General features: G+C 66.4%; 64 protein-coding genes and 1 tRNA gene (1 of these 65 only partly in view). 15 read left to right on the top strand and 50 right to left on the bottom strand.

The window, feature by feature from the left end; genetic code table 11:
• Positions 1-751, top strand: partial view of a lysyl oxidase family protein gene (locus AB0M65_RS13805; protein WP_364026399.1) — the 3' portion only. It extends 215 nt beyond the left edge of the window; 751 of the gene's 966 nt are visible here — the last part of the coding sequence; its start codon lies beyond the left edge, outside the window; it ends in the stop codon at positions 749-751.
• Positions 752-910: 159 nt separating this feature from the next.
• On the opposite strand, the gene AB0M65_RS13800 is transcribed toward AB0M65_RS13805, so the two are convergent.
• A complete protein-coding gene (locus AB0M65_RS13800; RefSeq protein WP_364026396.1) occupies positions 911-1,261 on the bottom strand; it encodes a hypothetical protein in 351 nt (116 codons plus the stop codon).
• A 180-nt stretch (positions 1,262-1,441) separates the two neighbouring features.
• Positions 1,442-1,813: a hypothetical protein gene (locus tag AB0M65_RS13795; RefSeq protein WP_364026393.1), complete on the bottom strand. Its 372-nt coding sequence runs from the start codon at positions 1,811-1,813 to the stop codon at positions 1,442-1,444.
• A gap of 600 nt (positions 1,814-2,413) precedes the next feature.
• On the opposite strand from AB0M65_RS13795, the gene AB0M65_RS13790 reads away from it, so the two are divergent.
• Positions 2,414-2,950, top strand: a complete 537-nt coding sequence (locus tag AB0M65_RS13790) for a response regulator transcription factor (protein WP_364026390.1) — start codon at positions 2,414-2,416, stop codon at positions 2,948-2,950.
• 90 nt (positions 2,951-3,040) lie between these two features.
• Here AB0M65_RS13790 and AB0M65_RS13785 read toward each other — a convergent pair whose 3' ends face one another.
• Complete coding sequence (locus AB0M65_RS13785) at positions 3,041-3,910, bottom strand: hypothetical protein (RefSeq protein ID WP_364026387.1); 870 nt, start codon at positions 3,908-3,910, stop codon at positions 3,041-3,043.
• A gap of 42 nt (positions 3,911-3,952) precedes the next feature.
• Here AB0M65_RS13785 and AB0M65_RS13780 point away from each other — a divergent pair, with 42 nt between their 5' ends.
• Complete coding sequence (locus AB0M65_RS13780; protein WP_364026384.1) at positions 3,953-4,111, top strand: hypothetical protein; 159 nt, start codon at positions 3,953-3,955, stop codon at positions 4,109-4,111.
• On the opposite strand, the gene AB0M65_RS13775 is transcribed toward AB0M65_RS13780, so the two are convergent.
• The 3 genes from AB0M65_RS13775 to AB0M65_RS13765 form a co-directional block, all read right to left on the bottom strand.
• Complete coding sequence (locus AB0M65_RS13775) at positions 4,098-4,931, bottom strand: hypothetical protein (RefSeq protein ID WP_364026381.1); 834 nt, start codon at positions 4,929-4,931, stop codon at positions 4,098-4,100. The genes AB0M65_RS13780 and AB0M65_RS13775 overlap by 14 nt on opposite strands.
• Before the next feature lie 579 nt (positions 4,932-5,510).
• Entirely contained in the window at positions 5,511-6,377 is an 867-nt protein-coding gene (locus AB0M65_RS13770) for a phosphatase PAP2 family protein (protein WP_364026378.1), read from the bottom strand.
• 1,016 nt (positions 6,378-7,393) lie between these two features.
• Positions 7,394-7,987 carry an RICIN domain-containing protein gene (locus tag AB0M65_RS13765; RefSeq protein WP_364026375.1) on the bottom strand — a complete coding sequence of 198 codons (594 nt, stop codon included), beginning with the start codon at positions 7,985-7,987 and terminating at the stop codon, positions 7,394-7,396.
• Between the two features lie 608 nt (positions 7,988-8,595).
• On the opposite strand from AB0M65_RS13765, the gene AB0M65_RS13760 reads away from it, so the two are divergent.
• The 3 genes from AB0M65_RS13760 to AB0M65_RS13750 all read left to right on the top strand — a co-directional run bounded on the left by AB0M65_RS13760 (position 8,596) and on the right by AB0M65_RS13750 (position 13,460).
• Entirely contained in the window at positions 8,596-12,246 is a 3,651-nt protein-coding gene (locus AB0M65_RS13760) for a hypothetical protein (RefSeq protein WP_364026373.1), read from the top strand.
• Between the two features lie 522 nt (positions 12,247-12,768).
• Entirely contained in the window at positions 12,769-13,203 is a 435-nt protein-coding gene (locus AB0M65_RS13755; RefSeq protein ID WP_364026370.1) for a hypothetical protein, read from the top strand.
• A 56-nt stretch (positions 13,204-13,259) separates the two neighbouring features.
• Complete coding sequence (locus tag AB0M65_RS13750; RefSeq protein WP_364026367.1) at positions 13,260-13,460, top strand: hypothetical protein; 201 nt, start codon at positions 13,260-13,262, stop codon at positions 13,458-13,460.
• An 11-nt stretch (positions 13,461-13,471) separates the two neighbouring features.
• Here AB0M65_RS13750 and AB0M65_RS13745 read toward each other — a convergent pair whose 3' ends face one another.
• Positions 13,472-14,170, bottom strand: a complete 699-nt coding sequence (locus AB0M65_RS13745) for a helix-turn-helix domain-containing protein (protein ID WP_364026364.1) — start codon at positions 14,168-14,170, stop codon at positions 13,472-13,474.
• 94 nt (positions 14,171-14,264) lie between these two features.
• Here AB0M65_RS13745 and AB0M65_RS13740 point away from each other — a divergent pair, with 94 nt between their 5' ends.
• The 3 genes from AB0M65_RS13740 (at position 14,265) to AB0M65_RS13730 (ending at position 15,616) form a co-directional block, all read left to right on the top strand.
• Positions 14,265-14,501, top strand: coding sequence for a hypothetical protein (locus AB0M65_RS13740; RefSeq protein ID WP_364026361.1), 237 nt, complete (start codon positions 14,265-14,267; stop codon positions 14,499-14,501).
• Positions 14,502-14,792: 291 nt separating this feature from the next.
• Complete coding sequence (locus tag AB0M65_RS13735) at positions 14,793-15,026, top strand: hypothetical protein (protein ID WP_364026358.1); 234 nt, start codon at positions 14,793-14,795, stop codon at positions 15,024-15,026.
• A 284-nt stretch (positions 15,027-15,310) separates the two neighbouring features.
• The gene (locus AB0M65_RS13730; protein WP_364026355.1) at positions 15,311-15,616 is read left to right on the top strand and encodes a hypothetical protein; all 306 of its coding nucleotides are present in this window, start codon (positions 15,311-15,313) and stop codon (positions 15,614-15,616) included.
• A 67-nt stretch (positions 15,617-15,683) separates the two neighbouring features.
• Here AB0M65_RS13730 and AB0M65_RS13725 read toward each other — a convergent pair whose 3' ends face one another.
• From AB0M65_RS13725 to AB0M65_RS13675, 11 genes are read right to left on the bottom strand one after another with little or no spacing between them, the layout of a single operon-like run.
• On the bottom strand, positions 15,684-15,941 hold the full coding sequence (locus tag AB0M65_RS13725) for a hypothetical protein (protein ID WP_364026352.1): 258 nt from the start codon (positions 15,939-15,941) through the stop codon (positions 15,684-15,686).
• 24 nt (positions 15,942-15,965) lie between these two features.
• The gene (locus AB0M65_RS13720) at positions 15,966-16,250 is read right to left on the bottom strand and encodes a hypothetical protein (RefSeq protein WP_364026349.1); all 285 of its coding nucleotides are present in this window, start codon (positions 16,248-16,250) and stop codon (positions 15,966-15,968) included.
• A complete protein-coding gene (locus AB0M65_RS13715) occupies positions 16,247-17,101 on the bottom strand; it encodes a glycoside hydrolase domain-containing protein (protein WP_364026346.1) in 855 nt (284 codons plus the stop codon). Before AB0M65_RS13715 ends, AB0M65_RS13720 begins: the two co-directional genes overlap by 4 nt.
• 9 nt (positions 17,102-17,110) lie before the next feature.
• Positions 17,111-17,767, bottom strand: a complete 657-nt coding sequence (locus AB0M65_RS13710) for a hypothetical protein (RefSeq protein WP_364026343.1) — start codon at positions 17,765-17,767, stop codon at positions 17,111-17,113.
• Entirely contained in the window at positions 17,754-17,972 is a 219-nt protein-coding gene (locus AB0M65_RS13705; RefSeq protein ID WP_364026340.1) for a hypothetical protein, read from the bottom strand. The genes AB0M65_RS13710 and AB0M65_RS13705 overlap by 14 nt, the downstream gene beginning before the upstream one ends.
• 28 nt (positions 17,973-18,000) lie before the next feature.
• A complete protein-coding gene (locus tag AB0M65_RS13700) occupies positions 18,001-18,189 on the bottom strand; it encodes a hypothetical protein (RefSeq protein WP_364026337.1) in 189 nt (62 codons plus the stop codon).
• Entirely contained in the window at positions 18,189-18,944 is a 756-nt protein-coding gene (locus AB0M65_RS13695) for a hypothetical protein (protein WP_364026334.1), read from the bottom strand. The genes AB0M65_RS13700 and AB0M65_RS13695 overlap by 1 nt, the downstream gene beginning before the upstream one ends.
• Before the next feature lie 15 nt (positions 18,945-18,959).
• On the bottom strand, positions 18,960-20,108 hold the full coding sequence (locus AB0M65_RS13690) for a hypothetical protein (RefSeq protein WP_364026331.1): 1,149 nt from the start codon (positions 20,106-20,108) through the stop codon (positions 18,960-18,962).
• Complete coding sequence (locus AB0M65_RS13685; RefSeq protein WP_364026328.1) at positions 20,108-21,244, bottom strand: hypothetical protein; 1,137 nt, start codon at positions 21,242-21,244, stop codon at positions 20,108-20,110. Before AB0M65_RS13685 ends, AB0M65_RS13690 begins: the two co-directional genes overlap by 1 nt.
• A 12-nt stretch (positions 21,245-21,256) precedes the next feature.
• Positions 21,257-22,153, bottom strand: coding sequence for a hypothetical protein (locus tag AB0M65_RS13680; RefSeq protein ID WP_364026325.1), 897 nt, complete (start codon positions 22,151-22,153; stop codon positions 21,257-21,259).
• A gap of 1 nt (position 22,154) precedes the next feature.
• Positions 22,155-25,493 carry a hypothetical protein gene (locus AB0M65_RS13675; protein ID WP_364026323.1) on the bottom strand — a complete coding sequence of 1,113 codons (3,339 nt, stop codon included), beginning with the start codon at positions 25,491-25,493 and terminating at the stop codon, positions 22,155-22,157.
• Positions 25,494-25,497: 4 nt separating this feature from the next.
• Here AB0M65_RS13675 and AB0M65_RS13670 point away from each other — a divergent pair, with 4 nt between their 5' ends.
• On the top strand, positions 25,498-25,767 hold the full coding sequence (locus tag AB0M65_RS13670; protein WP_364026320.1) for a hypothetical protein: 270 nt from the start codon (positions 25,498-25,500) through the stop codon (positions 25,765-25,767).
• A 57-nt stretch (positions 25,768-25,824) separates the two neighbouring features.
• Here the strand turns inward: AB0M65_RS13670 and AB0M65_RS13665 are convergent, their stop codons facing one another.
• The 30 genes from AB0M65_RS13665 to AB0M65_RS13520 form a co-directional block, all read right to left on the bottom strand.
• Positions 25,825-26,172 (bottom strand): hypothetical protein, encoded by a 348-nt coding sequence (locus tag AB0M65_RS13665; protein WP_364026317.1) that lies wholly within the window; start codon positions 26,170-26,172, stop codon positions 25,825-25,827.
• Positions 26,169-26,576 (bottom strand): hypothetical protein, encoded by a 408-nt coding sequence (locus AB0M65_RS13660; protein WP_364026314.1) that lies wholly within the window; start codon positions 26,574-26,576, stop codon positions 26,169-26,171. Before AB0M65_RS13660 ends, AB0M65_RS13665 begins: the two co-directional genes overlap by 4 nt.
• A 100-nt stretch (positions 26,577-26,676) precedes the next feature.
• Positions 26,677-27,279 (bottom strand): hypothetical protein, encoded by a 603-nt coding sequence (locus AB0M65_RS13655; protein WP_364026311.1) that lies wholly within the window; start codon positions 27,277-27,279, stop codon positions 26,677-26,679.
• A gap of 58 nt (positions 27,280-27,337) precedes the next feature.
• A complete protein-coding gene (locus tag AB0M65_RS13650) occupies positions 27,338-27,799 on the bottom strand; it encodes a hypothetical protein (RefSeq protein WP_364026308.1) in 462 nt (153 codons plus the stop codon).
• Positions 27,799-28,122, bottom strand: a complete 324-nt coding sequence (locus AB0M65_RS13645) for an HK97 gp10 family phage protein (protein ID WP_364026305.1) — start codon at positions 28,120-28,122, stop codon at positions 27,799-27,801. The genes AB0M65_RS13650 and AB0M65_RS13645 overlap by 1 nt, the downstream gene beginning before the upstream one ends.
• Positions 28,123-28,125: 3 nt before the next feature.
• Positions 28,126-28,488, bottom strand: a complete 363-nt coding sequence (locus AB0M65_RS13640) for a hypothetical protein (RefSeq protein WP_364026302.1) — start codon at positions 28,486-28,488, stop codon at positions 28,126-28,128.
• Entirely contained in the window at positions 28,473-28,904 is a 432-nt protein-coding gene (locus tag AB0M65_RS13635; protein ID WP_364026299.1) for a hypothetical protein, read from the bottom strand. The genes AB0M65_RS13640 and AB0M65_RS13635 overlap by 16 nt, the downstream gene beginning before the upstream one ends.
• A gap of 57 nt (positions 28,905-28,961) precedes the next feature.
• Entirely contained in the window at positions 28,962-29,900 is a 939-nt protein-coding gene (locus tag AB0M65_RS13630) for a phage major capsid protein (protein WP_364026296.1), read from the bottom strand.
• Between the two features lie 104 nt (positions 29,901-30,004).
• Positions 30,005-30,553, bottom strand: a complete 549-nt coding sequence (locus AB0M65_RS13625; protein ID WP_364026293.1) for a phage scaffolding protein — start codon at positions 30,551-30,553, stop codon at positions 30,005-30,007.
• A 36-nt stretch (positions 30,554-30,589) separates the two neighbouring features.
• Positions 30,590-31,726 carry a hypothetical protein gene (locus tag AB0M65_RS13620; RefSeq protein ID WP_364026290.1) on the bottom strand — a complete coding sequence of 379 codons (1,137 nt, stop codon included), beginning with the start codon at positions 31,724-31,726 and terminating at the stop codon, positions 30,590-30,592.
• Positions 31,701-33,218, bottom strand: coding sequence for a hypothetical protein (locus tag AB0M65_RS13615; RefSeq protein ID WP_364026287.1), 1,518 nt, complete (start codon positions 33,216-33,218; stop codon positions 31,701-31,703). Before AB0M65_RS13615 ends, AB0M65_RS13620 begins: the two co-directional genes overlap by 26 nt.
• Positions 33,215-34,720, bottom strand: coding sequence for a hypothetical protein (locus AB0M65_RS13610; protein WP_364026284.1), 1,506 nt, complete (start codon positions 34,718-34,720; stop codon positions 33,215-33,217). The genes AB0M65_RS13615 and AB0M65_RS13610 overlap by 4 nt, the downstream gene beginning before the upstream one ends.
• A 74-nt stretch (positions 34,721-34,794) precedes the next feature.
• A complete protein-coding gene (locus AB0M65_RS13605) occupies positions 34,795-35,433 on the bottom strand; it encodes a galactosyltransferase-related protein (RefSeq protein ID WP_364026281.1) in 639 nt (212 codons plus the stop codon).
• Complete coding sequence (locus AB0M65_RS13600; protein WP_364026278.1) at positions 35,421-35,753, bottom strand: hypothetical protein; 333 nt, start codon at positions 35,751-35,753, stop codon at positions 35,421-35,423. The genes AB0M65_RS13605 and AB0M65_RS13600 overlap by 13 nt, the downstream gene beginning before the upstream one ends.
• A complete protein-coding gene (locus tag AB0M65_RS13595) occupies positions 35,747-36,079 on the bottom strand; it encodes a hypothetical protein (RefSeq protein ID WP_364026275.1) in 333 nt (110 codons plus the stop codon). Before AB0M65_RS13595 ends, AB0M65_RS13600 begins: the two co-directional genes overlap by 7 nt.
• A 6-nt stretch (positions 36,080-36,085) precedes the next feature.
• On the bottom strand, positions 36,086-37,093 hold the full coding sequence (locus AB0M65_RS13590) for a hypothetical protein (RefSeq protein WP_364026272.1): 1,008 nt from the start codon (positions 37,091-37,093) through the stop codon (positions 36,086-36,088).
• On the bottom strand, positions 37,090-37,383 hold the full coding sequence (locus AB0M65_RS13585; RefSeq protein WP_364026269.1) for a hypothetical protein: 294 nt from the start codon (positions 37,381-37,383) through the stop codon (positions 37,090-37,092). Before AB0M65_RS13585 ends, AB0M65_RS13590 begins: the two co-directional genes overlap by 4 nt.
• Entirely contained in the window at positions 37,383-37,901 is a 519-nt protein-coding gene (locus tag AB0M65_RS13580) for a hypothetical protein (RefSeq protein ID WP_364026267.1), read from the bottom strand. The genes AB0M65_RS13585 and AB0M65_RS13580 overlap by 1 nt, the downstream gene beginning before the upstream one ends.
• A gap of 158 nt (positions 37,902-38,059) precedes the next feature.
• A complete protein-coding gene (locus tag AB0M65_RS13575) occupies positions 38,060-38,599 on the bottom strand; it encodes a hypothetical protein (RefSeq protein ID WP_364026264.1) in 540 nt (179 codons plus the stop codon).
• A gap of 86 nt (positions 38,600-38,685) precedes the next feature.
• On the bottom strand, positions 38,686-38,916 hold the full coding sequence (locus AB0M65_RS13570) for a hypothetical protein (protein ID WP_364026261.1): 231 nt from the start codon (positions 38,914-38,916) through the stop codon (positions 38,686-38,688).
• Positions 38,917-38,930: 14 nt separating this feature from the next.
• Positions 38,931-40,250, bottom strand: a complete 1,320-nt coding sequence (locus tag AB0M65_RS13565) for a DnaB-like helicase C-terminal domain-containing protein (protein WP_364026258.1) — start codon at positions 40,248-40,250, stop codon at positions 38,931-38,933.
• Positions 40,247-41,209, bottom strand: a complete 963-nt coding sequence (locus AB0M65_RS13560) for a hypothetical protein (RefSeq protein ID WP_364026256.1) — start codon at positions 41,207-41,209, stop codon at positions 40,247-40,249. The genes AB0M65_RS13565 and AB0M65_RS13560 overlap by 4 nt, the downstream gene beginning before the upstream one ends.
• Before the next feature lie 3 nt (positions 41,210-41,212).
• Positions 41,213-41,536, bottom strand: a complete 324-nt coding sequence (locus tag AB0M65_RS13555) for a hypothetical protein (protein WP_364026253.1) — start codon at positions 41,534-41,536, stop codon at positions 41,213-41,215.
• The gene (locus tag AB0M65_RS13550; RefSeq protein ID WP_364026251.1) at positions 41,529-41,717 is read right to left on the bottom strand and encodes a hypothetical protein; all 189 of its coding nucleotides are present in this window, start codon (positions 41,715-41,717) and stop codon (positions 41,529-41,531) included. The genes AB0M65_RS13555 and AB0M65_RS13550 overlap by 8 nt, the downstream gene beginning before the upstream one ends.
• A complete protein-coding gene (locus AB0M65_RS13545) occupies positions 41,710-41,973 on the bottom strand; it encodes a hypothetical protein (protein WP_364026248.1) in 264 nt (87 codons plus the stop codon). Before AB0M65_RS13545 ends, AB0M65_RS13550 begins: the two co-directional genes overlap by 8 nt.
• The gene (locus AB0M65_RS13540; protein ID WP_364026245.1) at positions 41,970-42,524 is read right to left on the bottom strand and encodes a hypothetical protein; all 555 of its coding nucleotides are present in this window, start codon (positions 42,522-42,524) and stop codon (positions 41,970-41,972) included. Before AB0M65_RS13540 ends, AB0M65_RS13545 begins: the two co-directional genes overlap by 4 nt.
• A gap of 108 nt (positions 42,525-42,632) precedes the next feature.
• Positions 42,633-43,187: a hypothetical protein gene (locus AB0M65_RS13535; RefSeq protein WP_364026242.1), complete on the bottom strand. Its 555-nt coding sequence runs from the start codon at positions 43,185-43,187 to the stop codon at positions 42,633-42,635.
• Complete coding sequence (locus tag AB0M65_RS13530) at positions 43,180-43,449, bottom strand: hypothetical protein (protein ID WP_364026239.1); 270 nt, start codon at positions 43,447-43,449, stop codon at positions 43,180-43,182. Before AB0M65_RS13530 ends, AB0M65_RS13535 begins: the two co-directional genes overlap by 8 nt.
• Entirely contained in the window at positions 43,446-43,814 is a 369-nt protein-coding gene (locus tag AB0M65_RS13525) for a hypothetical protein (protein ID WP_364026237.1), read from the bottom strand. Before AB0M65_RS13525 ends, AB0M65_RS13530 begins: the two co-directional genes overlap by 4 nt.
• Before the next feature lie 98 nt (positions 43,815-43,912).
• Positions 43,913-44,134, bottom strand: a complete 222-nt coding sequence (locus AB0M65_RS13520) for a DNA-binding protein (protein ID WP_364026234.1) — start codon at positions 44,132-44,134, stop codon at positions 43,913-43,915.
• A gap of 89 nt (positions 44,135-44,223) precedes the next feature.
• Between AB0M65_RS13520 and AB0M65_RS13515 the strand changes: the two genes are divergently transcribed.
• Both AB0M65_RS13515 and AB0M65_RS13510 read left to right on the top strand, forming a co-directional pair.
• A complete protein-coding gene (locus AB0M65_RS13515) occupies positions 44,224-45,495 on the top strand; it encodes a helix-turn-helix transcriptional regulator (protein ID WP_364026232.1) in 1,272 nt (423 codons plus the stop codon).
• Positions 45,492-47,048, top strand: a complete 1,557-nt coding sequence (locus AB0M65_RS13510; RefSeq protein WP_364026229.1) for a tyrosine-type recombinase/integrase — start codon at positions 45,492-45,494, stop codon at positions 47,046-47,048. The genes AB0M65_RS13515 and AB0M65_RS13510 overlap by 4 nt, the downstream gene beginning before the upstream one ends.
• A 58-nt stretch (positions 47,049-47,106) precedes the next feature.
• Here AB0M65_RS13510 and AB0M65_RS13505 read toward each other — a convergent pair.
• Together AB0M65_RS13505 and AB0M65_RS13500 are read right to left on the bottom strand one after the other, a co-directional pair.
• Positions 47,107-47,179, bottom strand: a tRNA-Thr gene (locus AB0M65_RS13505).
• Between the two features lie 46 nt (positions 47,180-47,225).
• Positions 47,226-48,803: an alkaline phosphatase D family protein gene (locus tag AB0M65_RS13500; protein ID WP_364026226.1), complete on the bottom strand. Its 1,578-nt coding sequence runs from the start codon at positions 48,801-48,803 to the stop codon at positions 47,226-47,228.
• A 149-nt stretch (positions 48,804-48,952) separates the two neighbouring features.
• Between AB0M65_RS13500 and AB0M65_RS13495 the strand changes: the two genes are divergently transcribed.
• From AB0M65_RS13495 to otsB, 3 genes are all read left to right on the top strand, one after another.
• Positions 48,953-50,521: a threonine/serine exporter family protein gene (locus AB0M65_RS13495; RefSeq protein ID WP_364026223.1), complete on the top strand. Its 1,569-nt coding sequence runs from the start codon at positions 48,953-48,955 to the stop codon at positions 50,519-50,521.
• 82 nt (positions 50,522-50,603) lie between these two features.
• Positions 50,604-52,055, top strand: a complete 1,452-nt coding sequence (locus AB0M65_RS13490; RefSeq protein ID WP_364026221.1) for a trehalose-6-phosphate synthase — start codon at positions 50,604-50,606, stop codon at positions 52,053-52,055.
• Positions 52,056-52,095: 40 nt separating this feature from the next.
• Positions 52,096-54,624, top strand: a complete 2,529-nt coding sequence (gene otsB / locus AB0M65_RS13485) for a trehalose-phosphatase (protein WP_364026218.1) — start codon at positions 52,096-52,098, stop codon at positions 54,622-54,624.
• Positions 54,625-54,759 lie beyond the last annotated feature (135 nt).

Raw genomic sequence — 54,759 nt, 5'->3', positions numbered from 1 at the left:
GGCCGCGCCGAACGGCCGCTGTGTTCTTCCCGTCGCCGCGAAAGCCGTCAGGATCCGCTTCACCAGCTCAGAAGAGAACATCGGCGACGGACCGTTGCTGCTCTACGGCCGACGCGCCGACACGACGCAACCCCGCATGTCCGTCCGGCAGGCCTTGCGCGACGCCAAGGACGGGTCCATCCCCACCGACTACGCCTCCGCACAGGGGTCGACCCACGCCTTCACCTACTACGAACCGGCCATGGCCCATCAGCACTGGCACTTGATGAACTTCGAACATTTCGCGCTGACGTCGAAACGAGGTGAAGTCGTCGTCACCGACCGCAAGAACGGGTTCTGCCTCGGCGACCGGTTCTCCATCGCCGACCCCGTCAAGCCGGCCCGTGTTCCGGGGACCACCGGCCCCGACGCGGAACTCGCCAAACGTCTCCGCGCGAACAACTGCCGTCATCACGAACCGGACGCACTCGACGTCGTCGAAGGGATTTCCGTCGGGTCAGGCGACGACTACAAATACGACGTCGACTTCCAGTGGCTGGACATCACCAACGTGCCCTCTGGCCTCTACACACTCGTGAACACGGTGAACGGCGACCGCACGCTGACGGAGACGGATTACGGGAACAATTCCTCGTCCGTAGCACTGTCGATCGAGTGGCCGGATGGCAAGCCCGGGTTGTCCGGAGCCCTCTCGCGGGGACCGGTCGTCAAATTCCTCCGCAGTTGCCCTGGAACGGCACTCTGCAATTAACGTGAATGGCAATTAACGTGAATCGCCTCGGCCCGGCGGTGTGGCCAGGCTACCCGGACCGTGCCGGGCGCCTGGCCTCATCCATCGGATGACCGCATCGGGCAACAGAAAAGCCGCCGCGTGGAAAAATCTCCACGCGGCGGCTTCGACGTCAGTTACTCAGTTTCCTTGCATGGTCCCGCCGTCTACGATGTTGCCGCTGGCGCAGTTGTCCGGGGTGCCGCCTTCAGCCTCCGTCGCGCCGGGGGAGAGGACCGGAATGGCGATGCCTTCGGCGACATCGCGGACCGGGACCTGGACCCCGAGGACGTTGATGTTGTTGTCGCAGACGCCGCCGACGACATTGAGGTTGTGGACCACGTCGAGATTCTGGACGTTGGCGAGACCGACCTGGTCGTTGTGGTCGACCGGGTAGTCCGCGACGGCGGTGCCCGCCGCGGAGGCGGTTCCACCGGCGATCGCCATTCCGGCGGCGAGGGCGGTGGCGACGAAGCCGAGTTGCTTGATCATGTGAAAGTTTCCTAAGGATATTGCCGCACAGGACACCCCGGCGGACGAGAGAGCCGGGGCGGTGCGTAGGCGTTCGGTGTGCTCCGGCGAGGTCGGTCATGGCTCGATCGCGCCGGGTGGAGACGGCCCGTGCCCCGGCCGCCTTCCGTACACGTGGGGCAACCGTGGCACTGAGTCTTTCTAGTTGTCCTGCACCGTGCCACCGTCGGTCACGGCACTCGCGGCGCAGTTGTACGGCGAAGTGCCTTCGGCCTCGTGCGAGCCCGGCGAGAGAATCGGCACCCCGATACCGTTGAGCGAGTCACGGATCGGCACCTGCACGCCGAGCACGTTCACGTCGTTGCCGCACAGACCGAGCGTGCCGTTCACGTTGTGCAGCACGTCGGTGTTGTTCACGTTGACCAGGCCGACCTGGGTGTTGTGGTCATAACCGTAGTAGTCGTGGTCATGACCGGGGTATTCGTCAGAGACAGTATCGGCGGACGCGACACCACCGACGATGAAGGCTCCGGCGGCGATCGCAGTCGCGACAAAGCCGATCTTCTTCAGCATTTGGGAATCTCCTAGATTCGAAGATCGCATCGGACGGGGACGTCAAGCAGTGTTTCTTCCCCTGCGACGAGGAAAACGTACTGACAACGCACGATCTTCTCCATTTGGTGCCACCATCGTGTAGGTACCGCGATGCCCTGAACACGAGGCATGTGGTCCGATCGGGTTACCCGCTTCTCCTGCGCCCCAGGCATTCGATCCTCTCGGTCAGGTCGTTCCACAGTTCTCACCCACTCCGGTCGCAGCCGGAATCCTCGACCACGCCACCGGATCCCATGCGATTACTCCGAAAGAGACCGCCCCTGACGCCCGAACCTGCGACACTCTCACTCGTTCGGATTGCCTGCTTACCTTTCCCGTAAACGGATTTCCCAGCATCCTCGCCACCCCGCACTCCGATGACCAGCCGAAACCTTTTTACGGACACGAAGTCCCCGGCTCTGGACCCCCCTCATCGGGTGTATTGTCCCAAAAAAGTGCCGCACCTCTGATCGCCGGATGGCCGCGCACCCCTGTTGATCCCTCGAACAAACGGAGGATGTGGTGGTGAACGCCCTTGTCCTGGACGGCCGACGTGAACCGCGTGAGCGCATGGTCCGTTTGCTCGCCAACGCGCCGGGGATGCAGCGCGTCGGATCTGCCGGGACCAGCACCGAACTGATCGCCAAATTTCGTATCCTGCCGTCGAATACGGTCTTTTTGAGCGCCCGCGTACGAACGGACGTCCTGACGGAGACGATCAAGACGATCGTCATGCTCCGGCCCGGCACAGCGATCGTGGTATTCGGTGCGCCGGAATCGGCCTCCCTCGCGATCGATGCGATCAGGGAGGGAGCATCCGCGTTCCTGGCCTGTGAAGCGAGCAGTACGAGCACCGGGTCGGTCAGTACCCTGCCCGGCTCTTTCTCACTGCCGAGGCCCCGTGCCACGGTGGAACAAGGGTCGGCCTTGTCCAAGCGGGAGATCGAAGTACTGCGAGGGATAAGCCTCGGCAAAACGAACAACGAGATCGGCAGTGATCTGCACCTCGCGGAGGACACGGTGAAAACCCACGCACAACGACTGTTCAGGAAGCTGGCCGCCACCGACCGCGCGCACGCGGTCGGACAAGCGATGCGCAAGAATCTCATCAGCTAATGTCGCGTGCCCCCGCTTGAAGTACATGAAGGCCCCCTTCCTTGCGCCTGACGCAAGGAAGGGGGCCTTCATGTACTTCGAACCCTGCCGCTACTTCCGCAGGAGGTTCCCACCCGAACCGGTGAGCTGCTGCACAGCGCCGAGCAGGGGCAGATTCTGGGTCAGTGGGGCGACTTTACCGAGCACGGGCAAGCCGCCGTTCGTGGCCATGTTCGTGGGAAGAATCGACCCGCCGGCGGGCAAAAGCCCACCCACCAACGGAAGCCCGGAGGCAGGGGTGTCGGCACGCTGGGCATGGCCCGGTACGGCAGACACCGACGGCGTCGAGGCGGAGCCGGGAGTTCCGAGCTCGGTCGCGGTCTTCGGCGCATCGAGGTGGACAGCGGTCACCCTGGTACCCGAGCCGGCGTCAAGCGGATCGGTGGCGATGGTCGTATCGACCGGAGCGTGCGGTACCGCGAATTCGCCGTGGACGGGAAGGGCCGGCTTCCGCATCGGAAGCGAGTCGTGCACCTGCTCGACGCGCGAGAGAACCGGAAGGGTGGGCAACGCGGCAGCAGCCAGTTCGGCGCCCAGCGGTGCGTTCAGGTCCGGCTCCGGTGCCTCGCCCACGACCTCGCTGAGCCGCGACGGAAGGAAGTCCAGCAACGTCATCGGCACCGGGTAGATCGGCCCGACCGGGGTAGCGGTGGGCGGCACCGCCGCCGGAACATCGTTCACCACCGCGTCGGCGGTCGGCTGCAAGGAGTCCTCGTCGGCCGTGTCCACCTGCTGCACCGGCCGCGCCTGCTGCATGGCCTCGGTCAGCCCGCCGACCGCGGGGGCGACGATCTGATCCAGCGGGGAGGCAGGCAGATCGGGGTTGACGTTCTCGCTCGCCGAGGCGATACCCGTGCCCAGCATCAAGAGGCCACCGGTGGTCACCGTGGTCTGCAGAAGGTACTTCATCCAGTTTTGCATGACAAAACTCCTTTACTGACAAAGTGGGAAATACTTTGTGGCGTGCAGTTGAAATGGGTCGCGGACGACCGCTACGCGGAAAGGGACTACGGCATCGAACGCCGAAGGACAACGGCGATCGCCGAGGGAAAGCGACCACGCCCGGAAGAGGAAATCAACACCGAAGGCGTAGGTGGTCGCGACAGGGTCAGCCGGGTGTGACGTCCGGCCGGAGCACCACGGCCAGAGCGGCTTGGTGTCCAACATCGCTGTAGTCCAGCGAGATCCGATCGGCCCGTGCGGGACGACCGGGCATGACAGCGCCACTCACGTGGTCACCGCCGCATGCCGCGGCGAGAATTGTCGCCGTACCGCACAGTGACATCGGTGACCACGGGCGGAATCGATTTTCCCGCGGGTGACCGGACGTGTGCGCGCGCGACGCTGGGGACGAATGCTCGCCGGGAGACTCGTCCTGGCATGGTGCCGAGTGGGCGGTGCGGCCGCCTACCGCACCCGGGAAGTACGGGGCGGAGGAGGTGATCACCGAGTTCGACACCGGCGGGCCGGCAGCGGATGCCGTTGCCCCCACCAAGTCTCGACTGACCTCACTCGGCTGCTGCAGAACAGACGCGCCCAGGGTGAAGACAGCGTGACGGGCGGCCTCGTCGGCGGCCGTGACCACACTCACCATGTATTCGGCTGTGCCGTCGAGGCTTTTCACCGAGAGGACTTCGCGCTCGACGAGCGATGCGGCGCTCTTCGATTTCCTTGCCAGTGACGGCACCGCGGACGCGGGCAGCGACGGACTAGGCGCGGCGAAGAGCGGATCACCCGACAACACAGGTGCCACCGATTCCGGCGGATCGATCTCCACCGCGGTCATCGGAGCGATCCGTTCGGGGACTTCCTCGATCACGGGGATATCCGCCCTCGCGGTGACCTCGCCCGCGATCCATCCCACGACGGTCGCCGCGACCACGCCGCCCAGCAAGACGAGCACACGAGCCAGAAGACGCCCGACGCGCACCGCGTCGGTCATCTGGCTTCCCGTGTGCGTCACAGCTCCAACTTCCCTTGATCGTCAAGTCTCCGCATGGCCGACACCGTGTGTCGTTATCGCGGTGAATGTTAATTGCGACGCGTCTGGTGGCCACCGCGCACCCCTGCCGAAAACCGGCCGATGGCGGCGTGCGCATCCGATCAAGATCACTGATTCGAAGCTGACCAGCGACAATTCAATGAGTGCCATCGCGGTGACAATGTCAATACGCACCATGCCACTCCACTCGAATCGGTGACCATGAGACGGAATAGCGGGTATCCGTCGGTAACACGATCGGGGAAAACACCGTCGACGAGGCGGTCGAAATCGCCAACAGCACCGATCTCGGGCTCGGTGGCCTCGTGTTCTCCGCCGACGTTGACGGATCGGCAGCGCGTGCACGGCGCCCTGGGACTGCCAGGAAAATTTCGCGCTGAGTTCCTCGGCTCGATCCGGCCTGAGATGTGCCGCCGCGTCGAGGTCGCCTGATTTGAAGGAGGCTCGACCGACCGAACTTCGGTGCGGCCCAGCGCTGAGGGGTAAGCGACCGGGCCGGGGGCTGGAACCCTTGATCGCCTACGTATGGGCCAATTGCCGGGATCTGGCGTGGCGCCGACGCGCGGCGAGGCGGCCCCACAGCGACGCGGCGCCGATGGAGACGGCCAGCAGCGTGATGCTGCCTACGATGTCGAGAACGTAGTGGTTCCCCGTGGCGAGCACGGTTGCCACCATGAGCAGCGGAAACAACCATGACAACAGCGCCAGGCGTGGATGTGCGCCCCGGAGCGCGGACCACACGGCGTACGCGCACCACAGCGACCAGCCGACGTGCATGCTGGGCATGGCCGTGTAGTGGCTGGGATTCGTCCAATTATGCCGGGATGCCTGATCCAAGATGTCGTACCTGGCAACAATGTCGACGGCACCCGGCAGAGCAGAGCGCGGTGGCGACATCGGCACCGCCCAGTAGATCGGCAGGACGAGGACCATCATCGCGATCATCGTTCGACGGACCTTGCGGTAGACGTCGGCGTGCCGGATGAACACCCACAGCAGTGTGCCGGCGATTACCGCGTAGTACAGCCTGTACAGGTACACCGCCAGCTGGCTGAGGACCGGATTCCCGGCTAGCCAGTCGTTCGCGCTCCGCTCGATGGCGATGTGCAGCGTGTGTTCCGTGGACTGGAGGGCCAGCGCATTGGCGTTGGCGGCCGCGAGGTCTTTGCCTACAGCGGCGTCGAGACGTGTGAAGAGCAGAAACCAGAGCAGCAGAACGATCAGTTCGACAAGCACCCCAGGTCGCTCTCCGATACCGCGGAAGAGCACGCTTGCCCAGGTTCGCTCAGGCGGGCTCGACCGTCCGAGAGAGGCCGCCGTGGGCTCCTTGCCGACGTCGGCTATCGGCCAAAAACGTCGACGTTTGCCGTCTGGCGGCGGATTCATGCGGTCACCATACCCGACTACAGCAGGCCGCCGACATCTTCGATCACGACGGCATTCCCCGGCTCGTCCTGATCACCTGCGGCGGGGGCGTCGCGGTCGGGGACGAAAGGCAAGACGGCGATCATCAACACATCACGATCGGCAACGACTGGCAGCCCGACGACACCCCGCTCACCGGCCCCGCAATCTTGACAACCTCGTCAACGAAGTGCGTCTACGCATCACGTACAGTGACAGCGAGAACTTCTCGTATGGTATAGGTTCCCATTATCCCCGCACGACCACGACGCTATGCAGCTTGGCAAAAGAGGGTTCACGGAGCTGCGCTGGTAGGACTTGTTTCGAGACACCGATAGATGCTGGCCTACCCCTGTTTGACGTACTCGCGGCCTTCCTCACCGCACGCGCGCAGAGTCGGGAAGTTGCCACCGAACGACCAATACAACGCGGCCTTCCAGCATGGCGCCAGAGATTGCCGCGAACCAACACCGGTCGCAATCGACCTTGAACTAAATCTCGTCAAAGATTCTGTCCAGATTCAGGCAGCAGAATGCAGCACTGGATGCCATGCCAACCACTCGATCGACATGACTGGACCGGTGGAGCTAGTCAGAACGGCTAGCTTCACCGGTCCAGACTTTGCCTGTCCCACTATTTCGCAACCGCATGTGGTGCCGGTACCAAAATGGGCGACGGCCGCATGCCCGATTCAATCCATTACCTTTAAGACCGGGCGCACTAGAATGGCCCTGACCATCGTCGTTCGGCGCCTTTCGATAAGGGTTTTCGACGAACCTTCTGTCGCCTACGGGAACGTAGGCAACCCTGAGTTCGTCACCGGGGATGGCGTTGTAAATGTTGCCCCGGTACATCCAGGCACCCCGTGTCGAGGACCAACACTTCTCGAGCACGATGTTCGAGCTGTAGAAAACTCGTGAGACTGGACCGCGATCGGCGCGACCGGCAGGGAAAGAAATCCAGTGTCACGACGGGGCCCTTTTTCTGCCAGTCGACAATTACCCCTTCACATAACCCGCCCACATCGCATTGGGCTGACCTGCACAGTCCCACTGCTGAGCGATCGCACCATCGACGGAACTGGCGCCGGCAATCTCAAGACACTTATTGCTGTAATAGTTTACAAAAGCGATATACGCCACACCATTGTGATTCGCTGGGATTGCTTTCCAGTATGCACTGGCCTGGTTCACGCAGTCCCAGATCTGCGCCTTGGCGCCGTTGTGCGTAGCGTAGTTTGCGATCTCCAGGCACTTCCCAGGGTGTGACCGAGATGCGAAATAATAGTAGGGATTACCGTCTATGTACTTCTCGTAGAGATCCCAATAGGCGGCGTCCTGATCCTCACAGTTCCACTGCTGAACCCGCGCCCCGTTGTGCCCATCATTGTTGTAGCGGTCCAGACACTTCCCGCTGGCCGCGTTCACAAAATAGGCACCCGTGCCGAGCGCGGCCGATATTTCGCTCACTTGCACGGGCGTGCCGCCGGCTGACGACGTAGCTGAGGCAGGCGACGCTAGTGGCATCGCGGCCCACAGCGCCGCCAAGACGAACGCCGCGATCATGGACCATGAACTCAACTTTCCATGCACCTGTACAACCTCCTTCAGTCGCGGACGAGATTGCCCGCGACTACAACATCTAGCGGGCAGGAGGTTGTCTGGCTTCGACGCGGACAAGAAGACAAACAACCGGCTCGCAGGGCTAGTTCGTATCGCGGCGCAGTGGGGTGTCGAAGATTGGCGATAGGACATCGACCGGAATGTCTTGATGCGCAGACTGGCGGTGTCGACGGTAAGCGGCAGCCGGCATGACGAGATGCCCTGGTGGCAAACCGCTGTCACTCACCCGTAAACGTCATACAGGTCGTCAGGCCAATCGGCCGAAGCGCCACTGGTCCACATGCCAAGACAATCGCGACAGCGCGAAAATGTGGTCCCGACATGCGCTGATGCGCTTGTCAGCGCTGTGCACCTACTGTGTCGCGGCCGAAACAGAGGCAACTCTGCCTGGCCGAGCCCTGCCTCGGTCTCAAGGGCTACTCGTGCTCAACCCTTTGAGGGATCCGGCGTTCGCGCCGAGCTGTTGTACTGCGTGTGGTTGTCAGGCGTCGGCGCTGTCGCCGGACAACCAGCGCCATGACAACGTGGGGGGACGTTCGATGCCACGACCGGAACGCGAGTTCGACCCAAACACGGGCGTGGAGCCCAGATTCGCTTTCGAGCTGCGCCGGCTCAGACAGCAGGCAGGCAACCCGACCTATCGGAAGCTGGCCGTCGACGCGCACTACTCGCCGGCGACCCTGGCCGCGGCGGCCAATGGCCGGAAACTGCCGAGCCTGGCGGTAACCCTGGCTTACGTGCGGGTCTGCGGGGGCGACGAACGCCACTGGGAGGCTCGCTGGCGAGAGGCCGCTGAGGTGGCCGCGCCCTCGGCCCTGACCGCCGAGTCGACGACGCAACCGTCGCCCTACGTCGGATTGGCCGCATTCGGGTCGGGGGACGCCCATCGGTTCTTCGGCCGGAAGCAGCTGGTGGCAGACCTGGTCGCCCATTGCGACGAGCATCGTTTGGTCGCGGTCGTCGGCGCGTCGGGAGCAGGGAAATCGTCCTTACTGCGCGCGGGCTTCGTGCCCGCACTCGGTGCCTCCTCGGTCGTGGTGATCACCCCGACCTCCGATCCCTTTCGGGAATGCGCGGTCGCTTTGGGACCGCGGTTACGTATCGCGGCCGGCGCGCTGCGTGCCGACTTCGTCGGTGACCCACACAGCTTGGGCATGACGATCCGGCAGATCGTGGCCGACCAGCGCCTCGACGGCGCGTTCACACTGGTGATCGATCAGTTCGAGGAAATTTTTACTCTTTGCCGCGACGCGAAGACTCGTTCGAGGTTCCTTGCCTCATTGTTCGCGGCCACCCGCGGGCCGGGTGAAATCCGGGTGGTGTTCGCGGTGCGGGCCGACTTCTACGGTCATTGCACGCGTCATCCTGAACTGGTCACAGCCTTACGTGAGGCACAGGTCCTGGTGGGCCCCATGACCACAGATGAGATGCGGGCCGCGATCGTCCAGCCGGCGGTCAGCGAGGGCTGCAGTGTCGAGGGAGCCCTGGTCTCCCGGCTCATCGGCGACGCCACCGGCCAGGCCGGGGTATTGCCGCTGATGTCGCACGCCTTGCGGGAGACGTGGTTTCGCCGTCGGGGCAACGCCTTGACCCTGGCCGGTTACGAGGCATCCGGCGGCATCGACGGTTCGGTGGCAAACACCGCCGAGCACGTCTTCGGTGGTTTCGAGCTCGCACAGCAGCGTCGTGCCAGGAACATCTTGCTGCGGCTGACCGCACTCGGGGAGGGAACCGAGGACACCAAGCGCCGCATCACCCGCGACGAACTGGACGCGGATCCCGACACCACGATCGTCCTGGACGCCATGGCAAAGGCCCGCTTGTTGACCTTGGACAAGACCGGCGTCGAGATTTCGCACGAAGCACTGATCCGCTGCTGGCCACGGCTTCGGGAATGGCTGGCCGAGGATCGCGGAATCCTGCGGATCCGCCGTCAGCTCACCGACGCCACACGAGTATGGGAGTCACTCGGCCGCGACCGTGAAGCGCTGTATAAAGGTGCACGGCTGACCATGGTCACTGAGGAAATCACCGACGATCTCACCGTGTCGGAACAGGCCTTCGTGGCCGCGAGCCGCGCCGAGCAGTACGAGGGCAAGGCTCGCGCCCGCCGCCGCATCCGTCAGTTGCGTTGGCTGATCGCCGCGTTGGCGACGCTGGTGGTGATCGTGGCAGGGGCCGGATCGGTGGTCGCCGTGCAGCGGCACGACGCCCTACGCCAAGAACGGATCGCGCTGTCGCGCCAACTCGCCGCCGAAGCGCGCACGCTCGCGATCAAGGACGTGGCAGCGGCGATCAGGCTGAGCCTGGACGCCTACCAGGCGCACCCGACGCCAGAAGCACGCAGCGCACTGCTCAGCCTGGCCTCCCGCCGGAGCTACCAAGCCCAGCTTCCGATGTCCAACGGGATGATCACCGGTGTGCCGGTGAGCCCGGACGGGCGGTTGGTGGCGGTGGTCGGCGAGCCTGGCCGGATCACTTTGTGGGACCTGCCGTCGCGACGCTCGATCGGGGATCTCCGCGGCCAGTTCGGTTTGGTCACCAGCGCGACCTTCAGCCCGGACGGGCGGCGGCTCGCGACCGCGACTTCGGCAGGCGAGCTTTTGCTCTGGGATGTGCACGGCCGGTCGCTGCTCTCCACGGACTCCGATCCGGACGGGTACTCCGTCACTGGCCTGGCCTTCAGCCCCGAGGGTCGATGGCTCGTGGCGAGCTCGGCCACCCGTGCCCGGGCCAGCGCGGTGCGGATGTGGGACACCACGCGGGCGACCCCGGTGACGACCCTGACCACCGGCGATGGCCACATCGCCGGCGTCGCGGTCAGCCCGGACGGCGGCTTGATCGCCAGCACGGGATCCGACGGAGCGGTAACCCTATGGGATTTGCCTACCAAGCAGCGACGGGCGGTGTTGCCGGGGCCGGGTAACTGGCTGAACAAGGTCGTGTTCAGCCCTGATGGCCGGCTGATCGCGACCGGCGGACAAGATAAGGTCCTGCGGCTCTGGGACGTGCGAACCCATCGCGTGGAAGCCGAACTCCACGCGCATGAGGCCGAGATCGGCAACCTCCAGTTCACCGAAGACGGCGCGCGGTTGTACTCCCTCGACACCAACGGGACCCTCGTCGGTTGGGATGTACGGCGGCGGGCCACGATCGCCCGCTTTGACGGCGGCAAACCGGAATGGTCGTCCCCCCTCGCAGTCAGTCCGGACGGCCGATCGGTCATCGCAGGCGACAACGGAGCGGGTGTACTCCTATGGGACCGCGGCGCACTTCCCTTCCTGGGCCACACCGCGGAGATCAACGGGATCGTGTTCACCCGTGACGGCCGAACGCTGCTCAGCGCCGGTACGGATCGCTCACTCGTGGCATGGGACCTCGATGACCACACGCCACGCCACGTCATATCGGACGCGCAGACCGACACCCCGTGGGCGGCCGGTCCAGCTCTCAGCCGAGACGGGAGCCTTATCGCGACGGTCAGCAACCGGACCGAGGTCACTCTCTGGCAGACCGCCACACTCCAGCGCGTGGCGACGATGAGCGGATTGAGTTCGTCGGCAGGAAAAGCGGTGTTCAGTCCGAATGGGCAGACCCTCGCCGTCATCGACAACAGCACCACGCTGGTGCTCTGGGACTGGGCCCGACGACAACGCCGTCACGTGCCACTCGGCGACATCACCCCGACCGACGTCGACTACAGCCCCGACGGCCGGATGCTGGCCATCGGTTCACACCGAGGCCGAGTCCTGATACTCGACACGACAACGTACACCGGCAGCTTCACAGTGGACTTCAGCGACAGCCCGGTCAGCACGTTGACGTTCAGCCCGGACAGCCGATCGCTCGTCACCGCCGCGCACGACGGCGCGGTCGCGGTCTGGGACACCGCGACCTGGAGCCGCAAGGCAGAACTGACCGGGCACAACGGCCGGGTGCGCAGCACCGCATTCAGCCCTGACCAGCGCCTCCTTGCCGTCGCCGGTGACGACGAAACCATCACGTTATGGGACACCGCCAGCAATACAAGGTGGGCCACCCTCAGCGGCCACACCCGGAATGTCACCTCGGTGGCCTGGAGTCCGGACGGCTCGACACTGGCCAGCGGCAGCCTCGACCACAGCATCACGCCTTGGTTCACCAGCACCGGGCCCGCGATACGCCGACTCTGCGACGCCCTCGCACACGATTTCGTCACCGGCGGGTCCCTTCCGCAAGCTTGTCACTAGCCTGGCCGGCGCCGGAAACGGTGAAGATGACTTCGGCGCCGAGAATCAAGGCACAGGCCACCCGAGATCAGATCCGCAGTGCCATCGGATCGCTGCTGGACTGCAACCCAGGATCAGCGCGGCTGTGAAAACGGAGCTCAATGGCCCACGTCAAATGTGAATAAGACTCGCGAAACGCGATATATTAGCAGGTCGAAGGTAATGTTGATCTTGAGCCGCCAAGGGGGCTCGAACCCCTGACCTTCTGTTTACAAGACATACCAGGCGAGGTATCGCCGGTACCGGATCGTACCGGCCGATACCTAATTCTCGAGGTCAGAGTCTCTTTTGATGTCGCTTCATACCGTCGAGTGCCCGCATGATCTTTAGCATCCGGGCACCCCACGGGCACCCACTGAAGATCCTCATCTCCGCTAAGCGGAGCGGCGAGCTTCAATGCGGCAACACTTTCTACCTCGATTCGCTTATCCACTCGCCGGGCTCCTCATGTTCAGCGTCGTCTGTGCGAGCCAACCGGCAGCCATGTCGGTCGCCGCGACGAACTGCGATGCCCCGTCGGTGATCCGGTGGTCGCTCGATCAGCTCGGCGAGCACCGGGTGCGCGTGCGGCTCATCTCGCCGTCGGTGATGGAGGCCGAGACCGGTACGGCGGACGTGTACGGCTACGCCGAGCCCGAGCTGCTGACGTTCTCCACAGGCATCCGATGCCGGTACCTGGCGGCGACCGTGGCGCACGAGGTCGCGCACGTCTGGCAGTACCGGGCGACCGGTGCCAGCGACCTGTACGCCGCGCTGGGGCACGACCACGCAGAGATCGTCGCGGACTGCACCGCGATGTCGACCGGCTGGATGGACTACCGGCCATACCTGACGGCGCGACAGCGGGAGATCGGTCAGGTCGGGTGCACGGGCGCCGAGCTGACCGTGGCGGCCGAGCTACGTCGATGGGCGCGGTAACGCTTCGCGTGATCCACACGACTCGAAGAGTCGTCATCACCAGGGAGGGACTTCAGATGTCGAACGCAGGCCCGAAGCCGCCGAACAGCAAGCCGACGCGACACCTCGAGTCGACGATCGCGCCGTGGGCCGCGGTCGCCTGCGTCGCCTCCATCGTCGGGATCATCGCGGCTGCGGCCGACGCGCGGCTGATCGCGGCCGCCGTGATCTCCGGACTGGTGTGGCTGGTGTGCGTCATCGTCGCCGCCACACGGTAGCCAGGCGCCTGCTACCGACCGAGGACCGAAACCATGCGAGTGAGCAGGTAGGTACAGGCCCACCGTGATTCGGTGCCCTTCGGGTTGATCGCGCCCTTGGCCAGCTTCGGCGCGAGCTTACGCGGCTCCGGGATCGTGGTCGGGTCGTCGGCACCCTGCAGCGCGACCTTCCAATCGAGCTGCGTCAGCCGCGAAATCTCGGACGCAACGATCAGCCGCCGGACCTTCGGGTCGTTCTCCAGCACCTGGATCACGAGATCAGCGTTCTCCTTGCCTGGCAGCTTCGCGATCACCGACAGGGAGTTCGTTCGCAGCGTCGCCGTGTCGCCCTCGACCGCCCACTTCCGGAACCACTCCGCGGCCTTCTCCGACACGACGCTGCCGAGGCTCACGTCCGTGCGGTGCGCGGTCGGGGTCTTCCGCAGGGGACCGGGGTCGCCTTGCTCGACGCCGGCGAGTAGCTGTGCGCGGCTCGCCTTCGTCACCGTGAGGAGGTTCGCGTGAGTGATGTCTTTCCGCGACACGTCGACCCCTAGGACTCGTTCGTAGGCCTCGACCAGGTCGGCCGACGCCGTGCGTTGGCCGGTCTCCACCATGCCGATCAGGGACTTGGAGAACCGCGTCTTCTTCGCCATCTCGGCGAGGGACAGCCCAGCAGCGTCACGCTCGGCCCGTAGCCGAGACCCTGGCACGGTCACGGGTGTGGACACTCTGTGGACACCTTTCCCATTCAACTCACCGCATGTGACGCCGAGACTACTCGTAGCGGGGTTCCACAGGTAGAGCCGAGGAACGGGAGTTGGCGTGACGGGTCGAGGATGGCGTCTTGAGCGGCAGGTGCGGACACTCGACACGGTCGGACGGATCGTGGACGTAACAGCCGGGCTCATCCGTGACAGCGGAGTCCTGGTCGTTGCCGTGGGGATCGGGCAGGGCCCGACGGCGATCCTCCGGGGCGGCGCGCTGGCCGACCTGGTCACGAACCTTCAGCACGCGCAGGACGATGTGGTGCGCCTGGAGCAGCGAGGTGGTCGGGCGTGACCGCGCTTGACCACCGACTGCGGGTGCCGGAGCCCCGGGCCGGGTTGCTGTCGGAGGCGGCTAAATACGAGTGGCGGCTGTTCCTCGGCGCCGAAGCCCACCTGTATCCGCGCGTGCAGCTCTCGGCGGACTGGCCCCCGATGGTTCGGCCATGGTGCGAGAAGGACCGGCGATGCGCACGAAGTCACGAGCGCTCGGCCATAGGCGCCTGTCGGCTGTTGTCGCCGCGGTTGGCGATCCGCTGCCCGGACTGCGGCCATCGCAAGCGGGCTGCGAACCTGGAGGCACGCAGTGGACAAGCGTGACCGCGACCTCCTCGCAGGTCTGGCGAAGGTCAATACCGAGATCGGCCGGGTGACCATCGAGCTGCTGACGATGCAACCCTCGGACGAGCACTACGCGGCAGGACTGCGGCGGCTCGGCCGAGACCTCGTGGGTGTCGGTGCGGCACTTGCTCGGCGCGCGGCCGAGCTGGACGGCCAGGAGGCGCCCGTCGAGCTGCCGTACGTGGCGCCTGCCGATTGACTCCTGGCCGCTGCCACCCCATTCCCTCGGTCACCGCGACGACCCCTCGGCGACGCGGTGGCCGGGTCTCATTTCCGAACGAGTGATTCCAGGAGGTTTCGATGACAAACACCACAGCGGTCGTTGAGCGCGGACCGAGCGCGCGAGTATCGTCACTGCTTGTGCGATTCATTGGCAGCAGGTTCGGTGGTCTCGGCTACGACCATGCGTGCACCTGCATCGTGAAGGACGGCCAGAACACTGTGTGCCGCACGTGCGGCTCAGCCTGCCACTGCGGCCAGTAAATGCGCAACGACGAGGCCCCGCCGTGGTCAAGGCGCAAGGTGACCTGGTGGTCGTTGTACGGTCGAGCGGTCAAATGGTTCTCTGTGGCGTGGGCGTTCGTCCTGCTGCCAGTGGTCATCCTGTTCTTCGTCGACCAGGCCGAGGCACTTGAACGCCTTCGAATCCTCGGGATCGGCGTAGTCGTCGTCCTTGGAACGCTCCTACCGGCTGCCTGGTACTACAACAGGCGGGACGGCGCACACACCCAGGAGTTCGTCCAGGTCGTCGAAGACCACGGAGAAGACTCTCCGCGCAGTAGCCGCTAGGAACATGCGAAATCCGCCCTCCCCTCTTGGCCAGACGGCCTGGAAGGGAGGGCGGATTTCACGGTGCTCAGCGTTTGCGAGGAGTCTTCGACTTGTCGTCGGCGGTGCTGTCCTCCGTCTCGATGGCCGGCTTCTGAATCGTCACGTCGCGCCCGCTGATGGGGCCGCCGGGCTCCTGGAACATCTCGACAATGCCCGCTTCAGCGGGCATTTCCGGGGGCTTCGGACCACTGGACCAAGCGCGGTTCTGGGGGTGGCCGGGGTTGAAGTGCGGGTCGGCTGGATGGGCTTCGACCTCGGAACGGGTCGGCTTCGTCTCGCTCATGCGAGGCTCCTCCTTCAGTGGGTTCTATGCACCCGGGATGGGCACAAGGCGGGTTCCGTCGTCGGCGCGCGGGTCGTCGACCGGGGTGACGAGCGGTTCGGCCTGACGCCGGACGCCGAACGCGGCGGCCGCGCTGGTAGCCGCGCCGACGACCGCAGTGACGGCGACGAGCAGCCCCTGCACGGCTGTGTTCTGGTCGGCGGTGATGATGCCGACGCCGGCCAGGCCGGTCACGATTCCGCCGACGGCGGTCCAGATGGCCGAGGACTTGCGGGCTGCGGCCGCCAGGGGGAAACGGTCGGGGATCATGCCGCACCGCCGAGCAGCGCACCGGCGCGGGCGGTGACCGCCTGGGCGATCTGGGTGGCGTCTTCGTCGCTGATCGCGTCGATCTTCGCGACCTCCGCGACCAGCGCCGTGGTGAGGGCCGGGAGGATCTTCGCGGCGATCTCCTCGGCGGACGCACCTGCTGCCTTGGCGGCCAACGTAGCGAGCCTGGTGTCCATGTCCTTGAGGAACTGGGCGAAGTTCCGCTTCGTGCCGTCGTCGAACACGTTGCCCCACATGAAGCGGTTGAAGTCTTCGGGGGTGAAGGCCATGTCTTCCTCCGGGTGGTAGTCAGCGATGACGAGGTTGCGGTCGCAGGTGATCCCGCCGATCCGAACCTGGGTGTTGTTGTCCTGCCAGAAGTTCGCGTGCCCGACGAGTTCGGACTTGCGCCCGGCCTGCCAGAACGCGGCAGCGTGCCCTTTCGCGAGATCCAGTGCGTTCCTGAACCCGTACGCGCCTGTGCGGGACAGGCCGAGGACGCTCGCGGCACCGTCGAGGTAGTCAATCCACGCTCTAGGGTTTGGGACCGTGGTGCGGTCGTTGGTGAAGTAGATGACCCCGGTATAGCCGAGGAGATCGGCTCCGGCCTTGGCGCGCTGCGCGTTCGCCACACCTGCTGCGAACCCGCCGTCGGCGTCAGTGGTGGTGTTCTGCATGACGAGCCGCACAGTGAGTCCGTTCGCGATGTGGTCGCGGTACTCGGCCAGGTTGGTGTGCTTGGTGCGGAGCCGGTCGGGTGCGTCGATGTAGCGGATCACGCCGCCATATCCGGCAGCCTTGATGACGGCGCCGGACAGCTTTGCGGCTGAGTAGTCGAGCCAGTAGGCCATCTGGTCTCCTCAGTTCGGGGGGATCGGGGAGTCATCGGAGACGCACACCCACCAGGTTTCGGCGGCCTGCTGCCGGGCCTGCGCGGTGTAGCCGTCCGGACAGGTGGGTCCCGGCGCGCCGTCCGCGCCCTGTTTCCCGTCCTGGCCGTCTTGGCCAGCCAGTCCGGTTGCACCGGCCGGACCGCGGCAGGGTTCGTTGGCTTGTCCGCAATAGGCGGCGACCTGTGCGGCGAAGTCGGGTGTCGCGGCGTCCTTGCCGTCCCGGCCGTCGCGCGGTGTTGGGATCTTCGAGACGACGGCGTCGACGATCAGCGCGAAGGGCGGACTGGTCCCGTCGGGGCCGCGGCACGGATGCGACGGCGCGGCGCAGTAGTCGGCGACGGCGGTACGCGCGGCGGTCCGGATCATGGCCGGGTCCGGCGCTGCCTGCGCGGCGACCGGGGCCTGGTCTTTCACCTCGGCCGCTTTCGCGCACGCCGGACCGAGTTCGGCCGCGGCCTGTCCGCCTTTCGCGCAGGCGTCCGCGACCTGATCGGCGAGACCTTTCGCCTGCGACTGGATGGCGGCCGCATCCTGCCGAACCGTGTACGGCTCCCACACTGCGTATCCGGCAGCGAGCAACGCGAACACCGCGATTCCAACCGCGATCCAGTTAGTCCTTCGCATCTACATCACCGACCTTCCGGCGAGCGCGTGCGGCAGAGTCCTCTGCACGCCAACGTTTCTCGCGTTCCTCGTCGAGCTTCTTCGCGATCCGTTCGGCACGCCGCTCGGCGCGGAGCCACAGCCAGACGAGGACGATGATGACGACGAGCAGCGGCGCGAACGGTCCTGCGCTCTGAAGAAGTTGGCCGATGTCGAGAGCACCCACCGTCACCCCTTTCGTACATTGTGGACGATCAGAGCGCGATGCCCTCGTCGTTCTCTTCCGTGGCCACATCGAGTACGGCCATGACGGGGTCGGGCGGGGGTTGCGGCATCGGCGGCATCGGCTGCCGGGTCGGGGACGGCGGAAGCACGACCGGCGGCCGTGTGTCGTCGTCCGGTCCTTCAGTCGGGATCTCCGGATCCGGCGCGGGGTCGGTCACTACCAGCCTCCAATCGAGTCGGCCAGGCCCTTGCCCGAGCCGACGAAGTAGTTCGGGGACGCGTACGCCGTACCGGTGCCGGCTGAGATCCGCGCCTCGAGGTCGACGATCAGGGACTTCCCGATCTCCGACTGCGGGATCGTGGTCGCCTGCAGAGCGCTGTTCGCGTAGCCGGTGCCCGCCGCGACGTTCGTCAGCGACTGCACCGCGGCGTACGTGGAGTAGCCGGTCGCGAGGTCGTAGAGGTGCCACCGGGCCTGCATCGTCGTACTCGGCGCCGTCGACACGAGCTTGAGAGAAATGTTCGCCTGCACCGCAGGATTCAGCGCTTGCGCGTTCCCTGTCCAGATGGGATAGAACGAGCCGCTGCCGTTGCCGAGCGCGGGCGGATCATAGGGGTACATCGCGAACTGCACGTACGGCGTCGCGAGCCCATAGCCAGCGATCGGATCGGTCACGAACAGAGACGGCTGTACCCCGCCGACCGACGCGTCCTTGATCCCGAAGATCTTCTTGCCGCCCACGGTCCGGGTGACGACGAGCGGGTCCCCGTTGCCGTAGTACATCGTCAGGTCCGCGGTGCCGTCCCCGGATTCCGAGGGCAGCACCGTGAAGTCCGGGACGCCGGCGTGTCCGATGGAGAACGGGAATCGCGAGGCCCGGGTCAGCTCTTCGACGATCCGGCGAAGATCTCGAAGCTCGTTCGCGAGGAAGTCCTGCGAACCGGGGCGTTCGATCGGCTGGTTGGCCACCATGCCGCGGTCTCCTTTCTAGCCGGTGCGTACGGCCTGCAACTGGTGATCGACACAGCCTCGCGGTGTTCCGCTGCTGTGAGACACGCCGAGGATCCGGTAGGAGTAGTTGCCGTTCGGCAGCCAGTGGTGGTTCTTCACGCTGTAGTCCGCGTAGTGGCCTGGGTTGTACGAGCCCCACGCCGGATCGGCGTCCGCACGCACCACTGCCTGCCACTGCTCCGGTTGCGTCCCGTACAGCGCCACGTCCGCCCGCGCCCAGCCGTCCAATGTGGCCTGCTCGGAGGCCGACGTGTGTCCGGAGTCGACCATGTCCAGCGCGGGCCAGCCCTGATCGGTCAGAGTGGTGTCGGTGGCGTAGCCGAACAGGGTTCCAGCTTCGTTCCCGCTGCCCTTCACGAACGCGGTGTTCGCCTGTCCGGAGCCGTCCCCGGCGATGCTGAGCGACACCAGGGTCGAGCGGTAGTCGAACTTCAGCGCCCCGCCGAGCTGCACGAGCAGCGGGTTACCGAGCAGCATCCGGTGCCGGATGAACCGAACTCCACCCGAAGTGATCAGGTACGGCTGGAACAGGCAGTCCGGGCCGCCGTCGACCTGGGTGAGCTCCTGCAGCCGCTGCCCTGCCGACGCGGTCTCGTATCCGCGGTAGTTCCGCACGTTCGTTCCGCCGCCGGGCAGCACCGCGGGTAAGTCCAGCGGCAGATTCGAACCGGGCCGGTAGTGCCAGCCCAGCGCGTGGTCGGCGATCGTGCGAGCGATGTTCGGCAAGCTGTCGGTGATGGAGATGTCCGCCGACGGATCGGTGATCTTCGTCGCGGCCGGGTTCCAGTTCTCGTTGTGCAGCAGCCTGCGGTTGAACAGCTCCCAGAAGCCTTTGAACGCCACCTGCAGGTGCGGCTTGCCCGCTACCGGGGCGTACGGCACGATCGGCCCGGCCTGGCACACGGTGTCTCCGCGCACCACGGCAATCGAGTACCGCCAGGGCACGCACCACTCCCGCACGCGCGCGGTCCGCGCCCCGCCCAGCAGCGGCACGGTGATCCGGCCGCCACCGGCGTCGTTCACGCGTGCAGTCCACTCGGGATCGTCGGCCAGGTCGAGGTCGTAGATGATCCGGCCCGACGTAGTCGAGTAGACGACCGCGGTGTACTCCCGCTCGGCGACCATCAGGGAGCACCGTTCTGCTTCCAGATCTTCACCATGGCGTTGCGCAGCGCGTTATTGATCGTGGTGTTCGACCCGTTGTTGTAGAAGTAGAAGCAGAACTGTTGTCCGGCGGTCAGCTTCACCGGTCCGGACAGGCCATAGTCGGGACCGGGGGTGAATCCGAGGAACGGCAGGATGTGCGTCCCGTCGGCGTACGTCGTGGAGCCCATCGCGATACCGCCGTTCTGTGCGGACGTTGCGCGCAGCTGGCAGAACACGTTGTAGATACCGTCAGTCTGGACGGTCCACGTGTCGGTGCCGTTGTACGTCAACCCGTTGGCTGAGACGGCGTTCGTGGCGAACTGCAGCTTTGTCGAACCGAGGTTGATCGGTGGCGTGGTCCGTGCGTCGCGCCATTCCCCTCCGACATCTTCCCCCGACCGGATTCGCTGCCAGCTACCAGAAGCGTTGTACAGCTGGATCGTTCCCAACGCGGGGTTCCAACGGAGGTCGCCCTGGCAGTTCGAGCCGTCCGCGGACAGGTCACCCGGCAACATCGGACGGACCGCGCCAAGCACACCGGTGGAGCGCCGCACGTCGGTCAGCGTGATGACGCCCGAGGTGCTCACCCGGGCACGGGCGAGCGCGATCCCGACGCCGCCACCAGAGGCAGGCCAGGACGAGATCGTGCCGGAAACATTCACCGGGTCAACCGGGACCGCGCCCGGCGTACCGGTGATGACCTCGATCTGCACCGGCCCGGTACCGGGGACAGTGTCGCCCTGCGCCACGTCATAGATCCTCAGGCAGACGATGTCATTGCGAGAGTTGGACACCGGGGCCGCGTCGCACGTCACCGACACCGCGCCAGGACGCAGCCAGCCCTCGTAAGGGCCGACACCGTCGCGGTGCACGATCGCCGTCCCGGGCTTGACCGACATCGTCAGGCCCGAAGTCACGGTCACGCGCAGGTCGAAGATGTCCGCGCCAAAGTCGCTCGTGCAGATCACACCGGTGCGGTTGGCGGACAGCGGAACGGGGTTCGCGCCACCGACGTTCGTGGCGAGGTACAGCCCCTGCAGCAGGGTCCGCCCCTGCAATGCGTTGTTGCGGGTCTGCGCGGTCCAGAACCCGGTCCCAGCAGCGTTTGTAGGCATCTCGGCCCCCTCTCAGTTGTAGGCGTACTGCCAGGTCGCGGTGATGGTTCCCGAGCCGGTGCCCGCAGCCTGGACGGTCGTCGCCTGGCCGGCGGCGATTTCGATCCACTGCGCCGCAAAGAGCGCGCCGGACCGGTCGATGCCGTTCAAGGTCACCGAGCGCGTGAACGGGCTGCAGTCGATCGTGAGGGTCTGCCCGGCGTCGATCGTGCCGTTGTAGGCGAGCACGTCCCCGGTCGCAGGGTTGGTCAGGACGGGGTTCGTGAGCGTGGTCGGGGTGGTGATGGTGAACGTCGGCCACGTAATGGTCGAGCCGGGATTGGTCAGGGTCAGCAGTCCGCCGGATCCGCTGCTGCCCCAGTCCAGGCCGCCGGGCGAACCCGCTGTCCAGTCCAGACCGCCGGGGCTGCCCGCGTTCCAGTCGAGACCGTCGGATGACGCGGTGCCGATCGTCGTCGACACCGACCGCGGCGTCGTGTCCAGGTAGCGGGGATCGGCGGCCAGCAGTGACAGCTGCCAGACGAAGCCCTCGCCCGTGTTCCACACCGCGCACTTCGGCACGTCGCTGTCGAGCTCGACGAGCAGCTGCCGCGCAGCGATCCCGTCGTCGATGACCAGCAGAGCCTGCCCGCCGTCCGGGAACAACGTCATCAGCCGGTCGCGGGCCGCCACGCGGCCGGCGCGATCCGGGGCCTGACACCAGCCCTGGATCACGCCGTACCGCGCCGCGGGATACGACCGGTCGCGATAGGCACCCATCCCGAACGGCCGCTCGGTGACGTGCGTCTTCTGAGCGACACCATCGTTGAGGGTCTGGTTCGTCACCACCCACCGGCAATCGGTGTCGTCGTCCACATTGGCCGCCCACGAACCGATCGTGTACGTCGGCCAGATCACCCGAGTCGGCACATCAGCCTCCCCTCATGGTCCAGCCGAGTTCGCCGGACACCGCGGCCGCGACCGCGTACGGCTCGACCGCCGCGGTGTGCACCGTCGTAGTGAAGTTGTTCACGACTCCGCCGCCGGGCGAGCCGCGGCCCATGCGCGCGTTCGTCTCGTCCAGCAGCCGCTGTGACCGTCCCGAGCGTGGATCCAGCGGAATGTAGGACTCGGGCACACGCATGTTGTCCCCGACCACTCGCCACGTGTTCGGCGGAACGATCTGCGCCATCGACGACATCGACGACAGCCCCTCAAAGCCCCCGCCAGCGAAGAACTTCAGGATGTTCCCCTTGGCGTTGGCCGTCAGGATGTTGCCCACCGCGTTTGGTCGGTAGGCGTTGTTGACCGTGCCGCCACCACCTGGTGTGCCGACCGTGATGGTCCGGATGTAGGCGGTCCGGTCTCGCGCGGCATAGTTGAGCGCTGACTCTGCGGCACCCGTATGGGCGTCGGCGGTGATGAACCCGGTCGAACCATTCGCGACCCTGACAGCGTCGCCGATCCGGGACTTCGCCGCGTTGTTGAACGCGTCGATGGTCATCCAGCCCCACGCGCCGTTGACATCCTGCACCGCGACCTGCAGTTGCCGCGTCGCCGGATCTCTCCGAGCGTCGAGCGTCATCGTGCCCTTCGACCCATCCACTGCGGCGATCTGCGCGGTCAGCTTCCCGCCGGCGGGAAGCGTGTTCGCGTCGATGTTCATGGTGCCGACCACGTTTCCGATGTGGTCGACGAACAGCGATGAGGACGCTTCCGCCGGTGACGTATCCGCTCCCACCCGCATGTTCGGGTAGTAGTGGTTGATATCGGCTTGCAGCTTTTCCGCCTCGCGCCGACCTTCGGTGGTGTCGGCGAAGACGCGGAACTTTCCGTCGGGCAACCGGACCACGATGTTCCCGAGGTCCTGCAGCGACTTCACGGCAGGTTCGGTCAGGGCGTCGACCGTGATGCCCTGCTTCGCTGGGACCTGCTTCAGCTTGTTGATCACATCGGTGATCTGCTGCTGCGACATCTGGTCGCCTTCGAGCCCCATCTGCGTGATCACCTTGTCGGGGATCATCTGGTAGTGGTCGAGGATCTTGCCGATCTGCGTGTCATTGAGGCCGAGCTGCTTGAGCTGCTTCGCGAACTCGTCTCGCATCGTCGCCAACTTGCCGCGAATCTCGTCCGCTGGCGTGCCCGCGTCCTTGAGCGACTGCGCATACGAGGCGAAGCCGGTCGCTCCTTTCTGCACTGTGTCCTGCAGCTTCGACCCCGCGTCGGAAACCGTATTGATCGCGCCGGAAGCGTCGATCAGGTCCTTCGCGTGGTCTCGAATGTTGGCATCTTTGAAAGACTCTCCGATACCTCGCAGGCCGTCGTTCCACGCCTGCAACGCTTCTTCGACTCCAGGCTTCTGCCCAGACAGCCGCAGCATCACGTCGATGATCGCCTGTCCCTTGGCGGCCACGTCTCCGCCGACTTCATTCAGCTTCGCGAATGCGGCCTGCAGTGATGCGGTAGCGACCTGCGCTGCGTACGCGGCCGGGGTAATCTTCCGCATGTTCTCCGAGCTGATCTCGGACTGCAGGCGGTTGAACTCCGCGGTATCCTTCGCGGCCTTCTCCGCCGCCCCGCCGGTTTGGTTGTACTGCCCCGCAAGGTCGTACAACCTCGTGATCTTCCCAGCATAGGCAGCGGTCTCGGCCTCGGACGCACCTGTCGCGATCTGGTACTGAGCGGCGAGAGCCTCGATGTCACCCGACACGTCCTTCGCCGCGCCGCCCTGCTGGATCAGCTTCGCGAGGTTGTCCTGCATCGTCTGCCCGAGCCGCCCAGCCGGATGCGCGGCGTCGATCAGCGCCTTGCCCACGTCCCGAATGGACTGAGCCGACGCCGTGGCCGAACCGCCACCGGCGGCCAAGTCCTCGCCGAGCTGGTGGACGTTGACGCCGAGAACCTGCGCGTTCTCCGCTGCCCGCTTGTACGCCGGATCGGTCTGCAGCATCGCCCGGACATTGGCGTCGATGACGCCCTTCGATTCCCGGAACGCCGCCGTCATGCGGTCGACTGTGGAGGCGTGCTCCGATTGGTGATCTGCCGCGTCTTGTGACCGGTCACCGATCGTCTTCAGCGCGACGCCGAGAACGATCAACGCGGCCGAGGCGATGCCCGCCTTCCCCGCTGTGCCGCCGAAGGTGTTCCCAAGCCCAGTCGATCCCTGGCCGGCACGACCGAGATCGGAGTAGAGCCCCTTCAAACCGCTGGACAACTTGCCGAACGACAGCATGTCGAGTGCCTTGAACTGACCGATGATCATCGCCAGCGGGCCCGCCCACGAACCCAGACCACTCGCGAATCCGTTCACAAGCGTCAGGGCGCCGGTCAGCGTTCCGAGGAACCCAGCCGTCGCACCCTGCAGCGCGGGCATGCCGGACGTGGTGACGGTGTTGACCACCCCGTAGAGAGCATTCAGCGTGGACTGGAACTGCATTAGCGGCCCGGTCGACCCCTGTGCCAAATTCGCCAGCAGGGTCCCGAGTTCGGACTCCAGGTCGCCGACGATGCGGCCGAGAACCTCCATCGATCGGCCGGCGGACTCGCTGCCGTGCGACGCGTTTTCGAAGAACTCCCCGAGACCTGTTCCGGCCGACGCGGCGAAGCTGCGCAGTCCCTTGAGCGCAGGTTCGGACGCCTTCACCGAAGTGATTAGCCGCGGCATCGCGTTCTCGGCGAAGTCCGTAGCGGCACCGGTCAGCTCCCGCACTGCCGGAGCCGAGGCCGCAACGCCCGCCCGAATCTGCGGCGCAAGCCGGTCCCAAGACCGCCCGACGGCGTCGACCGCGGCGACAGTCTCGTCCTCCAGAATCGAGGCCATTCCGTCGAACTCGGCCGTGACCCGCTTCGACAGGCCCTGCATCTTGCTCTGCACCTGGTCCGACGCCAACGCCGCATAGACGCCGAGCCCGGCGAACGCACCACCAGCGATCGCGAGCGCCGCCACAACACCGGCTGCGCCGACCGACGCCGCTGCGGGCAGTCCGATCGACAACCCGAGGAACTTCAGTGCATCGAACTTCGCGTTAGCGCGGGACGCGACACGTCCCAGTTCGCTATCCACGACCGCGCCGCCACGCCGGGCCGATTCGCGGGCGCCCTTCTCGTCGACCTCAAGCGGGATCTTCGCCTTGATCCCGGCCTGTGCCGTGACGACCATCGCCTCAAGCTCTGCATGGAACTTCGCTGCGTCTTCGGGTTTCGTGGGGATCTCGGCGCGGACGAGCGACTGCGCCTTCTTCAGCGACTCCTCAAGGTCACGACGGAACATCGCCGTGTCCGGTGTAACGGGGACGTTCAGTGCCTGCGCGCTGGTCGCCTTGATCGCTGCCTGGATCTTCGCGCGCCACGCGGCGTCGATCGGGTTGGTGACCTCCGGCCGGATGGTCGGCTTCGTCTCCCGCTCGATCTTCTCCTTCACCAGCCGGGTATTGGCCGGGTCCTTCAGTGCCGTGCCGAACGAAACGGGCTTCTCGCCCTCGATCTTCGCCCGGATCCGCTTCTCGTCGCCGGAAGTCTCGTCCTTCAGCCGGACTTCGACGTAGGCGCCGGCTAGTTTGAAGTCACCACCAGGTGCGGTCACCGCGAACCCCTTCCTCCGGTCAGTCGAAGTCGAAGACTCCGGCCTGGTTCACGCCCATCGGCCCGTACTCGCGGGACTGATTCAGGGCTTTCAGTTCGTCGGTGGTGCGCGTCCGCACGGGAGCGGGCTCCTCGCGCCGTGGCTCGTCGACAGAGACGAGAGGGGACTGTTCAAGGGCGCGCTGCATCGCGTGGCGCACGGCACCGTCGTAGAAGGCGAGCCGCACCATACGCGGCAGGAACACCGCGGCCGCGACCTGGTCGAGGTCGTCGACCCGGTGGAAGACGCTCATGTCCGACAGCACATCGTCGAGATGGGTGAAGAACCAGCCGACGATCGAAAGCCGTTCGTGCCAGGCGTCAATCACGCTTTTGGGCCAAGCACCCCATCGGGCAGGATTCGGTCCACCAGGATGTTGAGAACCTTCTCCCACGCCGTGGGGGTCACGGTCTCGCACTCCCTGAGAGCTTCCCATGCTTCTTCGGTAAGCAGCTTGTCCACGGCGAACGCGAGCGCTGCGGAGTCGCCTTGCTCGATGGCGATCCGGTAAGCCTTCATCGACCACGACGGTGGCACGCACTTCGGGATCGTGTAGGTCACGCCGCCGACCGTGAACAACGGCTCTCGCTCGGCGACCAGTGCCTCGGTTTCGGCCTTCGCCGAGTCGTCGTCGAGCACGATTCCGAGATTGGCCTTCGGCTTCGCTACCGGACGCTTACGCGGCGCGACAGCCTTCCGGGTGCTGGTCTTGCGCGGGGTAGATGCGGCCATGCTGTGGTCCTCCTGCCAGGACAAGGGAAGTGGGGCAGTCCCGTTCCGCACGCAGGCAGGTGCGTGCGGAACGGGACTGCGTTTGAGGGGATTACGCGAGTTATTCCTCGTCGATCAACCGGATCGGGCTGATCGACTCGGACACGAAGAAGGCCTGGAATTCCGCGGCGAGAGCCTGCTGGTTCGCCTTCTCCCAGTTGAGCGCGGTGTCGCCCGACGGCAGCGCCTTGCGCAGGATCGCGCGGCGCTTCTTCGACCGGGAACCGTCGGTCACATCCGGGCCGAGACCGTCGACCAGGACCGTCCGATAAGGGGCGCGGTTCGCGGTCTGCCCGGCGTTCAGGTCCGAGACGCTGTAGTTCGCGCCGGTCGGGCCTGCGGTCATGTTCCACGCGTAGGCGATGTTCGCCCGCGTCATCTCGGCGAAGTTCGCCGTGCACTTGATGTCGCGATCGGTGAGCCGCGCGCCGAGCTTGTCGACGAGCTGGTCACCCGTGAGGGGCGTCCACGTCGGCGAGACATTGACGTTGGTCCCGCCGAGCGTGATGCCCGTGTCGTACCAGGCGGACGCCGCCGGGGCGAGGTTGATGTCCGTCAGCGCGGGCTCGTAGGCCAGGGCCGGGTCGAACGCGAGGCGGTAGATGTAGAGCCGTGCGGGACCCATCACGAGGTTCCCGGGCTGCAGGCCAGCGGTGTCGGCCATGATCACTCCAAAGAGGACTGTGGGCCGTGTGGCCCGAAAGGTTGTTGGTCAGTCCCCATCACGGGGTGCTCTTGACGACAGGAACCCAGTTCAGCACCAGGTTCAGGACGTACACGGCGTAGTCGCCGAAGTCGCCGTACGCCCGCCTCGGTTTCCCGAGCAGGTAGGCCGTCTTCACGACGGCGTTCTCACTGCACGCGGGCAGCTCTACGAACCAGGGCTCTCGCCGGTAGGTTCCCGCCTGCACGCTGAGCGCGAGGTTGCGTGCCTTGTTCCACGGTGGCGCGTCCGTGCCCGGCGTGGTCGCCCACCCGCGCACGTCCATCACCGGCGACTCCAGCCGGAACTCCGGCACCGTCGCCCCGCCGGCCACCGTCACGGTCAGGAACCCTGAAGTGGCCCAGCTGCCAGCGTCGCGCGGCAGGGTCTCCCCGACCATCCCTGCCGAGAACCCGTCGAGCTGCGCCAGCCACGCCTTCGTCACCGCCTCGTCCGAGGCGTAGATGAACGGGGCCGCCATCAGCCACCCCGCCGTCGGTAGAGCGCCGGACGCAGGTAAGGCTGCGGCGGCACCACGTCGCCGGTGAAGACCGTTTCGCCGTCCGGGCCGCGGTATCCGACCCGGTGGCCTTCCTCCACGTACAGCGCGTAGTTCAGCTCCGAGCCGATCCGGGCGGTGTCGCCGTTGATCTCGCTCGACAACGACTCACGCAGATTCCCGGTGTCGATCGGGACAAGGGCGATCGCATCGTCGAGGACTTCCCCGACGAGCTGGGAGAACAGGCCGCGCACGTCGGCGGCGATCTTCTCCCGCCAGTCCGGGGCCTCGCGGTATTCCGCCATGGTTCACCCCCCGTCGTCGCCGATCCGTTTCAGGTCCAGCCGCACATCCGGTGTCCGGCCAGGTGTCCGAGGACGGGTCACGTTCTGCACGAGGTACAGCACGCCGTTGGTGTCGTCGCGGATCCGGTCGCCTGTGACGATGTCCGTTGTGGACGGAACCGTGCCATTCACCACCCGCACGACGCGCGGGGTCTGCGCCGCCGGATCCCAGGTGCGGGAGTTCCGTTCCTCGACAGCGAGCAGCACGCCGCTCGACGCCGGTGTCAGGTTGTTCGGCACCGGGTCGCCATACGCGGGCTCTGCGACCGTGCCGCGGAAGATGGACGCCCGGCACGTCGCCAACGCCCACATCAGATCGGCCGCCAATGCCCCGGGTCGATCTGGTCGTCGTCGCCGTACACCTCACGCGGCCGGTCACCGGTCTCACTCGGCGCCCGGACGTGGAACGAGCCGGAGCCCATCCACGACACCCGTCGCAGCGCCTGCGCCGCGTGCGGGGCCAGCGTCATCCACGACTCCTCACCGTCGGTCGACTGGCTCCCGCCGGTCGAGGTGATGTCGAGCCGCTCGAACAGATCAGGCTGCCCGGCCTGCCACGCCGCCTGATACGCCACCGCCAGCTTCAGCCAGTACTGATCCCGTGCGCCGACCCGGTCGGCGTCGGCGGGAATCCGCCCGGCGTACAGGTCGATCGTGCCCTGCGCGACCATGACCGCCGCGTCGTCCACGGTCTTCTTCGCGTAGGTGAGCACGTCGCCCGCGGTCGCCCAGGTCGCCACCATGACGCCTCCTTCCGGGTGCGGGGCCGCGCAGCACGCGACCCCGCCACGTCGACGGGATCAGCCGATCACCAGCATCGAGAACGCGCCCGGCGCGCCGACCGCGAAGGCCTTGCGAGCGCGGAAGTACAGCAGGTTCTCGTCGGTGTCGACGCCGATACCGGTGTCGGTGTCCTGGAAGTTGACCGCCAGCTCGCCGCCGGTGCGGTTACCGACCTGCAGGTACTTCCGGTTGCCCCACACGATGAACGGCTTGCCCGTCGGGGAGCTGGAACCGGCCGCGCTGGTCTTGGCACCCATCGACCACTGGAGGTCGTAGCCGAACAGCTTCGGCGTGCCGCCCTGGCCGCCGCCGGCGACGCCCGCGGTCGACTCGTTCAGGATCGGCGCACCCTGGCTGTCCTTGATGCCACGCAAGATCTGCTTGAACGCGGGGTGCGCGATCGCGACGGTCTCTTCCTCTTCGAAGAAATCGCCCTGCTCGTACACGCCCAGCGAGGACGACAGGTTGTCGTAGGTCGCGGCGGTCGCACCGGTCGACAGGTTCGTGCCGCCGGTGTAGCCGGTCACCGTGTCGTTCTGGGTGAGCAGGTAGTACAGGGAGTCGAAGCCCCACCCGCTGGTGCCCTTCGCCGCGGTGATGCCGAGGGTCACGTTGTCGAACAGCTTCGCGAACGAGCTACCCGCGTCCACGCTCTTGGCGTCCACGATGGACGCCAGCGAGTCCTCCATGTCCTCGGCCGCGACGACGACCTTGCCGCCGAACTTGTCGGTGTTCAGCAGCACCGAGTCGTTCGGGCTCGCGTCCGCCGGGGCGCTGGTGGACTTCGCCCACCGGCCGATCGTCACGCCGCCGGAACGCGGGGTGTACTTGGTGTTGCTGCCCATTGGTACGGGGTTGCCCCACCGCAGTACGGCGGAGGTCTGCTGAACCTTCTGGATGACATCGGGGTTGGTCTCGATCGGGATCCAGCCCGCCCCGGTGAAAGTGACAGCCATGATGGCTCTCCGTTTCTGTTGGGATTAAAGGGAAAGTCACCGCTTCCCCGTCACGGGTGCGGTTGGACGCCCTCACGGGCTGCTCGTGGTTCTGGCGTGGCGGGCTATCCGCCGTAACGGGCGGCGATCTGCTCGCCTGCGGTCTTCGGTGCCTCACCGGTGGACTTGCCGCCCGGCGTGAGCTTCCCTGGACGCGGCTTGCCGCCGTCGCCCTCGGCCTTGAAGAATTCCGGGTACTCGGCCTTGACGCGCTTGACCTCGGCGTCCAGGCCGGTGATCTCACCCTTGTCGTCGATGTCCAGCTTGGACACGTCGAGCAGTCCGGCCAGCGCACCGACTCGTTCGGTCTTGGCTTCGGCTTCCAGCAGTGCGGACTTCGCCGACGCCTTGATCGCGGTCGGCTTGAAACGCGCGGCCGCGGCTTCCTCGGCTTCCCGCTTGGCCTTGTCGGTGTCGGTCTCGTTCTTCTGCTCCAGCTCTTTGAGCTTCACGCGGCGACCGGCGGACTCGGCGTTCACGCGGGACAGCTCAGCCTCGCGGGCTTCCCACTCGGCCTTCGTCGGCGGTTTCCACTCGACGGGCGCGGGCTCGGGAGCCGGTGCGGGGTTCGGCGTCGGAGTCGGAGTCGGTGCGGGTGTGGGGTCGTCAGCCATCTCGGCTTCCTCCTCGGGTTCAGCCCCGTCACGGGGCTACTTGCGGCCGGTGGATACCGGCCGGGCGGTGAAAGTGCCGCGCTTGATCGCGGCACGTGCCTTCGCCTTCACCGACGCTGGGACCTTCCAGCCGTACGGTGAAGGCGCGTTCTTGTCGGCGCCGACCTTGGCTAGCAGACGATCCGCCGCGCTTAGCCGGGCACGTTCACCGTCGAATGCGGAGTCACCGCGAAGAACGGCACGTTCGGCCTCACGCCGCAGCGCTTCCGGAAGATCCACGGTCGCCGACTGCTTGGCGGCAGCCGCGGCCTTGCGTGCGGCGTCGACCGCCACCTGATCGCCGCGCTCTTGGGCGTCCTTGATGGCGTCCGCCCAGTCGTGCGTGGCAGCCTCTGCCTTGTCCTTGTCGTGCCCCATCCAGGGTGAAACACGGCATCGGCAGTTGTGGTGCAACGGTGGAGCGAGCACGGGCGCAAACTCCCCGCGGCGTCCTCCGAAGCGTCTTCCGTCCGGGAACGGCCGCCCCGGCGTGACGACATGACCGGCGAGACCTGTGCAAGCTAGGCACGCGTCATGCTCAGCGATCCACACCAGCTGTGCACCGGTGGCTTTCGCTGCCGCCACGAGACCTTCGTTCAGCTCGGTGTTGAACGTGGTGCGGGCCGTTCGCTCGAGGATCGCTTTCGCCTGCCGGGCGACGGAGGCGTGTTTCAATACCTCATCGAGGTCGGCCGTGTCCAGCTTCCGCAGTTCGTCGGCGCCGGTTTCGAGCTTCTGCTGTGCCCAGCGGACCCCGCGAGCGATCGCTTCTCTGGTTTCGGGAAGCACCTCGCCCGGATCCGCCAGGGTGGGGATGCCGATCTCTCGGGCTCCCTGGTCCGCACCGAGCAACCGCGCTCGCTGCGCGTTGGCCAGGAGCGCGTCTGCGGGATTCAGTCCGATGCCAACGATCCGGGCAACCAGCTCGTCCAGCAGCGACCGCAGCGGCTCGCCCTCGGCCGTCGACTTCGGGGCGCCGAACAACCGCGCCCAGGTGCGCAGCACCCACCGCCACAACGCGGTGAACACCGACTCGACCGGGCCGACGACCTCGGCGACCGCCTGGTCCTCGACAGCCTGCGCTTCCTCGTCGTGCTGCCGGATCAGGTCACGCGGATCCTGAGGACTGGTCATCGATGTCCCCCATCACCTTCGTGATCACCTGCTGCAACATGCTCTCGTCGATGACCCCGGCAGCGACCGCTGTGGAGAACGCGGACACCGCCTGACCCAGCGTGGCCAGCAGCTCGACTCGTTGTGGCAGGCCGCCATCGCCGTCGTCGAGCCACATGTTCACGTCGTCGAGCTTGTAGCCGATCTCCGTGAGTGACTGTCCGATCGGGACACCCAGCTCCTGCTTCTGCTTCGCGTGGCCGAGCTTCGTGCTCTCGTCGGTCGACTCGATCGGAGCCCACGCGATGCTGACCGGCGCTTCGACGCCGAGCAGCTTCAGCACGAACCGGTAGAAACCGCGGAACGTGCCGTCGAACGAGGTCTTGCGGAACCCGCTCTTGGCGTCCAATGGTTCGTTCGCGGTCTTCAGTGACTCCCCGGACGGGATCTGCCCGGTGCGGTCGAAGAGGTGGAACGGCGTGGACGACGCCACCGACCCCTCACGCAGGTACGCGGTACGCGGGTCGAGGAACACCTTTGGGTCGCCGGGGTCGAGCTGCTTCACGTCCTTGTAACCCTGGAGATCCCACATGGATCCGGGTTCGCTGGACAGCTTCGACTTCCGGTCACCTTTCGAGGGTTCGGAGTGCAGCCCGTTCGTCGGCAGGTCGAAGTCGTCCTCGTCGAGATCGTCGATCGACGAGGGACCGACGCGGCCGGCGTCGCGCAGCGCGACCCGCTGCGGCAGCGTGAAGAAGTCCACGCCCGCCATGTGGCCGATCTCCAGCTTCAGCAGCTTGTTCTGCGTTCCGTAGAACGACTTGTGCTCAGGCTTGCCGTACTCGCCCGGAAGACCGGTGCCCTGGAAGTGGAACACCGGGAACCCGTACGGGTTCTCCTCGACCGCGTCCCGCCCGTCCACGCCGTACGGCTCGAAGTCGCCCGGCTTGCTCGACCGCTGCCCGCGCGCGATGAAGTGCTCGATTCGGTCGTCGTAGATCAGGTCCACGCGGACCCGCTTCACGCCGAGCGGTGACTTCACGGTCCACCGCTGGATCGCCACCCGCGGCTTGCCGGGCTCGTCCTCCTCGTAGAGCACCCGCATCTCGCGCGGCCCGAATACCGAGATCAGTACCTGGCCAGGTACCACGTCGCCATTGTCGGCGAGTACCGGCCACGCCCAGAGGTACGAGTCGCCGAGCTGCAGTGCGCGCCGCATCACCGCCGGGCGGACCTGCGCCATGTTGTTGGCCTCGTCCACGTCCGCGATGAGCTGGGTGTGGGCGTCGGTGTCGCTGGTGATGGCCTCGATCCGGAGCTTGTTCGCCACGGCGTCGATGACCACGTCGCCGAGCAGCGTTTGGAAGCTGACGCCCGAGTCCTGCAACAGCCTCCGGATCCGGCGGGAGGTAAAGACCTCCTCGACCGGTCCGTCGCTGTAGGCCTTGGCCTTGAGGTAGCCGCTGTCCGCGCCGTTCATCGCGTCCAGGGCGTCGCCGAGATCGCTGTTCATGCCGCCCCTTCCCGTGCACTGGCCGCCGGTGGCGGCGTATCGGTCTTCAGGTACACCTCGACGCCCGTGCCGACGGCGTCGATCAGGTCGTCGTGCTCGCCGAGCGGGAACCGCATCATCTGGCCTTCGAGCTGGTGCAGCCGCTTCTCGTGGAACACGCGGCCGCGCTGGTACTTCGCCAGCAGCGACCCGGCGCGGACTTCCTTCGGCCGGTCCTGGTGCACGGTCAGCACCCGGACGGGCAGGTCGTGCAGGATCGCCAGCCAGGTGTCGCCGCCCTGGTTCGTCTCGACGACCACGCCGTTGATGTCCGGGTAGGCCTCGAGGATTTGCAGGACCCGCTGCCGCAGCTTCTCCCCCGGCGGGATCTTCACCTGCCAGGCGTCCCGCACAACGCATGCCCGGTCCTTGCCGGGCATGGTCGCGCCGATCACCGCCAGCGCGGTGAAGTCCGACTTCGCCTTCGTCGTCACCGCCGGGTCGATCGACAGCAGTTGCTTCACGATCGGCAGGTCGTCCCGGTACTGGAAGTCCTCGCCGGTCCAGAACGCGGTGTCCGCCGCCATTGGGTCGTTGCGGTACTGCGACTGGAACGCCCGCATGTGCCGGACACTGTTGATCCACGCCATCGACCAGCGCTCCGGCCACAGGGACTGCTCCGCGCCGTCTTCGCAGGTCTGGATCACGTCGTAGTAGCGCGGTATGAACCGCTCGTCGTCGACCCAATCCGGGTACTCGTCGCCGCGCTGCTTCGCCGCGATGTCGTCCACGATCGCGCCGGGGATCGCCACGGTGCCGGCCATCGTGACCGACGCCCGGTTGTTCATAGGGAGCACACCCGCGGTGAGGGTCTTCAGCCGCGACTCTTTCATCGTCGGCGAGTAGTTGCCGTCGGTGCCTTCCACGTCGTCGAGGACCAGGTGATCCGGCCGCCGGGTGCCGATCTTCATGCCCAGCACCGACGAGTCGATGCCGCGCGCGGCGAACACGAACCCTGAGCGGGCGATGAACATGTCCTGCGAGTCCGACACCGACACCCCGGATGGGCGCCGGGCAGCGGTCACGAGGTCGGGGAAGTCCCGCCGAAGCAGGTCGTTGTGCTCCAGCTCCCGCTTGAACGTGCCGAGGTGGTCTCGCGCCTGCGTCGCCGAGTTCGCGAACGCCGCGATGAACTGCCGATGCCCGTGCGCGGCCAACCACAGCGGGATGATCGTGAACCACCACGTGCTCTTGCCGAGGCCACGCGGCGCGATGATCGCGTCCCGCATGTCGCCCGGTTCCCCGGCGGCGATCGGCCGGACGTACCGCTTCGCCAGCTCGCACCACTCCAGGTGGGCTTCGCTGAACGAGATCACGTCGCCGGTCTCGGCGCCTCGCAGGTGGTGCGGCAGGTACAGCAGGGCGAACAGCAGCGGGTCGAGCCGGGTCAGGATCCGCCGGCCTTCCGGGTCCTCCAGCAGCCGCTCGTCGAGCCGCGCGAGGTACGCGTCGAGGTCGAACATGATGCCCTCCGCGTCCTGCCCGTGGACGGGCCATGACCGAGGGCCCTACCCGGCTCAGTCGGGCAGCCCCGGGCTCATCCCCAGGTCTCGGCGAACAGGCGAACGTTCGGGTTCTCCCGCGACAGGTCGTGGTGCTCGGTCGGGTGCCAGAACTGGACCAGCGGGGCACGCGGGTAGGGCTGCTCCGACCGGGGCGCGTCGCGCTGTAGCCGGTACCAGAGGTCGACATCTTCGTAGGCCCAGCCTTCGTACCGCTCGTCGAAGCCACCGACCTTCTCGAAGGTGGCGCGGGTGAAGGCGATCGGCCCGACGCACGGCGATGCGAACAGTTCAGCGCCAGACCGGTCGACGCGGCCGCCTTGCAGCCACTGCTCGGTGTCCTCTTCGGACAGGGCGATGCCGCGGTTGAACAGCAGCGTCCACGGTTCCCGGTCCAGCTCGGCCGCCGCCCACGCCACGGTCTCCGCGCAGGGCAGCATGTCCGCTCCAAAGCACGCGAACCGGTCGAACTCCGGTGGAGCCAGCCGCACCGCGTTGTTGATCGCGCGGGACACGGAGAACCTCCCGCGCGCGGCGAACTCCGGATCGGCGGCCACGATCAGGTCACATCCGGTCAGCTCCCACAGGGCGCGGACCTTCGTCCACACGCGTTCGCGGGGCCCGTTGTCGGTACCCCATGGCACGATCACGGCGGTACCCATCAGCACGGCCACGGAAAGTCGTCGACTAACTGGCGCGAGACGGGAATGTCCTTCGCGATCGGCTGGTAGCCGCCCGGCTTGACACTGTGCGGCTGCTTCCCGCCACTCTGGGTGGAAGTGGAAATTTCCACCTCCATGATTGCCTGCGCCAGGTCGAGCGTGAACCGGATCGGCAAGCCGATCAAGGACTGCGACACCGTGCAAAGCTCGATCCCTGCCCTCAGGATGTCCCGCACCGGGCCACGCAGAGTCTCGGGCTGGACCACGTCGAGACGGGCGAGAGCGCCGGACAGCAGCACGGAAGCGCTGCGGGGACTGTGATTGGTCACCATGAGGGATACGGCCCTCCGATCCCCACATCGAATACCGGCGCCTCACCCAAACGCAGCGGGCCGAAGATGCGGGTACGGTTCGCCTCGCGCGGATCCAGCAGCCCGTTCTTCGCCCGCCGGCTGTATCGCATCACGTTGTCCAGGCAGCGCGATTCCTCGGCAGGCACACCCTCGCTCAGGACGGTAGCGATCTCCGCGAGTTCGACCACAGAGAACATGTGCCAGTCGGAACGCTCACCGTGGGCGCGGCACTCGATGCCGAGCGGCTCACGCTTGAAGCGGACTACCTCGTCCGCCCGCGCCTCGATCAACTCTCCAGGAGTCATTTCGTCCTACCCTTCGTCGCCGTATGCCTGTTCCCAACGCCACGCGTTACCCTCGACCGTCCGGCCAGCGGCCCACTCGCGCGCTTCCTTGCCGAGCTGCTCCCGCGCCTCGGGGTTGTCGACGAGGTACCGAAGCTGCTCGGCCCAGTCACCCGCGAAACACCCGACGGGCCCGGCGGCGGAGTGCGCCGTGTAGGGCGACCCGGGCCAGACGGACACAATGGACGGGATGCCGAGCGCGGACATCTCCACCAGCGCCAGGTCCGACTTCGACTCGTTGAAGATCGACGGCCGCAGCGGGATCACGGCTAGGTCGAAGTCGACGGCGCGCAGGAAGTCGCCGACGGCTTCGTGCCAGCCGGTCCATCGCACGCGACCGTGGTTGCTCGCGACCCGCTCGTGGTACGGCGCGCCCATCGCGTGGAACTCGGCGACACCGCGGTTGCGCGGGTGCAGCAGGAACGCGCGCAGCGACTTCGCCAGCTCCCCGAAGTCCCTCTGGTGCGACAGCCCGCCGCGCCACCCGATGGTCACCAGGTCCGGATCCGGGGACGCGGGGCGCTCGTGCTCCAGCAACCACGCGGGGATCTGGTTCGGCAGCACGTGGATCGCCGCTGTCGGGTTGATCTCGCGGGCGTGCTCGGCCAGCCGGGGCGTGGTCACGGTGACCACGTCGGCGACAGCGAGGTTCTCCCGGTACCGGCGCACCATCTCCGAGTTGTAGAAGGCGTGCGCGATCCGGTTCGACGGGTCGACCTCGGTCAGCAGGTCGTCGGTCTCGAACACGAGCTTCGTGTGGCCGGCGCGGGCGAACTTCTGCCAGGTGATCGAGGCAGCTTCGTTGCACACCCGTTGACCGACAACCACGTCACACTCGCCGGAGTGGACCTCTTTCGGCACGGTGCTGCCGTCGGCCATCACGTCGTGCCCGCGGTTCGCCAGCTCGGCGCCGGGCAGCAGGCAGCGGTAGTAGCCGCAGCCGGAGTAGTCCGCCACCCAGTAGAAGATCTTCACGCCGCGGTCCCGATCCACCCGGAGCCGCAGACGTTCGCCTTCCAGTTCGCGAAGCCGGTCTGATCGATCAGCGCCTTGCAGACCGCCTCAGGCGTCGGAGGCTGCTCGTCTGCCGTGAGGTAGACGATGGCGCCGTACTTGGTCCGCTCTCCGCTCTCCCAGTGGTACCGCTTGACCGCCACCATCGCCTGCCAGTCCGTGCCGCTGATTGCTCCCGGCGCGGAGCAGCTCTTCGGCCAGAGGTCGACCAGCGGAAGAACCTTGTGCACCACCAACATGTCGGCGTCCATCACGGGCCTGCCTCTCCGGTCATCTCGACTTCGTCTGCCTCCATGCGGGCCCGCGCGTGCGCGATCAGGGCTTCCAGCTCGGCAGGCCGCGGCTCCACGCGCGCTTCGATCTCCGCACGAGTCGGGGCGTCCGTGCCCATCAGCTTCGAGATCCGCTCCTCGATCCGGAGCAGCCGGTCGATCGCCTGGAGCTTCGGGCCGTCGTCCTCCAGCGGCTCACCAGCCATGTGGACGACCTTGCCGTGCGACACAGTGAAGTGGATCCGGGCCAGCACCTCGAGTCCGGCCTGCCGCATCTCACCGAGCCGCTCCAGTTGCACCTTCCGCAGCTCGGCGGCCAGCGGCAGCACGATCTCGTCGGCTTCCTGCTTCGTCCAGTTCTGGATCGTCGTGTGGCTCACGCCGAGTTCGGCGCCGGCGGCGCGGTCGGACAGGCCGCGCAGCTTCAGCCGGTACGCGGCAGCGCGGTTCTCGGCCAACTCGGCGCGGTTGGCCTGGTTGTGTCCGGGGTCGGGCATCGTTCGTTCACCCCCGCCTTTGTTTGGAGGCCGGGAGCGCGACGCGGTCGCGAGGTAGGGACACGCCGCGTCGCGCTCAACCGGAGAACGAAAGAACCCCCGCCGGCCGTGTGGCTGGTGGGGGTTCTGCGGAGATAGCTCCGCCTCAATTCGTCACACTACGCAGTCGACAGGGGGCTGTCAAAGATCGTCGTCACGTCGATCAACGCCAGCACGTCGGCGAGCAGGAAGCGGCCCTCCGCGTCCGGGACGATCTGGCTACGGCAGCGCCACTGCCGCACCCGGGACGCCTTCACCGGTGAGCCCCAACCGCGTGTCTCCTCCTCGATCTCGGCCGCGGTCAACCGCGTGGTCTCGACGAACTCGCGGGCCGCGTGGACCGACTCCGCCCGGCTCAACCAGTCACCGCAGCTGCCGCACTGCGCGGCCACCCGGTCGAACTCGCAGGAGACCGGCGTCCCGCAGGCGCAGAGGCCGAGCGGCACCCGCGCCGGCCGCTCAATCCTCTCCATGACAACCGCCTCCAGCTCAACCTGCCGTGGCCCAAACGCCGCCAGGTACTCGTCCCGCAGGACAAGCGCATCCAGGTCGATCGGCGGAACGCTGCCGAAGCCGCCCTTCGTGCCGATCACACCGGGACGCCTGGTCACAGCGGTCTTCCCGATCACGTGGTCCATCAATTCGATGATCTCGGTCATGGCCGCCTCCCCTACCGGAAACTTCCTGCACGATCGTCCCACCATATCGCGGAGCTGGTTGGCAACCAGGCACCGGCAACGTCGTGTCATCCACCGAGGGCCTGGTTGGCTCGGTGCCATCGGGCGTCACGTCTGCGGTCCTGCCGTCGCTCCACCTCTACGGCTGCAGCGGCGAACTCGTCGGGTTTGGTGGTGGGGTCGTTGGCCCACGCAGTGACCTTGGCGCGGGCATCGGCGACCAGCCGGTCCCAGTCGGAGGCCTCGCGTGGAGTGTCGGCGTCGTAGGTGGCCGGACGACCTGGGATGGATTCGCGCATGTGGGTGTCTCCGTTCAGCCGATGCGGGAGTAGTGCGGGCGCCACTGGAGGTCGATGTCGCCGACTCGGCCGTGACGGTTCTTCGCGAGGTTGATGTTCAGGTAGCCGGTGGGTTCGCCTCGCTCGGTGACTTCGCGGGCGAGCAGCATCACCACGTCGGCGTCGGCTTCGATGCCGCCGGACTCGCGGAGGTCGGACAGCATGGCCTTGCCGCGGGCGACACTGTTCCTGTTCAACTGCGCGGGCACGACGACGGCGCAATCGAGTTCCCGAGAGAGCTGCTTCAGGGAGCGGGACACGTGCGCGACTTGCTGCTCGCGGGGAAGGTTGCGTTCGGACTTCAAGAGCTGCAAGTAGTCGATCACGACCACGTCGAGGCCGGTCTGTCGCTTGACGGCGCGACAGGTGGCGGTGATGTACCCAAGGGTCAGGTCGGGCCGGTCGTTGATGACCAGCGGGTAGTCCTGCGCGCGGGCGCGGTACTCCTCGAACTGCCGCCATGAGCTGGTCGACAAGTCACGTCGGGAGATCTCCGACATCTCGATCGAGGCGCCGTTCGCGACGATGCGGCCGGCGACCTCGACGCCACCCATTTCGACGCTGAACACGAGCGCGGGATGTCGGAGGGACGCGGCGTGCTCGGCGGCCTGGTGCGCGGCGATGCTCTTGCCTTCGCCGGGGCGGGCGCCGATGACGTACATCCGTCCGGCGTGGAGTCCTCCCGAGACGCGATCGTTGAGCTCGGGCCACGGCAACGGGATGATCCGGAAGTCCTCGGGGTTGCGGAGTTCCGTGTCCAGTCGGGTGAGCAGGTCGCGGAAGGTCTCGCTGTGCCTGGCCTGCTTGCCGGTGCCGTTGTCGAGCTTGGCGAGTTCGTCGTGGGCGGAGGCGAGGGCTTCTGATCCGTCCACTGCGGACATCACACGCTGGTTGATCCGCTCAGTGGCCTGGACGACTTTGCGGAGTCCGCTACAGCGCCGGACTTCGGCGATGCTGTGTGGGTAGTCTGCGGGGTCGGGCACGATGCCGACGAACCGGGCGAGAGTGCGCTGCGCGTTCTCGCCGTGTGTGTCGGCTGCGGCGGCGAGGCTGCGTGCGTTGATGGTCTTGCCCTCGGCCTGCAGCCGCTGCGCGGTACCCCAGAGCCCGCCGTACGCGACGTTGGCGAAGTCCTCCGGGGCCACCTGGGCGAGGGCTTCGTCGCGAAGGTGCCGAGTCGTGAGGGTGAGCAGGAGCGAGACCAAGTAGCCCTCTTCGGCGTGGGGCTCGAGCCGGGCGCGGGCCTCGGCGGCGAGGTTGGCCGGTTGGTGCTGTACGTCGTCGGGGTGGGTCATGCTGCGTCCTCGGTGGTGAGGCGCGTCAGGATCTCCTGGTGGTGCTCGGTGATCCAGGCACGCTTGTGGTCGCGGAAGAAGCGGGCGACAGCCTGCTTGCCGTCGATGCCGGGCGGGAGGTCGGGGCGTTCGTAGCGGAGCCGGGCGGCCTTCTCGATCGGCTCCACGTCCGCGGCTGTCCAGAGGCCGCGAAGCCACTCGCCGGGTTCCCCGGTCGGCGCCGCGGGGCCAACGCCGTCGAGCTCGTCGAGCCAGCAGCCGTTGTTGAGCCACGTCGTCGGAATCTTGATCTTCTCCCGTTCGCGTCCGACCCGGGCGACGTAGGCCGCGTACCGCTCGGCCCCCGCGATGATTGCCGCTGCGGGAGTGCCGTCCTTGACGGCCCGAGCGAACTTGACCTGAGCCCCTTTCTTCGCTTCGCGTCGGGGATAGGCGGCCCAGAAGGCATCGAAGTCGGCGGCCGAAACGGTCCCGTCCGACCTCTGGTTGGACGAAGTATTTAAAGAGGGGACGGGACGGGACGGGGTTCGTTTTTGCTTCGTTTCTGCTTGAGCACTTGCTGAAGCATTTGCTTCGTCGGTTGCTTGGGTGGTTGCTTCAGGTGCTCCGCGTCGTGCCTGGCCAGAGCGTTGCCCGCCCTTCCTGCCCGCATCAGAGCGCTTCTGGCGCCGATCCATCACTTCATCGCGGGTCGGCTGCCGATCGCACCATTCGTGAAACCACCAGCCGTCTTCTCCGTTGTTGCTTCCGACGTGCCACAAGCCAGCGGCAACCAAACGCGAAGCAAGTACTTCAGCATTTGCTGCAAGGCGCTGTGCCGCGTACGACGGCACCCACCCATCGGTCAGCTGGTCCGCCGCCCACGAACCGGCCAGCACCCACAACCCCATCGCTTCGACACCGGCACGCATCGCCTTGACATGGCTGTGCAGGCTGTCGTCGACCTTGAACCAGGCCACGGGCTACTTCCTTTCAAGATCCATGTTGTTCGCGCACCATCGGGCCCACCGCTGATCGAACTGGTGCCGCAGCGGGGCTTCCAGCTCGATCAGTCGGCCTACCAGAACCCGACACTCTTCCTCGTACTCCGACACCACGTCCGGCGGTGATTCCGGCGTGACGTGGTTGTTGCGCTCCAGCAGTTCCCCGAGCTCGACGTACGTCGCCATCAGCTCGCTGTAGACGGGATCCGACTCGCGTGAAGCAGTCGCGTCAGCGCGGGCGGCCGCGATCGCGGTGGCGATTTCCACCGATGGGACCGCGGCCACCTGCCCTGACTCAGCCACCGCCGCCACCCGGCACGCCGAGTGGCTCAATCTCTCGCGGCTGCTCGCCGTCGAGGACCGCGATCACCAGCGCCCCCGTCTCCGGCGTGCATCCACGGTGCGACAGAAGCGACTTCGCCAGCTGGTGACGACGCCACAACTCCGCACGCGAAGGCGCGACGATCGGCAGCACCTCACCCACGCCCGACTCCCTCGATCCGGTCGACGGCCTCGCCGATGTCCTTCGAGATCTCCGCGAGTTCGGTCGTCTGCTGGCGGTCCCGCTCAACGAGCGCCCGCAGCTTCTTGGTGAACTCGCCGATGACGAGTTCGTCGTGCGCATCGAGGGCACGCTGAGACGGACGCTCACGGGCGACAAGCAGGCCGAGGACGACGCCACCGACCAGACCGGCGGCAGCGACCGCGAAGAACCACGCGATCATCACGACGTTGCTCATTTGCCCTCCGCCGCATCCGCGATGACCCGCAGCGCCTCGCGACGGATACGCACCTTATCCGCCTCGATCACGTCGTCCAGCAGCTTCGGCAGAACGGACCGAACCAGCTCGGTGAGTTGATCCGGCGACATCCGGTCGAGAATCTCGGCGGCATCCGAGCACTGCTCTTCCTCGGGCTGCGCCGACCATTCCTCCCCTGTCGGGACGCAATTCCCGAACTGGAAAAAGTGCTGCACGACGTGGTCGAACATCTCCGGCTTCAGAGGTGGACACTGCGAGTTGACTTCCTCGTCGATGCCACGGACCAAAAACGGGACCGCGGCCAGCAGCACGGGATCCGACGGGTTCGGGTGCCCGGTTCGCTTCAACGCTTCCTGCGCGGCTTGGGGAACGAAGATCCCGTCGTTGTAGGGCTCGCTGAGCGGCACGCCGCTCGGGCGGCCGTGCTCGAACACGACCTCGCGGTACTTCGCCCAGATCGGGAACATCTTGGCGTACTCGGCCTCGACCTCTTCGCGGGTCTGGGGACGGTTCGCGATGGACTCAGTCACGGGTGTCCTCCTCGGACATGCGGGGGACGCGGGCCGGGCGCCAGGAGAGGCCGATGAACAAGCCGACGGCGAAAGCGCCGCCGAGCCATGCGAACGCGGTGATGATGCTCATGCAGCGCCCCCAGCACTCCGCAGGAACCACGAGTCCCCCGCCGCGGTTGCGCGCCAGATCGTCCACGGGCTCCCGCGGTGCTGCCGAGTCTCGCCGCTGTCCGCGATGAACCCGCCAGCCAGAAGCTCGTTCCTGCGCGGACGCAGGCTGTTCGGCAGGATCCGCAAGTCGCGTTCGATCTCGAAGTCGCTGACGCCGTTCGACTCGACGATGTAGGCCAGGATCCGGGCGCGCTGCGTCCCAGTCTTCGGGGCAACCAGCGCGGCCGCCCGCGCCGAGGTGGCGCGCGGGTCCGCCGCCGTCAGGCCGTCGCGGTTCGCGACGACCTCGGCGTCCCGGACGGCGGCCGCGACACGGCGCCGTTCATCGAAGTCCTCGAGCGCGGCCATAATCGTTGCCTGTACGTCGTCGAGCGTGATCAGCCCGGCGTGGTACTGCGCGAAGGTGGCCGTGTTGATCTGCCAGAGCCGGTCGACGGTGAAGACCGGGGTGATGGCCGCCGAGGGGGTCGCGTCCACCGAACCGAAGTTGAGCGCCTGCTGCTCATTCATGGAGCACCGCCTCCACGGGGACCGGCGTACGCGGATCCGTCGTGAACGGCCACACCCCGTTCAGCTCTTCCAGCATGCAGCCGAGTTCGAACATCGCCTCGGCCTCCAAAGCGGCGACCGAGCGGCCTGTCCGCGCCGACTCCTCGGCGAACATCCTGTCGCAGGCTGCACGCGCCAGCCGATGACCAGCCGCCCAGTCCTCGCGAAGCGTCGCGGTCTCGATCTCCTCGACAGCAGCGTGCCGCCAGTCCGGCGCGCTCACTCGACACCGTCCTCGACCGGCTGAACTCCCATGCCCACCGTCATGTCCCAGCCGTCAGCACGGCGGAGCAGCCACTGGAGCGCGAGCACCATGCCGAGCCAGGTGTTCCGCTCACCGTCGACATCCTCTTCGGGCGAGAGCGTGCGCATCCACTCCTGGTAAAGCTCCATCCCACCCAGCTCGTCGACTCGCTTGAACATCAGCTCGACGGCTTCGAGGTACAGCGGCTCGCAGCCGCCGAAGAAGGCTTCGAGCAGCAGCACGCTGACCTCGTCATTCAGCAGGAACTCACGCATCCGAGGGTCGTCAACCTCACGGAACGATTCCGGCGCGGTCACGCTTGGTGCATAATTAGCGTCGAGCATGGCTACTCCTTGCAGGGTGTCCGTGTTTACGGGCCGTCCGACCTCAGCCGCCAAGCACGCGGTCGGGCGGTCCTTCTTCTTTGTGGCGTCCATGTCGATCACGCCGACTCCGGAGCGGATCGCGCTTCGAGCAGTGCGACCAGCTCAGCCGTGACTACGCGATACCGGCTGCCGATCTTGAGGACGCGGACCGGGAAATCCCCCGCCTTGACCGCGTCGTAGGCGCCGTTACGTCCCAATCCGAGCGGTCGTCCCGCCGTGACCACATCCACGGTCGCGGGCCACTGTCTGATCTGTTCCAGGGTGAGCGGCTGAGCCACTTGACCCATAGGCTTAGTTCTCATGCGGCGGGAGCTTAAGCGTCTGGCGGGTAGATATCAAGCCATTGATGCCGGTAGCGTGTCGGCACATGACAGAGCGGGACGACCAGGTACACACAGATGCAGACCGCGACTACTGGGCCACAGAGGGCTACGAAGGCTACGTCGCGGGGATGGCGCAGGACGAAGGCGTGCCGTACATCACTGGTCGTGTCCCACTTAAAATCCTGAAGCAATTCACGCGCGAACAGCTCATGCAAGAGCTCGAGGCCGCGTACTACACGTACGAAGGTCTCCTCGGTGAGGAGACGCGCCATCGCAACATCTGGGATCATTCATCGCTTGAGGTTTCCAAGGCAAAACCCACCCGGAAAGATTTCGAAGAATACGAAGAAGTTTTGTCGAGCAAAATTCGACAACTTCGCACCGATAGAGGATGGTCCCAGGAGGACTTGGCAAACCATCTTGAACGCGTCGGATTCAAGATGCACCAGACAACGATAGCCAAGCTCGAGAGCGGCAAGCGTCCAATTCGCGCATCTGAAGTCTTCGCACTCTCTTATGTGTTTAGAATTCCAATGGAAGCCCTCTGGTCACTGCCCACCCCGGGAGAACCTGCTCCATTGAGCAAGATGCGAGAAGAATTTGACGAGCTCAGCTCAGAACTTCGCGAAGCCGAGACCGAACTGCGTATAGCAAACATGAGGATTCGCGAACTGCAGGAACATAAACACTATCTCGCTTGGCGCATGAATGAAGCGGCGACCACGACGCCAGAAGATCGCCGTACGGCAAACCTTGAACTCCATCTCAGGAAGCTTGACCTGCCACCAAGGGAAAACCTAGCCGAGGGTGGCCGCGACAGTGGATGGCTAGTCGAATATGCAGCCCAGCGCGACAGAGTTGCAAGAGCAATCCTGAAGGTGGAAGAGGTAAGCGCGCACAGGGGAATATCATCCGATGAGAATGAAGTTCTCAGACGCGCAGCCCTCGACAAATTTAGCGAAGCAGTAACCGATGCACGATTATCACTCGAACGTCATCGACGATCGCAACGACTCATCGCGAACAGTAAGGTCGAATTAACAACGTCAGACAAGAAACTGTTCGAACATGTAAACCGCGAGAATTTACTGCTAGCTCAAGAACGACTAAAGCGAGCTTCTGTGCGCGAAGAGCGGGCATACGAGAAGTTCGACCGGCTTCGCAATGAATTAGCTAAGGCGGACAGCGACTCCGAGAGAGAAGCTTTGCAGCCCCAACTTGAGATCGCAGAGGAAGATTACAAGAGCGCAATCACGCAACTGCAGATCGCGACAGAGGTTCTTCATAAAATGGAGGAGAACAGGGAGTCAGAATGACAGCAGGTGGAATTCGGCGAAGATGCCGATGCAGGGATGAGAACCGAAAGGACCTCGGTGCCAATTGCCCGAAGCTCGCGCAGCGCTCACACGGCGTCTGGCAGCTTCGGCACGAACTGCCGCCTGACAAGAACGGGAACCGCCGGACGTTCCGCCGCGAGGGATACGAGACAAAGAAGCTGGCTAAGAAGGACCTCGACCGCGTTCACGATCTCCTCGGCCTTGCAGAGGACGGTGAGGACGAGGACCAGGAGACCGTCGCCGCTCTACTCGATGCGCTCGGCCCGAAGGAACCGCTTCCGGATCCCGAGGAGATCCGCGTACAGCTGCGCGCCGGCACTCCCTTGAACAACAAAACCAACATGTCCACGCATCTCGACTGGTGGCTGCCGACCAAAAAAGACAAGCTACGCCGGAACACGTACGTACTCTACGAAGGCCACGTACGGAACTACCTCAAGCCCAAGCTGGGAACCCGGCGGCGCGACCGGTTGCAGGTGGACCACGTCACCGAGATGTTCGCCAGGATCGAAGACGACAACGAGACCACCCGCGCGAACAACGCCGATCGGGCCGCTCTCGAACAGCAAGCCAAAGCGATCGGCAACCGGGCGCAGAAGCGGAAGCTGCGCGAACAGCTCGCGCAGCTTCCGCCGTACCGGCGGCCGGTCGGGAAGGCGTCGCAGCAGCGCATCCTCGGCACTCTGCGGAAGTCGCTCAACGACGCGATCACGGCACAGCTGATCACGTTCAACCCGGCCAAGCACGTCAGCATCAGCGCCAAGCGCGCCAGGCCGCTCGTGTGGACCCCGGAACGCGTCGAGAAGTGGCAGGAGACCGGCCTGCGGCCGGGACCCGTGATGGTTTGGCTACCTGAGCACGCCGGGGCCTTCCTCGACTACGTAGCCGCCGAAGCCCCCGAGCAAGCGTCGATGTGGCACGTCATGATCTACCGCGGCACACGCCGCGGTGAGACTGCCGGCCTCGGCTGGACCGAGGTCTACGACAAGGCGCGCGAAGTCGAGATCAACACGCAACTTGTTGAGGTCGAGTACGAGGTAGAAGAGGGCGATCCGAAGTCGGAAGCGTCGACACGACGGGTGCCGATCGACGACGAGGGGATGCGCCTCCTGCGTGAGCACCGCGTCCAGCAGCGACGCGAACGGCTGCGCCTCGGCCCGGCATGGGTGGACTCCGGGCGAGTCTGGACACGGCCGGACGGCTCGGCCCTGCGGCCCTCATGGATCGGCGACGAGTTCGAACGGCACTGCAAAGCCGTGGGCCTGCCACCGATCAGGCTGCACGATCTCCGGCACGTCGCGGCCACGCTCATGCTCCAGGCGAACATCGACCTGAAGGTGGTCCAGGAAACGCTCGGACACTCGTCGTGGGTCGTCACGCGGGACACGTACACGAGCGTCCTCCCCGAGCTGGCGCGCACGGCCGCCGAAGCAACAGTGGCCGTCGTACCCCGTCGGAAAACGCGCGGGCACCCCGCGGGCACCCCGGAGGCGCCCGTAACACCTGCGGGCACCCACGCGATAGGCAGTTAGCAACAAGCGAAGATGGAAAACACCAGGTAGATGGGTGTTTTCGGTGGGAAGTGAAGTGAGCCGCCAAGGGGGCTCGAACCCCTGACCTTCTGTTTACAAGACAGATGCTCTACCAGCTGAGCTATAGCGGCCTTGCCCAGGGACAGCCCCGGGCAAGCCCAGTATATCGGCGTCCCTTCACCCGTTCGCAGGGCGCACCCAGGGTTCCCCCGCCACCGTCCGGAAGGCGTGCGCGAACGTCACGGACGTCGCTGGGTCGCGGCGGTCGGCGACGTAGTACCAGTTCATCCGGACGGCGTCCCGGGTCACTTCGAGGACGCCGGGGCCGTGCGAGTCGAGTTCCACGAATTTCACCTGCGGGTTCAGCGCGCGGATCGCGGCCTCGACCTTGAGCGACCCGGTCCGCGGTGGGATGCCGAGTTGTTCGTCGATGTTGTCCGAGGTGACCGACGGGCAGACGAACTCGGCCGCGACGCTCGTCCCGTCCCGCGGCACGTCGTTCGCCCACGACGAGTGGACGTCGCCGGTCAGGAACACCGTGTTCCCGCGTCCCCGCGCGGCGATGGTGTCCAGCACACGGCGGCGGTCGGCGGTGTAGCCGTCCCATTGGTCGGTGTTCACGGTGGTCGGCTGCCCGTCGAGCAGATCGGCTAGCGCGAGCTTTTCGCGCGGCGGCAGGGCGGGCACCTTGATCGGCGTGACCATCACCGAGTTCCCGATGACGTTCCACGACGCCGTGCCCCGCGCGAGGCCTTCGAGAAACCACTGCCGCTGGTCGGCGCCGAGGATCGTGCCTTCCGGATCCTCCGGAGCACCCGGCTCGGGCTGCCGGGTCCGGTAGGTCCGCAGGTCCAGCATGGTCAGCTCGGCCAGTAGCCCGAACTTCAGCCGCCGGTACAGCTTGTCGCCGCGATGCCGCACCGGCATCCATTCGAAGTACGCCTGGTGCGCCGCCTTCAGCCGGGCGGGCCAACCGCCCTCGGTCGCCGGATCGTGTGACGGCGATCCACCGGACCAAGCGTTGTCGGCTGCCTCATGGTCGTCCCAGGTGGCGATCATCGGATGGCGGGCGTGGAGTCGCCGGAGGTGGTCGTCGGTCTTGTACATCGCGTGACGCTGCCGGTAATCCGACAGTGTGATCAGCTCGTTGGGCGGCACCGAAGGCCGGAGATCACCCGCGGGGTTCGGATTACCTTCGTAGAGGTAGTCACCCAGGTGGATGACGGCGTTCAGGTCGTCGCGGCCGGCCAGATAGCCGTAGGGGGCGAAGTGACCGACAGCCCAGTTCGCACACGACACCACGCCGAACCGCAGCCGCGCGACGTCCTCCTCGTGTGCGGGCGCGGTGCGCGTCCGCCCGGTCGGCGAGATCTTGCCGCGCGACGAGAACCGGTAGTAGTACGCGGCCGACGCGCACAGCCCGCCTGCCGTCACCTTCACCGTGTGGTCGCGTTCGGGACCAGTCCTCGTGTGACCACTGGCGACGACGTCCGCGAAACCGGCGTCGGCGGCCACCTCCCACCGGACCTCCACCGAGGGTCCCTTGCCGGATCCCGGGACGGCGTCGGCCGTCGGCGTGACCCGGGTCCAGAGGAGTACCGAATCGGGCATCGGGTCACCCGAAGCGACGCCGTGCGCGAAAACCGGGGCTTCCGACCCGGTAGATGCACTCGAAAGAGTGAATGTCGCCGCTGTCCCGGCCGCCGTGACACCGGCCGCGCGAAGGACGGAACGCCTGCTCACCGAGGACGCCATGGCATGAAGTGTGCCCCAAGCCGGGCTCGCCGCGATGATCTTCGGCAAACGTGGTGGACGCCACTTCGGATTACCTGCAACGGTCGGGGCGCCGGTCCCGATGGTCCCTCGGGAAACGCCCTCGAACAGAGTGAGGAGGTGGATCGATCATGAAGATCAACGAGCACACCAAAGGGACCCAGCGCGTCAGACGCGGTGCCGGACAGAACCAGGACGAAACACCCGAACGTGGTGAATGGCTGCTGGAAGCGCCGCGCCAGCGTGACGGTGAGCGATCGAACCACCAGACCCGCTCACACCGGCCGAATCTGCTGCGCCGCCGCGCCTGGCAGATCCTCGAAGCGCCGACGGCCGAGCAGCCCGCCGTCGACGTCGACGAGGCGATGGGCCCCAAACCACCCGACGACTCGACGGTCAACTTCGTCCTGGACCTCGCCCTGCGCATCGGCGAGGTCCAGATGTCGAGCGGCGCCGGCGCCTCCGACGTCACGGCGACGATCATCGCGCTGACCTCCGCACTCGGCCTCCCGCACTGTGAGGTCGACGTGATCTTTACCTCGATCACGGTGACCTGCCATCGCGGCACCGACATGGCGCCGGTGACGGCACTGCGTGTCGTCCGTTCGCGCAGCCTCGACTACACGCGGCTCACCCAGACGGAGACCCTGGTCCGCCGGCTCGTTCGCGGGAACATCGGCGCCGAAGAAGCACAGCAGGAACTCCAAAGGATTACGACGGCACCGCATCCGTACCCCCGTTGGGTGGCCACGGCCGCTTGGGGCGGGCTGGCGGCGTTCATCACGCTGATTCTCGGCGGCAGCATCGACGTCGCACTGGTCGCGCTGGTGATCAGCGCGGTCATCGACCGGCTCGGCCGCTTCCTCAACCGCTTCGCGCTGCCGTTCTTCTTCCAGCAGGTGATCGGCGGCCTGGTCGCGACCCTCTCCGCGATGGCGATCGTCAGCAGCAACCTGCTCACCACGGGCAAACAACCCACGCTGGTCGTCGCGGCGGCGGTCACCGTGCTGTTGTCCGGTCTTTCCACGGTTTCCGCCGTGCAGGACGCCATCACCGGCTATTACGTCACGGCGGCCGGGCGCACGATGGAAACCGCGCTGATGAGTGCCGGGCTGATCGCCGGCGTGGTGCTCGCCTTGAAGATCGCACTGCTGCTCGAGATGCCGCTCACGCCGCTGCCCGAGGTCGTTTCGTCGACGCCGCAGCAACTTCCGATCATCGTGGTCGGCAGTATCGGCGCGTCAGCGTGCTTCGCGCTCGCCTCGTATTCGACGATGCGCGCGATGATCGTCGCGGGAGCGGCCGGCGCGATCGGCGGCGCGGTGTACGGCGCGCTGATGCTGACCGACTTCGAAGCCGTCAGCTCGTCCGCGATGGCCGCCACGCTGGTCGGCTTCTGCGGTGGCGTCCTCGCCAGGAGGCTCAAGGTGACGCCGCTCGTGGTGGCTGTGTCCGGCATCACTCCCCTGCTACCGGGCCTTTCCACCTATCGTGGTCTATACCAATTGGGCGTCGAACGAGGCGGCAACATCTCCACGCTGATGACCGCGGTCGCGATCGGGCTTGCCCTGGCAGCGGGCGTGGTACTCGGCGAATACCTGGCGCAGCCGGTGCGCACGGGGCTCGGCAGGCTCGAACGCAAGTTCGCCGGGCCGCGGATGGCGGGCCCGATGGAACCCGCCGAACGACGCTTGGAGTGATCGCGCGACGACCGGCCGTCGCGTGAGCGCGCGATAGGGTTCTTCCCTAGGGCAGCGACCCGCGATTTTGAGGGAGCGGCTGGTGAACGACGGCAATCTCGAGACGGGCAGGACGGCCTCCGCGGACTTCGTGGTGGTGGCGAACCGCCTTCCGGTGGACCTCGAACGGACCACCGACGGAAGCAGGCGCTGGACGGCGAGCCCCGGCGGGCTGGTGTCGGCGCTCGAGCCGTTCCTGCGATCACGCAAGGGCGCCTGGGTCGGCTGGCCCGGCGTCCCCGACGTCGAGGTCGAGGAGTTCGACGACGACGGCCTCGTGCTCCACCCGGTCTCACTGACCTCGGACGACGTCCGCGACTACTACGAGGGCTTCTCGAACGCGACGCTCTGGCCGCTGTACCACGATGTGGTGGCGCGGCCACAGTTCGAGCGGAGCTGGTGGGAGGCCTACGTCCGGGTGAACCGGCGCTTCGCCGAAGCGAGTGCGAAGGTCGCCGCCGAGGGCGCGACCGTGTGGATCCAGGACTACCAGCTGCAGCTGGTACCGGCGATGCTCCGCGAACTGCGCCCTGACCTCCGGATCGGGTTCTTCCTGCACATCCCGTTCCCGCCGGTCGAGTTGTTCATGCAGATGCCGTGGCGGACCGAGATCGTCCGCGGCCTGGTCGGCGCCGACCTCGTCGGTTTCCACCGGCCGGGTGGCGCGCAGAACTTCCTCTGGCTGGCCAGGCAGCTCGCCGGCCTCGAATCCAGCCGCGGCGCGGTCGGTATCCGCACCCGGCCCGGCCTGATGCAGGTCGGCGACCGGACGGTGCGGGTCGGCGCCTTCCCGATCTCGATCGACGCCATCGGCCTCGACAAACTCGCCAAGACCAAGGGCGTCACCGAACGCGCCGCCCAGCTGCGGCGTGATCTCGGCAACCCGAAGAAGGTCCTGCTCGGCGTCGACAGGCTCGACTACACGAAGGGCATCGACCTGCGGCTGCAGGCACTGCACGAGTTGCTGCACGAAGGCCGTGTCCGGCCGGAGGACGTCACGTTCGTCCAGCTGGCCACCCCGAGCCGCGAGCGCGTCGAGCACTACCAGCGGATGCGCGGCGACATCGAGCAGATGGTCGGCAGGATCAACGGCGAATTCGCCCGCGTGGGTCACCCGGTCGTGCATTACCTGCATCAGTCCGTGAACCGGACCGAACTGGCCGCGTTCTTCTCGGCCGCCGATGTCATGGTGGTCACTCCTCTGCGTGACGGGATGAACCTCGTCTGCAAGGAGTACGTCGCCTGCCGCCACGACCTCGGCGGGGCGCTCGTGCTCTCGGAGTTCGCCGGCGCCGCGGCGGAGCTGACCAGCGCCCTCCTGGTCAACCCGCATGACCTGGATGGGGTGAAGAACGCGTTGGAGACTGCCATTACGCTCGACCCCGCAGAGGGACGCCGTCGTATGCGCGCCATGAGGCGGCAGGTCCTTACGCACGATGTCGACCGCTGGGCTCGCTCGTTCCTCCAAGCACTCGGTGCCGAACCGGCCGACTAGGACTTCCCCCATACCCCGCATAGTTCCCGAGGAGAAATCGTTGACCGCCGAGGCACTGCCCGCCGAGCTCCGGCGCGCGATTGTCCAGGTCGCGCGTACCCCGCGGCTGCTGGTCGCCTGCGACTACGACGGCACGCTGGCGCCGATCACGGCCAATCCGGACGAAGCCCGGCCGCTGCCCGAATCGGTGGGCGCGCTCAGGTCGCTGGCCGGCCTGCACGAGACGACCACCGCGGTCATCTCCGGCCGCGCGTTGCGTGATCTCGCCACGCTGTCCCGTCTTCCGGCCGAGGTGAACCTGGTCGGCAGCCATGGCTCCGAGTTCGACATCGGTTTCATCCACGCACTCGACGACAAGGCCCGCGGGCTGCACAGACGACTTGAGTCCGAGCTGGAGAACCTGGTGCTCGACGTGCCGGGCGTCTCGCTCGAGGTCAAACCCGCGAGTATCGCGGTGCACGTCCGCCGCGCCGAGCACGAGGCAGGCCGCCGGGTGCTGCGTGACGTCCACAATGGACCCTCGCAATGGGAGGGCGTGTCCACGACCGACGGCAAGGAGGTCGTCGAGCTCGCGGTCGTCCAGACGGACAAGGGTCGCGCGCTGGACACCCTGCGCCACCAGGTCGGCGCGACCGCGGCGATCTTCCTCGGCGACGACGTCACCGACGAGAAAGCGTTCGCGCGGATCGCCGGCCCGGACATCGGTGTGAAGGTCGGCGACGGCGAAAGTCTTGCGCAGTACCGGGTTCCGGACACCGTCGACGTCGCGATGGTGCTGGCCTTCCTGCTCGAAGAGCGCCGCAACTGGCTCTACGGCGAGCAGGCGCCGCCGATCGAGCGGCTTTCCATGCTGGCCAACGAACGTTCGGTCGCGCTCGTCACGCCGGACGCCCGGCTGACCTGGCTGTGCCACCCCGGCCCCGACGCGCCCGCGGTGTTCGCGGACCTGCTCGGCGGCCCCGGTGCCGGCCACTTCTCGATCAAACCGCACCGCAACGGCCTGCCGCTCGGGCAGCGCTATCTGCCGAACACGATGACGGTCGAGACCCGCTGGTCCCGGCTGCTCGTCACCGACTACATCGAGCCGGAGAGCCCCGCGCACCGCACGGACCTCGTCCGGGTGATCTCCGGTGAGACGGCGGCGGAGATCGTGTTCGCGCCGCGGCCCGAATTCGGTGGTGTGGCGGTGAAACTGCTCGCCGAGGGTGACGGGCTCCTGGTGCAAGGCACCTCGGAACCGTTCGCGCTGCGCTCGCCGGGTGTGGAGTGGGTGATCACCAGCGACGGTATGAACGACACCGCGACCGCCTTGGTGACGCCCACGCCGGAGAAGCCGGTGGTACTCGAACTCCGTTGCGGCACCACGGATCTCGGCGCGCACGAACTGTCCGAAGTGGACCGCCGGGCGCGAGCAGGCGACTACTGGAGCATCTGGGCGCGGACGCTCAAGCTGCCCAGCGTGCAGACCGACCTCGTCGGCCGCTCCGCGCTGACGCTGCGTGGGCTGGTCAACACCGACACCGGCGGCGTGCTCGCGGCGGCGACGTCCTCACTGCCGGAGGAGATCGGCGGCGTCCGCAACTGGGACTACCGCTACTGCTGGATCCGCGACGCGGCCATGACCGTGCGTGAACTGGTCCACCTCGGCTCCATCGAGGAGGCCGAGGGCTACCTCCGCTGGCTGCACGGCGTGCTGTCCACTTTGGCCGGTCCGGAACGGCTGCACCCGCTGTACACCTTGGCGGGCAGCGTGATCGGCGCCGAAGCGGTCATCGAGTCGCTGCCCGGGTACGCGGGTTCGCGGCCGGTCCGCGTCGGCAACCTGGCGAACCACCAGGTTCAGCTAGACGTCTTCGGCCCGGTCGTCGAACTCGTGCAGACACTGGCGGCAGCGCGCGGCGAGCTGCGCGACGAGGACTGGCAGCTGGTGCGTGCGATGGCCGAGGCCGTCACGCGACGCTGGAACGAGCCGGACCACGGCATCTGGGAAGAGCGGCACGTGCCGCGCCACCGGGTGTACTCGCGGGTGATGTGCTGGGTGACCATCGACAGGGCGATCAAACTGGGCGAGGTCTACGGCCGCGAGATCCCGGGTGCGTGGCCTTCGCTGCGCGACGAGATCTCCGCGGACGTGCTGGAAAAGGGCTGGAACGAAGAGGTCCAGGCCTTCACCACCGCCTACGACGGCACAGACCTCGACGCCGCGTCGCTGTTCGTCGGCCTGACCGGGCTGATCGACCCGGCCGACCCGCGCTTCCAGTCGACGGTGACCGCGATCGAGGCGGAGCTGCGCAGTGGGTCCACTGTGTACCGTTACCGCCGCGACGACGGCCTCCCCGGCGGCGAAGGCGGTTTCCACATCTGCGCGGCTTGGCTCATCGAGGCGTACCTGCTCACCGGGCGGCGCACCGAGGCCGAGGAACTGTTCACGCAGATCGTCGACGCCGCGGGCCCGACCGGGCTGCTTCCCGAGCAGTTCGACCCGATCGCGGAGCGTTCGCTGGGCAACCACCCGCAGGCGTACTCGCATATCGGGCTGATCCGGTGCGCGAACCTGCTCTCCCAGTAGCCGCTACGACTACGACAGGGCCCCTTCCCGCGTGTGGGAAGGGGCCCTGTCGTGTGTCAGGAAAGGGTCTTTCAAGACGTTTTTCGTCCTGAAAGACCCTTTCCTGACACTTGAGCTTGGAGGCGTCGCGCCGGC

This window comes from Amycolatopsis sp. NPDC051071 (assembly GCF_040682875.1).
In the GTDB taxonomy this organism is placed as follows: domain Bacteria; phylum Actinomycetota; class Actinomycetes; order Mycobacteriales; family Pseudonocardiaceae; genus Amycolatopsis.
This window is presented reverse-complemented; position numbering and strand designations above follow the sequence as displayed.

Excerpts from the sequence above, each read along its gene's own strand:
- AB0M65_RS13620 (WP_364026290.1), bottom strand. The coding sequence starts at position 31,726 with ATGACCAGTCCTCAGGATCCGCGTGACCTGATCCGGCAGCACGACGAG.
- AB0M65_RS13615 (WP_364026287.1), bottom strand. The coding sequence starts at position 33,218 with ATGAACAGCGATCTCGGCGACGCCCTGGACGCGATGAACGGCGCGGAC.
- AB0M65_RS13515 (WP_364026232.1), top strand. The coding sequence starts at position 44,224 with ATGACAGAGCGGGACGACCAGGTACACACAGATGCAGACCGCGACTAC.
- AB0M65_RS13770 (WP_364026378.1), bottom strand. The coding sequence starts at position 6,377 with ATGAATCCGCCGCCAGACGGCAAACGTCGACGTTTTTGGCCGATAGCC.
- AB0M65_RS13545 (WP_364026248.1), bottom strand. The coding sequence starts at position 41,973 with ATGAGCAACGTCGTGATGATCGCGTGGTTCTTCGCGGTCGCTGCCGCC.
- AB0M65_RS13610 (WP_364026284.1), bottom strand. The coding sequence starts at position 34,720 with ATGTTCGACCTCGACGCGTACCTCGCGCGGCTCGACGAGCGGCTGCTG.
- AB0M65_RS13690 (WP_364026331.1), bottom strand. The coding sequence starts at position 20,108 with ATGGTCGCCGAGCGGGAGTACACCGCGGTCGTCTACTCGACTACGTCG.
- AB0M65_RS13755 (WP_364026370.1), top strand. The coding sequence starts at position 12,769 with ATGTCGGTCGCCGCGACGAACTGCGATGCCCCGTCGGTGATCCGGTGG.
- AB0M65_RS13525 (WP_364026237.1), bottom strand. The coding sequence starts at position 43,814 with ATGCTCGACGCTAATTATGCACCAAGCGTGACCGCGCCGGAATCGTTC.
- AB0M65_RS13775 (WP_364026381.1), bottom strand. The coding sequence starts at position 4,931 with ATGACCGACGCGGTGCGCGTCGGGCGTCTTCTGGCTCGTGTGCTCGTC.
- AB0M65_RS13750 (WP_364026367.1), top strand. The coding sequence starts at position 13,260 with ATGTCGAACGCAGGCCCGAAGCCGCCGAACAGCAAGCCGACGCGACAC.
- AB0M65_RS13720 (WP_364026349.1), bottom strand. The coding sequence starts at position 16,250 with ATGATCCCCGACCGTTTCCCCCTGGCGGCCGCAGCCCGCAAGTCCTCG.
- AB0M65_RS13585 (WP_364026269.1), bottom strand. The coding sequence starts at position 37,383 with ATGGACGCCGACATGTTGGTGGTGCACAAGGTTCTTCCGCTGGTCGAC.
- AB0M65_RS13495 (WP_364026223.1), top strand. The coding sequence starts at position 48,953 with ATGAAGATCAACGAGCACACCAAAGGGACCCAGCGCGTCAGACGCGGT.
- AB0M65_RS13595 (WP_364026275.1), bottom strand. The coding sequence starts at position 36,079 with ATGACTCCTGGAGAGTTGATCGAGGCGCGGGCGGACGAGGTAGTCCGC.
- AB0M65_RS13785 (WP_364026387.1), bottom strand. The coding sequence starts at position 3,910 with ATGCAAAACTGGATGAAGTACCTTCTGCAGACCACGGTGACCACCGGT.
- AB0M65_RS13645 (WP_364026305.1), bottom strand. The coding sequence starts at position 28,122 with ATGGCGGAATACCGCGAGGCCCCGGACTGGCGGGAGAAGATCGCCGCC.
- AB0M65_RS13535 (WP_364026242.1), bottom strand. The coding sequence starts at position 43,187 with ATGAATGAGCAGCAGGCGCTCAACTTCGGTTCGGTGGACGCGACCCCC.
- AB0M65_RS13695 (WP_364026334.1), bottom strand. The coding sequence starts at position 18,944 with ATGGTGGCCAACCAGCCGATCGAACGCCCCGGTTCGCAGGACTTCCTC.
- AB0M65_RS13625 (WP_364026293.1), bottom strand. The coding sequence starts at position 30,553 with ATGGCTGACGACCCCACACCCGCACCGACTCCGACTCCGACGCCGAAC.
- AB0M65_RS13580 (WP_364026267.1), bottom strand. The coding sequence starts at position 37,901 with ATGCCCGACCCCGGACACAACCAGGCCAACCGCGCCGAGTTGGCCGAG.
- AB0M65_RS13715 (WP_364026346.1), bottom strand. The coding sequence starts at position 17,101 with ATGGCCTACTGGCTCGACTACTCAGCCGCAAAGCTGTCCGGCGCCGTC.
- AB0M65_RS13510 (WP_364026229.1), top strand. The coding sequence starts at position 45,492 with ATGACAGCAGGTGGAATTCGGCGAAGATGCCGATGCAGGGATGAGAAC.
- AB0M65_RS13500 (WP_364026226.1), bottom strand. The coding sequence starts at position 48,803 with ATGGCGTCCTCGGTGAGCAGGCGTTCCGTCCTTCGCGCGGCCGGTGTC.
- AB0M65_RS13570 (WP_364026261.1), bottom strand. The coding sequence starts at position 38,916 with ATGCGCGAATCCATCCCAGGTCGTCCGGCCACCTACGACGCCGACACT.
- AB0M65_RS13600 (WP_364026278.1), bottom strand. The coding sequence starts at position 35,753 with ATGGTGACCAATCACAGTCCCCGCAGCGCTTCCGTGCTGCTGTCCGGC.
- AB0M65_RS13575 (WP_364026264.1), bottom strand. The coding sequence starts at position 38,599 with ATGACCGAGATCATCGAATTGATGGACCACGTGATCGGGAAGACCGCT.
- AB0M65_RS13650 (WP_364026308.1), bottom strand. The coding sequence starts at position 27,799 with ATGGCGGCCCCGTTCATCTACGCCTCGGACGAGGCGGTGACGAAGGCG.
- AB0M65_RS13655 (WP_364026311.1), bottom strand. The coding sequence starts at position 27,279 with ATGGCCGACACCGCTGGCCTGCAGCCCGGGAACCTCGTGATGGGTCCC.
- AB0M65_RS13630 (WP_364026296.1), bottom strand. The coding sequence starts at position 29,900 with ATGGCTGTCACTTTCACCGGGGCGGGCTGGATCCCGATCGAGACCAAC.
- AB0M65_RS13675 (WP_364026323.1), bottom strand. The coding sequence starts at position 25,493 with ATGTTCCGTCGTGACCTTGAGGAGTCGCTGAAGAAGGCGCAGTCGCTC.
- AB0M65_RS13565 (WP_364026258.1), bottom strand. The coding sequence starts at position 40,250 with ATGACCCACCCCGACGACGTACAGCACCAACCGGCCAACCTCGCCGCC.
- AB0M65_RS13795 (WP_364026393.1), bottom strand. The coding sequence starts at position 1,813 with ATGCTGAAGAAGATCGGCTTTGTCGCGACTGCGATCGCCGCCGGAGCC.
- AB0M65_RS13710 (WP_364026343.1), bottom strand. The coding sequence starts at position 17,767 with ATGCGAAGGACTAACTGGATCGCGGTTGGAATCGCGGTGTTCGCGTTG.
- AB0M65_RS13725 (WP_364026352.1), bottom strand. The coding sequence starts at position 15,941 with ATGAGCGAGACGAAGCCGACCCGTTCCGAGGTCGAAGCCCATCCAGCC.
- AB0M65_RS13685 (WP_364026328.1), bottom strand. The coding sequence starts at position 21,244 with ATGCCTACAAACGCTGCTGGGACCGGGTTCTGGACCGCGCAGACCCGC.
- AB0M65_RS13635 (WP_364026299.1), bottom strand. The coding sequence starts at position 28,904 with ATGGTGGCGACCTGGGCGACCGCGGGCGACGTGCTCACCTACGCGAAG.
- AB0M65_RS13660 (WP_364026314.1), bottom strand. The coding sequence starts at position 26,576 with ATGGCCGCATCTACCCCGCGCAAGACCAGCACCCGGAAGGCTGTCGCG.
- AB0M65_RS13800 (WP_364026396.1), bottom strand. The coding sequence starts at position 1,261 with ATGATCAAGCAACTCGGCTTCGTCGCCACCGCCCTCGCCGCCGGAATG.
- AB0M65_RS13730 (WP_364026355.1), top strand. The coding sequence starts at position 15,311 with ATGCGCAACGACGAGGCCCCGCCGTGGTCAAGGCGCAAGGTGACCTGG.